Source organism: Ruegeria sp. D7, assembly GCF_056534355.1.
This window is the reverse complement of the sequence record NZ_JBQFPG010000014.1, coordinates 57,118-114,788: the sequence shown is the minus strand read 5'-3', so window position 1 is coordinate 114,788 and position 57,671 is coordinate 57,118. Positions and strand designations below refer to the sequence as shown.

Genomic DNA, 57,671 nt, shown 5'->3' with positions numbered 1-57,671 from the left:
CGCGGTATCGGGCGTGATCTGCTTACCCTTGGCATGGCCGTTGTCCAGTAGCTTGCGGGTGTTGTCGTTCCACAGGGCTTTGGTCAGCTGATAGACCAGATCTTCAGACAGATCCGAGGACACAACCAGCATAGCACTGACCGCAGGGGTCTTGGTTTCCGCGTCTATGCCTTCATAGACACCACCCGGAATGGCCGAAGGGATATAGGCCGGAATGATCTCGTTGATCTTGGCCAGATCTTCATCGCTGAACGAATGCAGGTTCATGCCTTTGGTCGACGACAGTTGTACCATCGCGGCAACTGGCCAGCCCGCAGCGTAGAAATAGGCGTCTAACTGACCGTCAGCCAAACGCTCGGCGCTTTGACTGTTGTTCAGTTCGGCTTCATCCATATTGTCGCGATTCACGCCCCAGGCGTCGAGCATCTGCAAAACTGCAACCTGCGTACCCGATCCGGCCTGTGCGATACCGACGCGTTTGCCTTCCAGATCGCCCAGGTCGTTGATCGTCTGACCGGCGGGCAGCACGAGATGCAGGTCCTCGGGGAACAGATTTGCTACGATGCGAAGGTTAGGATGAGGTTTACCCTCGAACTTGCCTTCGCCCAGATACATTGAACGGGTCACATCGGCTGCGGCCAGACCGGCCTCAAGCTCACCATTCTGCACTGCGGCATTGTTGAACACCGACGCTGTCGTGGATTGCGCGATTGCGATCAGGCCCGGGACGCCACATTGGCCACCTTCTTCGCACGGGCGAGATCCCGGAGGGGCAGAAATTCCGTTGGCGATGGTGCCGCCGATGGGGAAGTAGGTTCCGCCTGCGCCACCGGTCCCGATGCGGAAGAATGTTGGATCCTGCGCCAGCGCAGGGGCGGCAAGCGCGCCTGCCAAGGCCAGTCCGGTCAAACATTTCACGAATTTCATAATCATCTCCGTTGTTGGATCGCTGGATTCGGTTTTCCCGAATTCGATCTTCTCAGCGTAGAGACGATTCGCATAAATGCAAATTTTTTATACTTCACAAAACTAAGGTTTTATTTATACATTAACCATGAACCTTATTCAGCTCACAGTGTTTCGCGAAGTGATGGAGACCGGCTCTATCTCGCAAACTGCCAAGAAACTGAATCGCACTCAGCCGGCGATTAGCCTTGCGTTGAAAAACCTGGAAAAAACGCTGGGACTGACCCTGTTTGAACGCAAGGGAAGACGCCTGGTTCCGGTTCCTGAAGCGCACTACCTTCTGGCCGAAACCACAGGCATTCTGGACCGTCTCGCCACCATCTCCAGCACAATGGAAGGGTTGATCAAAGGGCATGCAGGCAGCCTGAACATCGCAACGATGCCCGGGCCGTCCGCCTTTTTGTTCCCGCGTTTCATCAGCCAGTCGGTCGGAGAAAACCCCGATATTCGCATCACTCTTTCCACCCGCAGTTCACCTCAGATCATGGAGCTTGCAGGGACCCAGAACATCGACTTCGGATTTGCTGATTTCGAACATTCAGCGGGCAAAGAACCGCAGTACTCTGCCGAACTAATCAAAGCAGATTGCTTCTGTGCCATTGACCGCACCCACCCACTTGCTTCGCGTAAGAGCCTGACACTGTCTGATCTGAACGATACGCCCATGGGCGGCTTGCATGCGTCACACCCATTCCAGCGCAAAATCCGGCAGGAATTCGAGGAGGTCGGTGCTGAGTACAATCCGACAGTGACCTGCCAGTATTTTCAGCCGCTCATCCCCTTCGTCAGCTCCGGGCAATGTTGCAGCATCGTTGATCCGCTGACCGTCGTGACCGAGCAAGGATTGAACCTGTCCGACGGAAAGGTCGCTTTTTTGCCATTCAAGAAACCGCTCAGATATGAATACGCGATCCTTGAACCCAACCACCGGCCGCCGTCTCAACTGGCTTTAAAGATCAAAGCTGGATGGAAAGCCGAGGTCTTAAAAATGTTGGAAGACGTGAAGGCGAACCCTCACACAGAATGGATTTTCCAGGCCGGGCGTGAGTAAAACTGATCGGCCCCAATGAGTTGATCTCTTGATCGCTCGAAGCGATTTACAGCGTCAAGTTGATTTGAGAAGATCGACGGCTGGTCGGAATTCACTGATTTAGAGTAACGCAGTTTTCGGTCGGCACCGATGACGCACCAACCATCGAATATTCATACGAATTGTTTCAAAGGAGCGTTTCAACCGTTTCAGATGGCTCAACAATTACCCCTTTTGGACACAATTTTGTCCCAAAATAAAATGTAATTGCACTCAATAGTTATCAATGTGGCATGATCATGATGCTTGTCGTCCAAATACCGGCGCTTAACGAGGAGGAAACCCTTGCCGAAGCGATCGCGGCAATTCCCCGATCGATTCCTGGCGTCAGTAAAGTTGAAGTACTGGTCATCGACGACGGCTCCACCGATCGGACCGTTGAAGTCGCCTGGAATGCCAAAGCTGATCACGTTCTGGAAATGAGCAGCCATGTCGGCCTCGCCCGTGCGTTCAGTGCCGGCATCGAGTATGCGCTTTCTTTGGGCGCCGATGTGATCGTCAACACCGATGCAGACAATCAGTATTGCGCAGACGACATTCCCGCCCTGATTGATCCGATACTGAAGCGTAAGGCACAAATCGTGGTCGGCGCTCGCCCGATCAGAGAGATCGAGGGCTTCTCGCCGTTGAAGAAAACCCTTCAGCGGCTGGGCAGTTGGGTCGTGCGACTGGCAAGCAAGTCAGAAATCCCTGATGCGCCCAGCGGATTTCGCGCCTATTCCCGAGATGCCGCTGCCCGACTCTGTGTTGTCAACACTTATACCTACACTCTGGAAACCATCATTCAGGCCGGACGCAAACATATCCCGATGACCTCGGTGCCTGTTCGGGTCAACAAGGTAACACGCCCGTCTCGTCTGTTCAGAGGTATCGGAGAGTATGTCACCCGCTCAGCAAGAACTATTCTGCGCGTTTTTGTGATCTATGCACCATTGAAGTTCTTCCTGACGCTTTCGGCAGTATTCGCCTTGCCTGGCTTAATCGGGGTTGGGCGATTTCTCTATTATTACGCGACAGACGGGGGGGCCGGGCATGTTCAGTCGCTGGTTCTGTCCGGTGTGCTGCTGGCAATGGCCACGATACTGTTCGCCGTTGGTATCCTGGCCGATCTTATCGCCACCAACCGTAGTCTGCTGGAAGACATCCGGGCCCGAGAGTTGCTGCGCGCGCCGATTAGACCTACTGAAGTAATTTCCCTCGACCCGGTCAGGGCGGTAGAGAATGGATAATCCGGCGCTAGGCGATCAACGAAACGCCGGATTGGTAGGGGCTATCACTCTTGATCGAGTGGTACGTGCGAGCATTGTCGTTGTCTTCGTGTTTATGCTGGTGCTGGCGTATACTCACAATGTGAATTGGGACGAATTCTATTTCCTGTCACATGTCCATGCCTTCCTCGACGGTCGATTGGACCGTCCAATGCAGACCTTCTTCGTGCATGGTTTCACATGGCTCGATGCGCTGCCGGGTCATGAGATGGAACAGATATTTGCAGCCCGGCTTGTGATGGTTGCATGCGTCGGGCTGACCACAATTTCTGTGCACCGTATCGCCCTGTATTTTACCGAACAGCGATTTGCCGATATCGCTGCTCTGGGTTTCCTGACTTCAGGCTACGTTTTGGCCTATGGCGCCAGTTTCCGTGCCGATCCCATTGCTGCGGCGTTACTGACTTCTTCGATTGCAATCTTGCTGACCACGCGCCTGTCTGTCTGGCAAACACTGGCGGCAGCGCTTCTGAGCGCTCTGGCCGTACTGGTTACGATCAAATCGGCACTCTATCTGCCCGCATTTCTGGCCGTGCTGATATGGAGGATCGAAGATCGAATAGCGGTACGGCACATCATTATCACGGGTATCTTGGCGGCTGGCATTTGCGTGTCATTCTACCTCTGGCATGCGTCTGGCCTTCGCGTCGCCGAATGCAACCAGACGGCAAACAATGCAAAGGACGCGCTGAATACGACGCTGTTGAAAAGCGGCATATTCCCACGATCAACTGAATTCATTAGTTGGGCTATGCTCAGCCTCCCACAGATCATTCTTGTGGGGATCGGACTGTGTGCCGGTCGGAATGCTCGGCGGGTTCTGCTGATTGCGCTCTTTGCTGCACCGCTCCTCTCGGTGGTGATCTATCGCAATGCCTTTGTCTATTTTTACCCCTTCGCTACCCCACTCCTGATGGCAGCCGTCGCGATCGGAGCACAGAGGCTTGGATCATCACGACGCTCGGCACAACTGGTGATGGTGATGCTTGCGGGGCTTTTTGTCCAGGCAGCCCTAGCACTGCAAGATCGTGCAGGAAACCAACGCGCCACTATTGCGGAAATTCATCGCCTTTTCCCAGATCAGGTCGCCTATATTGATGACAGCCACATGATCGCAAGTTTCCCGAATCCTGGTTTCTTCATGTCAGGCTGGGGCGTTGCACGCTATCAGGCGGCGGGCCAGCCCGTATTTGCCAAAATCATCGCAGAACAGCAGCCGCCTCTACTTATCACCAACAAAACTGCTCTGACGCTGACGATGGACCCAAGTTCGGCCAATGGAGCCGAGTCTGTGCTGCTGCCTGAGGACCAAAAGATATTACGCGAGTCATATGTGCACTATTCGGGATCGATCTGGCTTGCCGGAGGATCAGTGACGCTGACCGGCGAACCGGTTGAATTGGCACTTCCGTTCCCCGGGAGGTATCGGGTCGAAACCAGCCAGCCAGTACAGATTGATACAAGTGCCGTCGCGTCTGGAGACATTCTCAGCATTGGGGCCGAGGCAGTAACAATCAACGGACCGAAAGGTGTTGCTGCCAGGCTGATCTGGGATACTGGTGTGGCTCCGGTCGCGCCAGAAAGCTTGGATCGAGAGGTTTATACCGGCTTCCGGATGCTTTCGCTATGAATGCCGATATGCCTCTTTCCCCTCGGGTGGTCAGCACCACTCCGATACCATCTGAGCCCGGCAACAAGCGGGTGATTTTTTGGGGAACATATGATCTTAGCAAACCCCGTACTCGAATTCTCCGAACTGGATTGCAAGAGCTCGGCGTAGAAGTAATTGAAATCCACGCAGAGATTTGGCCCAAACACGCGGATAAAAGCCAATTGAACATGGCTGTGATGATCCGAGTGTTGTTCAGCGCGCTCTTGGCCTATCCGCTTCTGATCCTGCATTATTTGCGTGCGCCTCGTCATGACGCAGTGATGGTTCCCTATCTTGGCGCGCTCGATACATTGGTGTTGTGGCCCTTTGCCCTGCTACGTCGGCGGCAGATCACCTGGGACATGTTCCTTTCGCTTTACGACACTGTCGTTAACGATCGAAGTATGGTTGGAGCCAAGTCACTGCCGGGCCGGATGCTTTGGGTCACTGAATGGCTGGCCTGTCGGGCAGCGCATCATGTCTTGCTCGATACGAAGGCGCATGCCGAGCATATTGCACGGATCTTCAATTTGCCTGAATCCAGGATTGGAGCAGTGCCGGTGGGAGCTGAGCCGGGATCCTTCCAGCGTCTGCCTCCTCCTGCGCGCCACGACGGTCCCACTAGAGTGTTGTTTTACGGACAGCTCATCCCGCTGCATGGGCTTAAAACGATATTGACGGCAGCTACCTCGGATCGAGGTCGCGATATCAATTGGCGCCTGATTGGCACCGGGCAAGAGCGCCTATTGCTCGAGACAGCTCTGGTGGATGCGGAGCATAATCATATCTCCTGGCAGAAGTGGGTTCCCTATGAGGAACTGACCGAGGCAATTTCAAATGCCGACATCTGCCTCGGCATTTTTGGCGCCTCTGGCAAGGCTGCGTCAGTGGTGCCGAACAAGGTTTATCAGGCGCTGTTGTCAGGGCGTTCAGTGATCACCCGAAGCTCACCTGCCATGATCGAAACATTCGGCACCGAAGCTCTCGGGGTGAAGCTTATCCCTCATTCAAATCCCGAAGCGCTGCTGGATGCCATCGCTGAATTGAGGCACGAGGGCTATCCGGTAATGCCTGAAGACAAACTGAAAATGGCCCAGCCGCATGAGATTGCGCGGACTCTTTGCGGATACTTGTTTCATTGTGCACCTCAAGCCGGATAAAACTGTGGTCGACATGAAAGAATCCCGCCGCAATACTAAGACCCATTACGGTACCGTAATCAGGCATAGGCATTTCGGCCTGGCTATTCCGGCTCTTCAATGGGTGCCGGCCCCGCGTTACTTAATGCGGAGAAATGTTATTCTTGGACTGGCCCAAAGGCTGATGCCCGGACGACTTCTAGAAATCGGATGTGGGGCTGGTGCATTGCTAGACGACTTGGCGGGAATGGGGTTTTCATCGGTTGGTGTGGATAAGTCTACTTCGGCCCGACGTATTGCCACGGCAATTTTGGATGGAACCAGAGAAGTAGAGATTCGCGAAACTTGTCAGGGGCTAGCGCTGGAAAGCTTTGATCATCTAGTCGCTTTCGAAGTACTGGAACATATTGAGGACGACTCAGCGGCGCTTATCGAATGGGCACGCTATTTGAAACAAGACGGTCATTTGATGGTTTCTGTCCCAGCACATCCCGAACGCTGGAACCCAGCCGATGTCTGGGCAGGTCATTTCCGGCGATACCGGCGGAAGGATCTTGTTGACTTGGTTGAAATGGCTGGCTTCAAGATTGAGCTAGTCCAGTGCTACGGCTTTCCTCTGGCAAATATTATGGAACGGCTGATTGCTCGGGTCTATGCCAAACAGACCCAGAAACGCGGCGAAAAGATGAACCAAGACGACCGCACTAGCGCTAGCGGTTCGGATCGCAACCTACTGACGCTTATCTGGCCTTTCTACAGCTCGTTGCTCGGAACGCTGACAATGCGGCTAGTCTGGAAAGTTCAAAAGGTGTTCCTTAACGGTGATCGTGGCATTGGATACATCATCGTCGCGCGTAAGTACTAAACATGGCTACCGCCCTGCGCTATATCGGCACCGCTGCTGCCCTGATCTTCATCGGAATCATTCTGGTTCGACACGCAGGAGACATTGCAGTGCTCGACCTCGGGTCAGGCCGCGCCCGTTATGCACTGCTAGGTGGGTTTACCCTTTATGTGCTGTCGCAGCTCGTAGGTGCTGTGGCTTGGGGGGTGACGCTAAACATCTATGACGTTGCCCTACCGCGCACACGCGCTGAAAGTCAGTTAATGGTATCGCAGATCGGGAAATACATCCCCGGCAATGTTGCCCACCTTTTGGGACGTTTCGCCCTCGCACGGAGTGATGGAGTGCCATCCGCAATTATTGCGTCATCTCTTTTGCTCGAGATCGGTTTTCTGCTCGCCAGCGGTGCTCTGGTCGTCGGAATTGTGCTCCTGACCATGCCCGATCTTGTCGCCGCAGTAATTGCAGACCTTCCAGGATCCTGGCTCGATGGACAGATGACAATCATCTTCTTCGGAATTCTGGCCTGCATCATGATTGGCCAGATTGTAATCTGGCGCAAAGCGGGAAAACCGAAACTTAAATCTTCAAAATGCTTGATCCTGTTGTTTCTGCATAGCTTCAACTTTTTGATGCTGGGTTTGTCACTTTGGTGTGTCGCACGGGCGATCTACCCTCAGGGTGGTGCCGGTATATTGCAATGCATCGCAATCTTTTCGACAGCCTGGGTCATCGGTTTTCTGATGCCGGGCGCACCCGGTGGTATCGGTATTCGAGACGGAATTATAGCTATCGGACTTGGCCTTTTCACTGATCAGGGAGTCGGTCTAAGCGCTGCGATCGCGCATCGCGCGATCTCGGTTCTGGGGGATGTAGCTGTGTTTGGGCTTGGCCTAACCCTGCGCCGATATCTAAGCAGTAGTGAGCACGAAGCTGTATAAGTTTCAAAATTTGGATCAGGTCAGCCAGACAATTTGCAGCGGAGTCTATCGTATCTGAAGGTCGCCATGCGCTGTCTCAGGCGCTAGGGTGCCGTCTTCTATTCGTTTCCAAACGTAGTGCGACTTCTGGTGCGTACTACATTCCTTGAGCGCACCCAGCATCGCCCAAAGCCAGGGTTGAGGTCGTTCAAGTTTGACCCAAACCTATCGTGAGTTTTGAGCAGGCAACCGATCAATGTGCTTTTTCACAACATCGTTCGAGAGGGTCGCGTTCAGTCGCCACTCACCTAACGGGATGACCGGCTTGTTTGCGGCCTGTGCATCAGGTTCAAAAGTAACAACAATGGTTTCACGCTTGTCACTTTCATCAAGATCAAGCTGGATCATGAGCCGTGTAACGCCTGAATTCGGATTCTGCATCGCACATTCAGAATTGAATGCCGTTTCGCAAGGATTGGCTGAAAGTTGAGAGAAGGTGGCGTTTGGCGGCGACAGAATGCGCGCGGTTAGTTCTTTCCCATCCTGACGCAATGTGGCCTTGGAGCCATCGACTGTTAACTGCGCTTCGGTATGCATTGCCCACGCCACCCGCCCCCGTTGATCAGAGCTAATTTCATCCTGAACCAACACTGTCGTTCCGTCGACAAGAGCTATTCCTCGTCTGACCGTTCCCTTGGGCTTTCCATAGGCGTCTGAAAGATCGGCGATTGCAAAATCGAAACCCGGAAACTGCGCCAACTCCTCAACATAGGCCCGCCCCGTTTCGATTTGATTTGCCATGTCAAAGGTCAGTGTATTCTGCCCGATCGTGGCCGTTCGATAATAGTCAAAACGTTTGTCAGTAAAGTAGCCGGGCAATTGGTAATTTCCGAGCCCAAGATCCACCCCCCAACGTACACCGTCGGCTTCAAGCACAAAGGTGCCCGCATCAAGGTCATTGTGATGGCTGCTAAGCGGGCCAGCCTTGAGGCCGATATAGCTGGCCTTAGGGTCATTCCAACCAGACCGCATGGTTACGATCCCAAGCCCTCCAGACCAATAGGATGTTGATCGGGCAGTGATTGGTTCACTATTGCGACGCTGCTGCCAGATCAGCTTGAATGCTGGATGGGAAGACCGCATTTTGCTATTTATCTTAGTGCCGTAGCCCGGATGATTGAACCGCGACGCCAACCAGGTCAATACAACAAGGTCAGTGCTTGTATCGCTGTCTCCAAAGTTAAACAGCATGCCAGTTGGCCCAGATGCATGGATCAGGAACTCACCAAAATTCTCCAACCCTACCATTTTAGAGAGATCAAAATCATGCCCGAGGACGGAAACAAGCGCATCAAACGCCACCGCCGCGTCCCGGGCGGACAAAGCCCCGTACATCGGTCCTTCTGGCCAAGCCCCATCCGGAGCGAACATTGCCAACCCATTTCTAAGTGAAACCTGCGCTTGCTCAATAATATGATCAGCCAGTTCCGGTTCTGTTTCTGACACAACCAGAGCAGCGACGATCATTCCCGCATTACAAACGATGTTCCAGTTGAAGGATGCAACGGGCCAGGCGATATCCGCAGTAGCCGTCCCATCAGGAAGCGACGCGGGAACAGATACTGGATTCACCCAGCGTTGGGGGGCGACCCAACCCTTGTCATAATAAAGCGTATCCAGATCGTAGATTTTTGCGGCTTCTTTCAACCCCTTCTCCACAAGTGCCGATCGAATAGTCTGATGATCCTCTTCGGCCAGATTGTCACTAATCCAACTGTATCCGAGCGACACCGCCAAAGTGACACGGCTTAATCCCAGAAAGTGTGCGGGCTGCCATGTTTCCAGTTCCGAAAACTGCAAGAGCTCGGTTCTGGCGCGATCAACATATCGACTGTCACCGGTCAATCGCCAAGCCAAAGCCAATGTGGTGAGGCGTTCGACCGGACGTTGTCCAAATCCACGAAAAGCTTCGTGAAGCTGACCATCTCCATTCCGAACTGCCTCAACAATAGTAGGCGACTGCAAATGCGCTTCTGCACTGTCAATCAATGCCTGATAGTCAGCCGCGAATACCTGATCGGCTGCGCGCTCTGTTTCTATGCGCTGCACGATCTCATCCGTTAGAACGACTTGCGGCACTGAGTTTTGGGACAAAGCGCTTGTAGCGCAAAAACAAGCGAAGGACAAAACGAACAAAAAGAGGGCTTTAATCGGATTCACACTTCTAACGGTTGCGATCATGGGTTTCTTCCGCACTGGAAACGCCTGCAACCCGACTCTGCAGCGGTGGCCAAATTCTGTCAAAGACATCCGATTAGTTTAGCTTAGCAAATTGATATGCTAAACGCCCCGCCCGGCAGCCTATTGGAGTAATGTTTAAGTAGAGCCGAAAGGACAAACGTAAAAAAGCCAGCCACGAGAACCTAGCGCAAGCGATCCGAGCATTAATATTATGGTCGCATGGCTTGATCACGGAACCGAACCGGAAACGAGGCCAGTGCCCATCGATTTTCATGTGTTTGTTTTCGTTCCCGGCCTAGCGCAGACCGGGAACCACTTATTGGAGTGCTTCAGGCGATGGACATGCCGAGCGCTTCAAGTTGGTCTGTCAGGGCGCTTTCTGCTTCGGCAACACTGTTCCAGTCATCAGCCGCCAGGTTACCAAGATCCAGATCCTCGGCCTGAACATCCTGAAGTGTAACGGTATGGCCGCCATTTCCGACAACTTCAAAGATAAGATCGCCATCAATTTCGGTGACCGACACATCGCTTTCGCTCAAAGCGTTGAAATCGATGATATCTTCATCGGCATTAAAACCGATAATCTGGGTCTTTACCCCCCAGTCCCAGGTAAGCTCTGCCACATCCGCTTCAGCGCCGAAGGTCACAACTCCTGGTGTTTGGCTGTTTCCGGGTTCGTTGGTTCCACTACCGATATCTGGTTGGGTCGATCCCCCTGTCAGATCTCCGACCCGTGTCTGATAACCGTCTGTCGTCGCCCCGACAGGAGCCTGTGGGGTCAGCAGTATGGTGCGAGCAACCAACGTCACATCGTTCTGGTCAAAGCCAAATGGTACCTCGAGATTGTCTTCCATCACCTGATCAAAATGGAATTCGACCAGACCCGGGATCAGGTCAGCCTTGGTCACGCCGGTCAGCGTGATGCTTTGTCCGGTCGGCAAGGATGAGATCACCAGACCATCGCTACTGTCCTCGACGCTAAGTCGCTCGCGGGTTCCGAAATACAGGAAGCTGATCTTCATCGTTGAAGGATCAAAGCCGTCAATAACTTCGTGCACGCCATATTCGTGGCTGCGAACATAGACTGTGTCAGCATCGCGAGGTCCTACGCCCTGCTCCCAACTAAGAACGCCGCCCATATCCTGACGGAGGTGTTCGTTGCCGACCACACCAAAGCTGTCGATGGTCACGTCCTGGAAGGTGACACCTTGCACGATTTGCGCCGCGTCCGACCATGGGCTGTCGATAACAATCTCGCCGGCCTTGGATTTGGTGACGATCATGCCGTGAACCGACGTACCGCCAAAGTCCAACTCGTCCACACCGGGGCGGAATCCGGTTATGTCGTCAGCGTTGCTATCGGCCCGGTATTTCACCCCGCCCGTGTCTGTATTGCCGGTGATCGCGGGCGGGTTTGACCCGTCTGCATCATAACTGAGGTCATAGCCCTCTCCTTCTCCCGGCGAGACGATAACTTGCCCCAAAGCTGTGGACACTTCGTTCAACACCGTCTGATCCGTGATAGAGAAATTGCTAAGCGAAAGATCGGACAGGCCAAAGCCAGTGAATACGATCTGCTTGGTTACATTGCCCGAGGTCAACTCAATTCTAACGGTCTGCCCCAGAGCGTCCCCACTCTCTTCGAAAATCGAGAAGTTATCAGCCCCAATGTCCGGTCCGATTTCAATGACATCTCCCATCGCGGGCAGGAAGCCTTCGACCGTCTGTGCCTCGCTGGCAAGGCCCAGCATGACGTGCATATGTTGGTGGCTATGGCCACCGCCACCACCGTCTCCGCCACCATCGCCACCGCTGGTCGGCATTGAGCCATCAGTGCCTATCAGCCCAACCACTTCAGCTGCGGCGGTATTGTCCAGAATAGTGAAGTTTGCCGGGCTCAGCTCAGCAAGTGTCACACCGCTGAGGGTCGTGGCCTGGTTATTGGACGGGATCGAGAACACAACCGCGCCATCAACCTCGGCAACCTCCAACGCGTCTGCACCGACCCATGCGATGAAGATCGTATCGGTCGTAGGGTCGAAATCCGGGATCGTTGCATTCGTGCCCCAAGCCCAGTTAATCACCACATCCGCAGTATCTTCTGTGGTGTCAGCAGTCCCGTTGCCGGTCGGTTCCGTGGGTTCCGGATGTATGACCGGTGGGACAACGGGCGGCGACGTATTCCCGTTATCGGTGCCGCCATTTGTATCCGTGGGCAAGACACCGTCGGTGTATACCTTGATAGCGTCTTCGATACTCGGCGCGTCATAACCGCCGAATTGCGAGACATACCGCAGGATCGAAGTACCGTATTCATCGGTGGATACACTTCCACCCTGAAGCAGAGCCAACGTACCCCATGCCCCCCGCAGGTGCGCGGCGGCCATTATGCCAGTGAGACTGAGCGTGACAGAGACGGCCTGGCCATTTTCCAGATAAGTGCGTGTCGTGCCGAGATAGTCGGACAGGCTCTCTCCCTGATAGCCCAGCCCGGTTTCGATGACTTGAAGATTGTAGCCAAAAGCTTCTTGAATCGCGCGCTCCTGCGCTTCGGCGGTTGTGAACTCTGCCAGCGAATTCACCCCGTTCTTACCGGTCCACGTGCCATCCCAGGTGTTCGAAGCCGCGCCATTCCCATAATAGACATCATCGGTGTAATACCCGAGGTCAATTAACAGCGCCTCGCCGAACTGATATCCAACAAAACCAAGCGAGTTCATCGAGCGATAGGACATCGCGTCCCATTCATCACTGCTTAGATCAGACCAGCTGGAATAGCTTGGATAGAAGTCGTCAACGGCCCCTCCCGCCCATTGGTTCAGCTGCCAATCCTGAATGATTCCTGCGTCGTATCGATCTCGATCCCAACCAGATTCAAATGCACGCAAAGCGTCGCGAAATTCTTCATATGTTCCATTACTCATCTTGAAACAGACTCCCATCTTGTCGTTGTTTCAGCCCAAGTATTTCGGCTTTATTAGCCCGATGAATTCAGGCCCAACTTGCGTAACAAGTCAGAAGTTCAGGACACGTTAAGAGTTCATTAACGAATTAATCTGAGCGGATGCGGGCCTAGGCCAACCTTTTGATGCGCTAAAAAACGCTGTACGTCAGTGGGTTATAGCGGGGTTTGAGCAAAAGATCGGTGCAGTTGCGCGAGTCTTCGCCAAATTTGGAATGTCGCAATAATTAACTTTGCATTATTGCCAGATCGAACTGTTAAGAAAGCCGCATCCGAGCCAGACCGGCTGAGGCGTTTTTTGGTAATCAGGCGATGATCAGAGACCCCAATCCTGTGATTGCTGAGCCGTCAGCTCGCTGATGTGCTGCATGACATCGAAATGCTCATCAACACCCTGTACGCTGATCACCTTTTGGCCATTTGCCGTGACCCAGTGAGTGCTGGAACGCCATTCGATCTGAAGTTGATCCAGAGACGAGATCCCGAACCCTTCCAGATCGATAACAATCGAGTCGTCAGCCTCAAAATCCCGGATCACCTGACCACCATACTGGCTGCCCGGGCCGGTAATGACAAAAGTATCGCTGCCTTCGCCACCGAACATATTGGCAAACCCGGCTTCTGAAGACTGGTCTGCATCAAGGATGATGACGTCGTTGCCGTCTCCACCATTTGCATTGGTGATCATCGCGCCTTTGCGGATCACGATGGTGTCATTGCCGTCGCCGCCGTTCAGAGTAGCGAACTGATTGAGCGCACCGCCAACAATGTAGTCATCACCAGCACCACCATTCAGGGTCAATCCACCACTGCCGGTGTCGCCGATCATGTAGTCCCAACTATCGGTGCCATCTACGGTAACGAGCTCTTCGCCGACCTCGGCATCAATCCGGTTGCCATACTTCTCGAACCACTCCAGCGTGTTTGCACCAAAGGGCGGTTCGTAGACAACCTGATAGCCTTCTTCATCGTTGCCAACCAAGCTGCGCAGGTCGATGTATGACGGGTCAAATCCGTTCCCGTCATCGTCATAGCGCACGATGATCTCGTCTGTCAGCTTATTGAACAGAACGATCTGACCGTTTTCGATGCGGTGATCCAAATCGAACCAGCCGGACATCCCGTAAGCGTCGAGGTCGATCTCGATCCGATCGCCTTCGCTGGCGTCGAAATCGGTGATCGTGTTCTCGCCGCCGTTCAGAATGAAGGTGTCAGCTCCTCCGTTACCGGTCAGCACGTCTTTGCCATCACCCGAGGTGAAGACGTTATCGCCGTCGTCGCCGATGATCACATCATCATGGTCGCTGCCATAGATGTTCTCGACGCTCCAGAGCAGATCATAGCCTTCCTTGTCGCGAATCTCGTCATTGAGATCGAACGGATTGGCGCTGTTGCCATGCCAGGCCCAGTAATACTCACCGCTGGCATCTTCCGCCTTGTTGTTCATGTCGACATAGATGCCGCTCAGACTGTCACCATACCAGGCCGTGTCATTGCCTTCTCCACCATACAGCTTATTAAAGCCGCCACCGCCAGCCATGATATCGTCACCGCCAAAGCCGTAGAGAACATCATTGCCGTCATTGCGGATTTCGGCCTCGTTTCCGCCGTGGGTATCGCGCTCGGACGTATAGGCTTGCAGAACGTCGTTGTGGTTTGTTCCCAACTGACGATCCTCGTCATGAAAGCCGACCATCGAAACACCGCCGAACGCCCCGAATGTGACGAACTTGCTGGTTCCAAGACCTGCAAGGTCTTCACTGCTCAGGCCAAGGTCGATCTTTTGGCCCAAGCCATAATGCGCACCATCCGGCCCCGTGATCAGAGCGGTTTCTTTCAACCGTTGAATGAAGGCATCTGTGTTCTGCTGCGAGATACTTGTTGCGCCCGGAAAGATGTTCGACGCCTCATCCCAATAGAAGGTTGTAATCACCTTGAACTTGTTGTCGGCCGGATCAAGCGCGACCAGATCGAATGCCGCGCCATCAACGATCGATGCCTGCAGGTCCAGCGTTACTGGCCCCTCCACGTTGACTGGTACAATGATCTTGTCTTCAAGCGGGTTGAAGTCGAGGATCTCGACCAGAGAAACCTTCGGCGGGTTGACGGTTTCGACAACCTGCTCCTCGGTCTTGAACATGTTCTTGATCCCGTCGATCAGGCCTCTGGCAAGGTTGATGAACAGCTTCGCGCCCGGCAGCATCTTGGCGAGTGCCAGATTACCTGCCTCTTCCAGCCACTCTTCGCCCAGACCATTCGATTGGTTATGGTTGGGATCATGAGTTGTTGGTTCAGGCACAGAGCCAATAACGAACGTGTCGGCCCCTTTTCCACCGTAAAGCGTGTCGGCAGAGGTTTCGTCGATATGCCCGGTAAACAGGACATCATCACCGTCACCGCCGACAAGAAGGTCGTTACCAGTACCACCGTACAGTTTGTTGCCTTCATTCCCGGCAATCAGGATGTCATCGCCTTCGCCGCCAACAAGGATGTTCTTGCCTCCGCCGCCAATGATCTTGTCGTTGCCGGATTCGCCGAACAGCTGATCATCACCTTCACCTCCATCGATGTAGTCGTGGCCACCGCCACCATAGATGACATCATTACCGCCATCACCGAACAACTGGTCGTTCCCACGGTAGGCGATGATGATGTCATCTCCGTCACCGCCCGAGATATTGTCCCGATGATGATAGTTGGAATAGTAATTCTTGATCGAGGTGCCGCCATCATAGTTATCCCAGTTTTCGGGGTTCCAACCGTGGATGACGTTATCCCCGTCATTCCCTTCGATACGGGTGTAAAGATATGTCCCCTTGCTTTGCCCACTTGAGAGACGGTGCATCAGGTTTTCAAAGCTCACCTCACCGTCTGCCATTTTGTATTCACCACGGGCTTTGACATCGCGGCCGACATAGGTGCCGCTGGTGTCATGCAGATGGGTCCCATATTTATCCCACCAACCGCTGTGGCCATCGCCAGGTGATTTACCACCGGTCCAGACGGGAATATCAGGTTTGTTGCTGGCTACAGTCTCGTCGTCCGAGGCTGAATCTTCCCAGACGTAGTCCTGCAATTCACTGCTTTCTTCCGACAGCAGACTAACCGGCGGGATCACGATAGGATCGTCATCCGTTTCACCAAGACCAACCGATATGTTGAACGTGCTCGCCGAGTTGGGCTGGAATTTTGATTTGCTAACATGTTTCATGTCTTTCCTCCTGTTTCCTGGATGGTCGACACCCGAGGTTCGGGCCCATACGCATCACAGATCATAGGAAAGATGTGGTTTTTCAGGCTGTTGATCTCAACAGGCGAAAGCCAGTTAAGTTGTTACAAAGTATGACAAAAATGGAATCCACGGCCTGAGAAAACCAGCAATCCGGCTGGCGCCTGTTTCAGGCCCCAGCCGGTGAGTTTGGTTTTCCCTCTGTTTGCCCGGGCGTCCGTTTCAACAGGAACTAAGACGCCCGGATTTTGGTTGCGCAGCGATAGATGATCGCTGAGCTTTCGCCCCACTTAGGCAACCATATCGACAAAGAAGCTGTCGGTCGGAACGGGGGTTCCGCAGATGTCTTCGCCGCCTGCAGTCGGTACGATTTCGCACAGCGGCGGAGGCGCCATTTCCGTCAGGTCATACTCATCCTCCGGTACTTCGGTGCCGCATTTGGGCAGCGGCAGGATCGGGGGTACAGCGATGACGTCATCACCCTGATCCAGAACGATCGGATCAAAGGGCAGCGGGTTCACTGCAACCAGATCTTCACCGTCCTGAGGCACTTCGGTGCCGCAACGGGGATCAGGCATGATCGGCGAAACTGCAGTCACATCGTCACCTTCACCAGCGGGAACCGCACCATAAGGCAGCGGGGCTACTGCGATCAGGTCTTCACCATCCTGCGGAACCTCGGTACCACACCGGGGGTCAGGCATGATCGGGGAAACTGCGGTGACGTCGTCACCTTCACCGGCAGGAACCGCACCAAAAGGCAGCGGGTTCACGGCAACCAGATCTTCGATGGGATCGGCAACCAGCGGATCAATCGGCAACGGATTTACAGCCACCAGGTCTTCACCATCATTTGGCACCTCGGTTCCGCACTTTGGAAAAGGCTGAATCGGGGGCACGGCGATGACATCGTCGTTGGCTTTCTCGAAGCTCGTAGCGGTTACATGTTTCATTGTATTTCTCCTTGTTACACACTTTGTTTAGCACCCAAAAAATCTTAGAAACTTCCTCCTCGGGTATAACAAAAAGGTGGTTATCCGACCCCTTCATTACAACGCGAAAAAGGGGGCTAAATTGTTACAAAGTATGACAAAAATAGGCTCTCAAGCCGGGCATCATCTCTTTTCAGACAGGACGCGCTTCCAAGATGTGGACCAGCACCCGCTCAGGTACCACCTTCGCCCCTCCTCGCCTTCAGGATCGAAAAAACCAGCGCCATTTCTGGCGCTGGTTTTAGCTGTTTCTTCCTATTGGGCAGCTCACATCATGCGGTCGATCAGACCTCCCGGAACGTGGTCCGGATTTGTTTACTGAGAGGATCAAGAAGGTACTGGAACAAGGTACGTTCGCCGGTTTCGATGAAGACGTCAGCCGGCATACCCGGCAGCAGGCTCAACTGGCGGTCAGACAAAAGTCCGACAGCCTCCTCGCTTAGTGCAACCCGCGCCTCGTAGTAGGGTAAGCCAGTTATCTGATCTGTTTTCAAATCAGCCGAGACAAACTCAACGTGCCCATCCAACCGAGGGGCAACATGTTGATCGAACGCCCCGATCATCACGCTCGCAGCCTGGCCCAAGGCGACATTGTTGATGTCCTGTGGCATGACACTAGCGGTCACCACCAACCCGTCATCCTCGGGCACGATCTGCATCAGCGTTTCGCCCGGAGACACTACGCCGCCGACTGTATGCACCCCCAATTCATGCACGATGCCATCCGCCGGAGCCCGAAGGTCAACCCGCGCCAGCTGCAACGCGGCCGCGCTCCGACGTTCTTTCAAGCCATCCAGTTCGACCTCCAGCGAGGAGATCTCGTTCATCACCTGCTCGCGGAAGGTTTTTTCCAGTTGCAGGATATGGATACGCGTCTCACTGATACGACCACGGGCGACTGCAATCTGAGAGGTCAGGCCGCCACTATTACCGACAAGACTGCTTCTTTGACGCTGCAAAGTCGTCACCCGGGTGCCAGGCACTAAACCCTTTTCAAAGAGCTGCGTCAGACCCTCCAATTCGCTGTCGATCAGTTTGATCTCTTCTTCGGAAGCTTCGCGCTGCGCCTCCAGGCCCACAATTTCCTGCTCTGCCTGTTCGATTTTCTCTTCCAAGGCCGCGACCTCACCATCCTGCGACAGACGACGTGCTTCCATCACCGCGCGCTGCGTTGCAAGTGCGCGGTCAACTTTGTCTTCGTCTTTCCGGGACGCAAGCTCCTCGGTCAGTACGAGATCGTCCAGACTATCGCGCTCGGCCGTCAGACGAACTAACTGCGCTTCAAGCGCCACGAGCCTGTCATCGACCAAGGCTTGGCTGCCTGACAACAGCTGATCATCAAGTGTCAGAACAACATCGCCAGCCTGAACCCTATCTCCGTTTTTGACGTGAATGGCGCCGACAATACCTCCGTCGGGATGTTGCACAGCTCTGAGGTCGGACGAGACCACCACACTACCAGCCGTCACGACCGCCCCGGACATCGGGGCTTTCATCGCCCAACCACCGAATCCTATGGCGAGCACTGCAATTGCGACCAGACCAAAGCCGATGGATCGGGTAGAACGATCCCTAAACCCTTCGGTCTTCGTGTTGGAATTCTTGTTGGTATTCATGACTTCCTCCATTCATTCTGTTTACAGCGCCGGCCTGGGTCAGCCCGTGGCGGCAACGATTTCTGTTTGTTGGGGTTGTTCGACGGTCTTCTGTTCAGCAGCAGGCCGTGCAGCTCCGGCGGCGGCCTGATTGCGTTGACGCAACCGCTCCATCACTTCTGTTCGAGGACCAAAATCTCCGGCGCGACCGTCTTCCATGATCAGAATCTTGTCGACTGAACCCAGCACGCTCGCCCGGTGCGCGATGACGATCACAATCGCCCCGCGTGCCTTGGCGGCGAGAATGGCATGGTTCAGTGCGGCCTCACCCACGGCATCCAGATTCGAGTTGGGCTCGTCCAGAACCACCAGAAATGGATCACCATAAAGCGCTCGTGCAAGGGCAACACGCTGTCGCTGACCACCGGACAAGGCCGCGCCACGCTCGCCAACCGAGGTGGCATAGCCGTCTTTGAAACTAGCGATCAGTTCGTGAACACCCGCTGCCTTGGCGGCGGCAATCACCAACTCGTCCGTCGCCTCGGGATCAAAACGCGCGATATTCTGGGCGATCGTTCCGTCAAAGAGCTCAACATCCTGCGGCAGAAAGCCAATCTGGGGGCCAAGCTCCTCAGGCAGGTACTGGTCGATCGGCACACCGTCGAGACTGATGCTGCCTTTGGCCGCCGACCATGCACCAACAAGTGTGCGCGCCAAGGTTGATTTTCCGCTGCCGGTCGTCCCAATCACAGCCAGTGCCTCGCCTGCTTTCATATCGAAACCAACACCTTTGAGAACAGCGGCAGTGGCCATCGGAGGGGCAGCGATCAGGCCGTCAACGGTCAGCGACTTCTGTGCCTTGGGCATGGAAATACGACGGTCAGCTTCGTCACCAGAAAGAGTTTGCTTCAGCTGAGCCCATGCTTGCCGGGCAGCAACCAGATTGCGCCAACTACCGACCAGAGTCTCGATAGGCTGCAAGCCACGGGACATGATGACCGATGCCGCAACGATTGAACCAGCCGATATATGTCCATGGATGGCAAGATAAGCGGCGACCGCAAGAACGGCGGACTGAAGTGCCAGGCGGAACACCTTGGTAAAGCTACCAGACACTCCGACAGTAGTGGCCGCCTTAGCACTCGCACCAAGGTGGAGATCATTCACATCTTGCCAGGTCTTGCCCAGATTGGACTGCATCCCCATCGCGCGAACCATTTCGGCATTCCGGCGGCTGGCTTCTGCCAGACGGTTGCGCTTGGCTGAATGCTCAGACTGAACGCACGCGGCAGCGCGGACCTTGATATCCGTAACGATGGCAATGGCAACCAATGCCAGCGCGCCAATTACACCGACCATACCTAGCCACATGTGCATGGCAAAAACCAATCCCAGATAGACCGGGATCCACGGCAGATCGAACAAAGCTCCGGCACCTTGGCCCGACAGGAAACCGCGAATTTTTTCGACATCTTGAATTGCCGCCGCAGGGTTGCCACCCGGACGGTTGCGTGACGGCTCGGACAAAGTGCAATCAAACGCTGTTCGGGTGAGCCTTTGTTCAAAGCGATGCCCCATGGCAACCAGCACACGGGTCCGCGCGCCGTCAATCAAGGCCATGAACAGGTACAGACCGGCGACAAGTGTGCTGAGCGCGACAAGCGTATTCACGCTTTGGCTAGACATCACGCGATCATAGATCTGAAGCATGAAAATCGGGCCTGTCAGCATCAATAGGTTCACAACACCGCTGAAAACGCCGGTGGCAATCAGATTGCCCCTCAGCGCGCGCCGAGCGCTGGCAAGTTGTGGATGAACGGATGAATGCTTTGACATAGCTGGCTCCCAATAAAAACTCTGTGGGTGATACTTGGAGGCCAGCCGCCGATGACCCAAGGGCTTGTCACACTTTGATTCAATTGACGAATTTGGCCGGTTGTTTGCCGATCTGGCGAAACCGAGTGCCCCGAAATGCGGTATCGGTGGGTGAAACCCCTTTGCATCATCAGCGGCATAGCGGTTGCAATTTCCACTTGGGAATGCGGCGGTATTTGAATTAGCGTCCCAAGTGAGGGGGATGGGACAGGGAGCCTACGCGCAATGCGCTGGAATGATCTGACACTTCGAACACAAGTTATGAGCATCGTGCTTATCAGCTGGACGATTGTCGGCGTGTTCTCGGTAGTCACCGACGTGGTCCAGATCCGAAATTCTCGCGCTGAAGAGATCCGAAACAGGGGCGATGCCTTTCTTGCGCAGGTGGTTTCAACCCTCGCCCGCGTGCCTCCTGACAGCCGCTCCGAAGCAGCGCTTGGTTTCTTTCCTGCAGAATGGAGTGTCAGGGTCGGCACGCAGGATGCAGCAACCACTTTGGCCAATGGCCGCGACCGCCCGAATCTGGCTAACTGGCTGACGGCGCGGCTGGAACACCGTGGGATCGCCGTCGCGGAACTGTCCGTGGCAGACACGGTCGTTGACGCCAAACACGACCAAAGCGCGCTGTTGCAACTGTTCAAGAGCCACTCGGGCGAACCTATCGATGCAGAAAGCGTTGACGCGTTTCTGGTGAGCGTTTTTTCGGTCCGGCTCAAGGATGATGACGAATGGCTGAACTGCTATTTGCTCATGAAAAACAAGAACATTGTACCTTTGGTCATCGTTGGCTCAATCGACAGTCTGGTCGCGCTTACCCTGCTTTGCGCACTTGCGTTTCTTATTCAGAAAGTGATGCGACCGCTGAGCGCGATGGCCGTCAATGCCGAGTTGATCGGCCGGGGTGAAGAAGTCGGCCCACTCGTCGAGGCGGGTGCCATTGATATCCGCCACACAATTATTGCGTTCAATCGCATGGAAGCCCGGATTGTTCTGGCGCTTGAGTACAAGACAACCTTGCTTCGTAGCCTCGGGCATGACCTGAAGGGACCGATTGCCCGGATGCACGATGCGATCCAGAAATTGGAACCAACAGCACCCAAAGAGCAACTGCTCAAGCGGTTGGAAACCATCAGTGATATTGTGAATTCCGTCACCGACCTCAACCGCGAAACTCATCACGATGGAGAGCTTGCACGCCTGGATCTGCGATCGCTGATTGAGGCGTTGGTAGATGAACAGGTAGAAGCGGGCCGTGATGTGACCTGCACTATCGAACAGTCTGCTGTGGTCAAGGGGCGACACAATGCGCTTACCCGGGTTCTTAGGAACTTGCTGGAAAATGCGGTCAAATACGGGGGCCGAACAAGTGTTTCTTTGACCACGTCGAATGATATGGCGGCAATTCACATAGAAGATGAAGGACCAGGTATCCCAACCGAACAACTTGAAACAGCATTTGAGCCTTTCCAGAGACTAGGAGCCACCGAACCCGGCACGGGCCTCGGCCTCGCCATAGTCCGGGCGATTGTGGTTGATCAGGGGGGCACTGTAACGCTTGAGAACCGCCCGAGCGGAGGCCTTAGGGCAAATGTGCTGTTGCCGCTTGATACCGGAGTTCAGCCGGGACGAAAGATGTAACCCTGCCCCCAGACCGTTCGAATATATTCCGGATTTGAAGGGTCGCTCTCAATCTTCGATCGCAACCGTTTGATCAGAGCATCAACGCTTCTGTCTCCTGCACCGCCATGCTGTCGGGTCCGGGCAACGGCAAGAAGGTCTTCTCGGGTACACAACACGTCCGGGTTTTCAGCAAAGAAGCGCATAACCCGCACTTCGCTTGAGGTGAGTGTGATGAGACGACCATCTTCACTTTTGAGATGTCGCTCGTTTTCAACAAGCTCCCATTCTCCGAACCGGGTAACCCTGGATTTTCCCTGCGTTCCACCAGCACGCCTGCGCAGCACAGCACGCACGCGCGCGAGGAGTTCCAACTCGTTGAATGGTTTAATGATGTAATCATCCGCGCCCAGTTCCAGCAGGGAAATCCGCTCGGCGTCGTCATTAATCGAACTGATCATGATGATCCCGGCATCTATGCGCGAAGCGATCTCGTGACATAACACCTTACCACTAGTTCCTGGCATCACGAGGTCCAGCAGAAACAAGCTGTAGGTTTCATCAGCCATCATCAACCGCGCAGCGGGTACATCTTGCGCGTGTTCGATTTTGTACCCTTTGTCAGTCAGAAATGCACAAACACCCTGAGCAAACTCGATGTCATCGTCACAAATCAGAATGTGCTCATCATAGCCAGCGGATTGATCCGCGACGTCTTGCATAGCTCTTCTCCTCGGGACGATGCCTGTCGTTACGATAACAACATTTGCTATTCGAAGCTGTCAATGTTGCAGAGAACGATCAAACTGTCCGGTACGCAGCGACCGCAATCGCCACTCATGGCTAAACCAGACAGTCATCCACCGAGGCATTCCGGGCGATTGAAAAGTTTGTCACGCCAAACAGCAAATTCCTCCCTCTTCCACCACTTTCCGCAGGTGGCTGAGTGCAACGAAGCAATCTTCGTCAGAGACTTGGTAGCAGGCCTTGAATTTAGTGTATCGCGTGTGCCCCGACTTAAGTGCAGTTTTGATCGCGACAGCAGGCTCTGAACCAGATTTGGGTGCTTCAGAAACTCTAAATCGTTACTGCTGCGTCCATGCTACGATAGGGGCTCCAAGTCCGACAGAGTAATATCGTAGTCAGTTTCCACCAGGGCTATCTACGGCCTTGCGGAAATCCGGCTTAGATTGCTTCGATTGTCTCCAGCCAGCGCAGCAGCGCCGCCGTGGTTTGCTGCGGTTGTTCCAGAGTTGGCAAATGGCCCGCGTGTTCGATGACTTCCAACCGGCTTTGCGGCAACAGGTCATGCATCAATTCGTGGCGTTCGACTGGGCATAACGCATCATGACGGCCGCAAAGGACCAGCGCAGATCCCTTGAAAGCGCGCAATGTGTGACTTTGATCCGGGCGATCTCGTAGGGCCTTGGATTGATTAACAAAAATCTCCGGCCCCAAGGCCATAGCCATATCCATGCATAGGTCCAAAATTGCCTGTCGATCAGGGCCATCGGTCAGATAGTTGGGCTTCATTTCCTCGGCCATCACATCGCGTAGCCGACCGTTTTTAACCGCCTCTATCTGGGGCTCACGCCTTACCTTAACCTGATCCGCCTCTGCCAGCGGGTTGGTGTCCATCAACGCCATCCCCGCTACACGCCCCGGTGCTTGCCGCAGTATTTCCATCGCAACAATGCCTCCCATGGAAAGACCGGCCAATGCGAACCGGTCGGGCGCATGACTTATAACCTCGGCGGCCAAAGCCTGCATCGTATCATGCGCACCAATGGGGGCGACAAATATCGGATATCTGCCAGACAATGCACCAATTTGCGGCGAGAATAGCCGAGCATCGCACATCATGCCCGGCAAAAGGACAAGTGGTGTCATTTGACCAGAGCAGCCCCTTCGGCCAGCGCACCCAGTTTGGCGTAGGCGATATCAGGATCGACAGCGCCAAACCCTGCAAAAGTGCCAAAACCGCAATCCGATCCGCCGATTACCCGTTCCGCTCCGACAATGTCCACGAACCGCTCAAGGCGTTGCACGACCAGTTCGGGGTGTTCCACAAAGTTTGTGGTGGTATCGACCACGCCCGGCACCAGTACCTTGTCATCCGGTATCTCGGACTTGCGGTCGCGGAACACTGTCCACTCATGCGCATGGCGCGGGTTCGAGGTTTCAAACAGCACATAGCGCGACTTGGTCGACATCAGGGTCGAGAACACTTTGTCCATCCCGATATCGCAACAATGCGGACCTTCGTAATTGCCCCAACAGATGTGAACCCGAACCTTGTCGGCGGGCACATCCTGCAAGGCATGGTTCAGCGCTTCGACATGCATTCCGGCGATGCTGACAAATTCCTCATCGGAAAGATCGGTGAACAGCATATGGCGCGAGAGGGCAAGATCGGGGCAATCCAGCTGAAGATCCAAACCGGCAGCGACGATGGTTTCATATTCGGATTTCATCGCATCGGCCAACGCGGCCAGATAAGCCTCGCGCGTTGGGTAATAGTCGTTCTGCAAGAACAGGGAGATCACGCCAGGGCTGGCCGCATTCATAAAGCCGCGCCCTACCCCATGCTCAGCCATGGCCCGCTTGAGGTTGTCGATGTCCTTCTGCAACTCTCCCTGCCCTTTCGAGCGCACGTCGCCAACGCACATGGGCCGCGCGTATTGCGGTGTTCCGCCATCATTCGCCAAACGTTGAAGAAAGCCCGGAAACATCTTCAGATCAGCCGGAGCGTTGCGCGGGCTATCGCCTGCAAACCCGGTGTAGCGGTCCTTGACATAGGTCGCGTAGGAGATTTTCGAGGTCTCGCCATCCGATACAATATCGATCCCCGCTGCGGCCTGTTTGCCCACGGTCTCGGACACTGCGCTGGTCATGCAGGCATCAAAATCTGTCTGATCGAACGGTTCCTCCTGCTCACGCGCAAAGATGAAATCGACAACTTCCTGATTACGCGGCAGACTTCCCACGTGGGTGGTTGAAATACGGGTCATCTTGTCATCTCCAATTCAATTACTTCCCTGTGCCGAGTCCAAAGTGAAGCGCGGGTCCCATACTGCGCGCCCTGACAGAGATCGGAGCGCGCAACTTTACCTTTATGCACCAGTCCAGGTTGCACCGGCAGGATCGTCTGTCGCCGTGATACGGTACAGACCTGCTTCTCCGGTCATTGAGGGCACGATGCTGTAGCTTTCATCTGGCAGAACCAGAGCGGTATCGCCTGCGGACAAAGTGGTTTCATAGCCATCGACTGTTATCCGCCAATGACCACTCGCAGGCATGAGGACAACGGGCATCTGCGCCGCGACGGGTTCGATCACGCAGGAGCTCCGCCCGAGGAAATCGACCTCAAACCCCGGCTTATCCTTGATCAGGGCATCTTCGCCAATAACTTTGGCTGGCTTGTTAGCGGAAAGCGCCATCAGATCCCAATAGCGTGCCACATATTTGCCGATAACATCTTCGACCGGAACTTCCGGATAGCTCTTAAGCTCTTCTTCGGTCAGCAGCGGCATGGGGCGCACGTTGTGGGGCAGTTCCTGACCCTTCTTGCTGTCATACAGCACGCCATTGTCGCCCAGCATCAGCCCATGCGCCTGCGCGTCTTCGATCACCTGTGGTGCCCAGGTGACACCGCCACCCGCATCATCGCCGCCCAGGATCGACATGATCATCCCATAATCCTGCCCGACATTTTCAAAACCGCGAAAGATGCCAGTTGGAATGTTGAATATGTCACCTTCCTCGGCAATAAACTCACCCGCAGTGCCATAGCGACCCCAGAAGAACCGCCAACGTCCTTTGGCGATAAAGAACACCTCGGCCGTGGTGTGGCTGTGCAGCGAATTCCGGCATTTCGGAGGTTGCCCCGCCGCGCCAATATTGAAACCGATTTTGTCGGTGATGTGGACATGCTGATCGGGGCTTTCGGATACGCCACCGCCTACGATGGTAAAGTTTTCCTTCTGGTCCGAACCGGGCGTGTGCGCGTCAATAAATGCGGTTTTACAAGGCTGCAGTTCGCCGTAGCGGACAATGCGTTGTTGGATCGTGCTCATAATAGTCTCCGTTCATTGAATTGGTACAAGAGGTCTCGATCCTCATGCACCCGGAGGGCGATTATTCAGCCGCCGCGCCCGCAAGGACGCCCGGTGGCCGTGGTACCGCCGGGTTCCTTCACTGGCATCCAATGCGACGCGCGTTTGAGGCATCAGAGATCCCCGGTTTCCAACAGAAGCTGTTTCCAGACCGCGGTTTCATCGAACAAGGTCCATTCGCGTCGCAGCCTGATGTCGCCTCCAACCAACTCGCCCCATTCGGCATGGCTGATCCCCAACACATACAACTCAGCGCCTGTGGGTTTGCCGAACACGCCCCAACCGTCATGCTTGCCATGCAAGCTCCAGCGCAGGGCCGAGCGGGGCGGCATATTCGGATCATCGCGCCCGATCTGATGATGGATGGTGAAGGTTGCGCTTGGCATGGCTGCACGCAAAGACATCCAGAACCGATCAGCCGAATCCCAGCCATGGCCCGTGACACCGCCGGGATATTCGGTCTGCACGCCTCGCTCATACTCTCGTTCAATCGCGCCCATATCTGCATTCATTATCCGTGTCAGCAGATCCGCGTGGCGGTGTCCCCATTCATTGTCATTGCCGTACCCTTTGTAGGGGCCTTCGATGTCGTTCTTGGGTGACAGAGGCTTCACACTGGCCTCGGCCCCACCTTCACGCGCTATCAGATCGGCGGCATATTCCTTGGGATCCCAGCCCATTTGCCGGACAATCGCACCCTGATCTCGGATCAGCCATTCGTCATCGATCATGTTGTCGATGGCGTGGCAGTCGGCCAGAATTCGGTATCGCAAGCGTGTTCCGGTGGCTTTGCCATAGACACCATTGCCCCGATGCGTGGCGGTCGACAGGATACGATGCGAGCTCAGCATGCCTTCTTCCGGGGTGCCCGACCAGATCACATCCTCGCCCAGCAGCTGACGGTCGGGGAACTCGGCCAACGTGGCCATTGTTGCACCAATGACATTCTGGTTACCCAACACAACCGAACCGGGCGAGCGGACGACGATGTCTGGGCTGTAATATTGATGCAGAGTCGCAATGCCACGGTCTTCCCAAATCTCTTTGGTGATGCCGATGATATAATCCGGGAAATCTTTGAATTTGGGATCAAATCCCTTCATGTCTTCCATCCTTCAGGTATGCGGGCGGAGCCGCGAACGATCAAAGGTCCGTCAATCTCGGTGCGGCGCGGCGCAGCAGCGGGATTTTCGATCTTGCTAAGTAGAATATCGACGGTTTCGGCAACCATCCGATTGGCAGGCTGACGAATAGTTGTCAGATTGTAGGCTGGCCAAGAGGCAACGGCGACATCGTCATATCCCAGAACCGAGACGTCGGCCGGAATTTGCAGGCCCAACTCGAACCGCAGCGTGTCCATCACAGAGATCGCCATATGATCATTGGCCACGAACACAGCGTCCGGTGGATCGGACGCGAACATGCGTAGCGTTGCCTCACGCGCCTGTTCTGCGATGAAGTTTCCGGCTCCACGGGCGTGCAGTTTGACACCCGCCTCTTGCAGGGCCGCTACGAATCCCGCTTCACGATCGCGCTGGGTCGAAGCGCCCTCCCACCCGGCGATATATCCGATCTTCTCATGACCGCCAGCCAGCAGAAACTCGGCTGCCTTTCGGCCACCGGCGACATTGTCGGATGTAACCGATGACATAGTGAGGTCATCCTGTGCCCGATTGAACAACACCATCGGTACACCCACTGTCCGACAGCGTTCATACAAAGTCGAGGACAGGGCCACCGATGCAGCAATTATGCCGTCGACTTGAAAGTCGAGCAATTCCTCGACTACGCTATCGACGTTTTCGGCTTGGTTCGACGCCATGAATATCATCACATGGTAGCCGCGCTCCTGCAGCGTATTCGTCAACCTTTCCAGTGCTTCAGGATAAAACTGATTATTCAGATACGCCACAACAAGCCCAATGATCCGGCTTTTGCCGGACACTACGGCACGCGCAAGGACGTTCGGCCGATAGCCCAGTTGCTCGGCGGCCTGACGCACCTTTTCAATCGTCTTCTTCGAGGCTGACGCCCCCGGAGTGAACACACGGCTAACGGCAGACTGGCTGACCCCGGCGAGGCGGGCGACCTCCATGGATGTAACTTTTTGCGCCGCCATCAGTCTGCTGTCCAACCTCCGTCTATCATCAACGCGGTGCCCGTCACCAAAGCCGATGCATCCGAGGCAAGATAAACCACTGCCCCCATGATGTCTTCGATCTCGCCCGGGCGGCCCAACTTGATCTTGTCCAATATCCATGCGCGCTTGTCCGGGTCATCAAAAGTCGACTTGGTCAAATCGGTCAGAACAAAAGTTGGGCAGATCGTGTTGACCCGAATTTTTGCAGGGCCGAACTCCAGCGCCATCGCCTTGGAAAAGCCTTCAACTGCGAATTTTGACGCGCAATAGACTGCCCTTTCCCGTCCGCCTACATGGCCCATCTGGCTGGAGATGTTCATCAGCGATCCGGGGCGCCCAGCTTCTAACAATCCTTTCGCCACCGCTTGGGTCAGAAAATAGGCCCCTCGGACATTGACATCCATTACCGCATCAAAATCCTCGGGCCGTGTGTCCACGGCCCTGCTGTGCCGGGCCAGACCGGCTGAGTTCAGCAGGATATCAAATGGCCCGTTTTGCGCCACAGCATCAGCAGTGCCTGCAACGTCAGAAACATCCAGTTCAAGTATATTCGCCAACCATCCCCGAGCGTTCATCTCTGTTGCCAGATCCTGCAACGCATCCTTGCGCCGCGCCGCCAGTGTCACTTCGGCACCATGCTCTGCCAGCGCTACGGCACAGGCCATGCCGATACCGGACGACGCGCCCGCGACCAATGCGCGTTTGCCGTTAAGATTGAAACTTGGGGTGCTGGGAAATTGGGACATATCAGACCTCGCCAACCGGAAATGGAATGCGGCCCGGAACGCGCGCCTTGTTGAACTCTCGCAAACGGGCAAAGACGTCAACACCCAGCTGGCGATAGATATCCAGCAGATCAACTAAAACCCAGTTCTCGCGAATCTTGCCATTTTCAAGCCGCCAGAAATCGAGGCTGCGCAGCGTGATCTTCTTGCCCGACGGTGCGATCCCCATCCAGCCATCATTGGTGACAGTCTGGATCATGTTGGGCCAACCCGTAACAGCCGCATAGTCACCGTCGCCAAAGAAATGACAGGTGATGTCATCTACATCCTGCCCGCGATCCGGCATTGCGTTGAGGAATGGAATCTGATGCCAATTACGGAACCCCGCGATACCCCGCCCTGTGCCGATCCCCGAGGGGCCGTACCAGTTCATCCGAGGATGCCAGAACCGCTCCAACTCCATCACCTCCGGACCACCTTCTACGGGATGTTTGGTCAGATGATCCAGCATGTCGACTATGTGCTGGCAGGTCTCTTTGCCCTTGGCCTTGTCATACGGGCCGGGCACCAGCCCGTCCTGCGTCGCTGGTCCCGGAACATGCCATTCCCGCCCCAAACCGGGTGCCATGGGCCAGGCCTGCGCTTGCATCATCACTTCGGGGATATCCCAAAGCGCCTGCACCTCGGCGACTTTGCCATTTTCGATCCGGTAAAACTCGTGAAACCGCATGGTGACCTGATGGCCTGTCGGCGGAATCTCCAGCCATGGCCCCGCGAAAGTGCCGGTATAGTACCCGCCGCATCCAACCCAATCAGCCCCGAATTCATCAGGTCCAGCCATTACGATATAATCGCGGCGCTCAAGATCGGGCCATGCGGTCAGAAGATCGCGATAGCAACAATCGTAATAAGCACTACTCCCATTGGTGTCACCAAACGGATAGCTCAGATGGAACACAGCGTCGGGAGAACAAATCTGATCCAACGCCTGCCGGACACCGGCTTCGGTAAAGTCATACATCGCAGCCCTGATCTGTGCGATCAGGGTCTTGTGCTCAGTATGCCTGTCACTCATTCTGCGGCGTCCCTGTAAGGTGCAGGCGCGCCGTAGGGGACATTGATGCCGCCGTAACGCCGTACGCGGACGTTACATTGCTCGGCGTGCCCCACAAAACCTTCGAGCATACATAGGCGCGAGCCATATTCGCCGATCAAGGTTGCCGCCTCATCAGTCAGAACCTTTTGATAGCTATGTGTTTTCAGATATTTACCCACCCATAGACCACCAGTATAGCGGCCAGCTTTTTTGGTAGGTAGCGTGTGATTGGTGCCAATAACCTTATCACCGTTCGAGACATTGGTACGCGGTCCAAGGAACAATGCGCCATAACAAGTCATGTTCTCAAGGAACCAGTCGTCGCGATCGGTCATGACCTGCACATGTTCAGATGCAATGTCATCGGCGACCTGCAGCATCTCGTCATACGTATCGCAGACGATCACTTCGCCATATTCCTCCCACGACACTTTTGCAGTGCCCGCTGTCGGCAGAATGCCCAGCAGCCGGTCGACCTCGGCCATCGTGTCCTCGGCCAGTTTGCGCGAGTTGGTCAGCAAAACGCAGGGGCTGTTATAACCATGTTCGGCCTGACCCAGAAGATCGGTCGCGCATAGCTCGGCATCAGCGGCGGTCTCATCTGCGATTACCATGGTCTCGGTCGGGCCGGCGAACAGGTCGATACCGACGCGGCCGAAAAGCTGTCGCTTGGCTTCTGCGACAAACGCGTTGCCCGGACCGACAAGCATATGAACCGGATCAATCGTCTCGGTTCCCAACGCCATGGCGCCGATAGCCTGAATGCCGCCCATCACGTAAATCTCATGCGCCCCACCCAAATACATGGCGGCGATCACCGCTGCATTGGGTTTGCCCTGAAACGGAGGGGTGCAGGCGATGATGCGTGGTACGCCCGCCACCGAGGCGGTCGCCACCGACATATGCGCCGAGGCCACCATCGGGAATTTGCCACCGGGCACATAACAGCCCACCGATTGTACGGGGATGTTCTTGTGGCCCAAAATGACGCCCGGCAAAGTCTCAACTTCGATATCCAGCATCGAGTCGCGCTGAGCTTGTGCAAAGTTGCGCACTTGTTCCTGCGCGAATTTGATGTCCGCCAGCTCTCGATCCGTCAGCTGATTGATCAGGTCTTCGATCTGGTCTTGAGACAACCGAAACGATGCTGGCGAATAGTTATCGAACTTCTCGCTTAGCTCGCGTACCGCAGCATCGCCACGTGTTTCGATGTCTTTCAGCGTCGCTTCGACGACAGCGCGTGTTTTGGCGTCATCCTCGGCCCGGTCAGCATCGGACTTACCACGTTTCAGATACTCGATTGTCATTGTCCTAATCCTTAGTTTCAGGCCGGGGCGGAGACTTCTCACCCCGGTCAAATGCTTCCCAGCCTTCACCGTTAAACAGATCGACACCCAGCTGTGCCGCTACATGGGCGAAATCCACATTCACCCAATTGTCGACGATCTTGCCGTCGACCACTTTCCAGAAATCCATATATCGGATCTCGACCCGCTTTCCGGTGGGGGCGATCCCCAGGAACTCACCCGAATGGGTTGCTTCCTGTCGGCCAAACGCAGCCGCCCACTCGCCCATGTAAAGGCGCGCTTCGTCGATGCATGTCTTGTCCGAAAAAGCCGCCTGAAACGGGCGTTGCCAATTGTCCTGAAACTGTTTCAGGCCAGTTTTTGTGCCACAGCCCTGATTGCCCATCCAGCGGAAGCCTTCCGAGAAGAATTCGCCGATGTCATCGATACGGTGATCGTTCAGACCATCCACCATGGTTTCAATCACACGGCGGGTGTCTTCTGTTTTGTCGAGGTCCGTATCACGTGTCAGCACGGCCTGTTCCGGGCGGGAACCCTTCATCTTTCTCATCCTTGTATTAGTGCCAATAGAAATTCTGTCTTCATCGGGTAGCTCAATCAGCTGACAGAAAATCCCTCGGCATCCGGTTGAGCGCCGGGTGGCGGCCAACGGCGTTATGTCTTGCAGAGCTGCTCATGCGGCTTGCTCGGCGATGTCGGCAAAAAGGTCATATCCCAGCTGCAACAACACATGCGGGATGTCGACGAAAACCCAGTTTTCGACCAACAGATCGTCCTCTCGACGCCACCAGTCGCAGACCCGCATGAAGACGCGTTTTCCGCTTGCGGGCTGGTCGAGGAAGGGTTTCACCTGGACACCGGTCAAGGAAGGCCAGCCGCCCGAGCATACGTAATTGCCTTCGCCGAAGCGGGTGAAATGCGCAGTCATGCCATTTCCCGCACTGCCGCCGGACCAACCTTCGAAGGTGGCCTCGAAAGGCACCTGGAAGCTTGCAAAACTCTCGAGCCCGACGAAAGAACCGAAGGCGCCGGGGCCGTACCAGACCATGTTGTCATGCCAAAACGGGCGCCAGGCCTCGTTCTTGGTGGCAAGCTTGGCCAGCATTTCTGTGACCATACGATAGCTCTTGGCCCCCTCGACTGGGTCTTGCGGCGTGGTCAAGATGCCATCATGGCTTGCTGGACCCTGAATCATCCCGGTGAAGCCACGGGTCTTGCCCGGGCTATCGGTGATCGGCCATTGCCCTGCAGCCAGCATCAGTTCTGGGATATCGAAGAAGATATAGCTCTCCACCGCCTTGCCATCCTGCATGCGGTGGAACTCGCCGAAGCGCAGATAGGCAAGCTCACCTGTGGCGCGGATACCAAGCCAGTCGCGCGAGAACCGACCGACGAAATAGCCGGTGGCGCTGATCCAGCCCTGTCCTTCAAATACACCGGCCATGACGATATCATCGCGCCGAAAAAGCCCATCGAAGGAGGCTGCGAGCGGGGCGATGACGTGATCGTGCAGCCCGAGGCCACCCGCGACCTCGTTGAAAGGATGCACCACGTTGACATGTGCACCGGGGGCGAAGAATCCCTCATAGGCCGGCCGGAAATTGCCTGGATGGCGTTGCGCGGCGGTGAAATTCAGAAAGGGTTTACGGTCGAGGCGTTCCATTAACTTTGTCTCTGTAGGATCTGTTCAAGGCGTCTGCGGAGAAACGCCCCGCAAGGCCCTGCGCGCATCAAAGCAAAAGGAATTCGCCCTGGTCGCCTTGCCCGGCACGCAGCCATATTCAGGCTGGCTGCGTGCGCATGGGCAAATACGGACTGAGGATGCGTGCGTCCCATCAGCGTCAGCCTTTCACAGCCCCGGCGGTCAAACCGCCCACAATCTGACGCTGGAAGAACATCACCAAGATGAACAGCGGAACCGTCGCAGAAACCACGGCCGCAACGGCGAACATTACGTTGCCCTCGGTTTGCGTTGTACCAAGGAACGCGGCGATGGCTGGAACCATTGTGCGGTTGCTTTCTGACAACAGCATCGCCCCAACGGCAAAGTCGTTATAGGCCAGAAGAAACGAGAACAGCCCCGTGGTGATCACACCCGGCCACATCACCGGAATGATCACGCGGCGGAAGGCCTGAAACTGGTTGCAGCCGTCGACCTTTGCGCTTTCGTCAAGCTCGCTGGGGATGTTCTTGAAGAAGGCGTGTAGCATCCACAGGGTGAACGGCTGGTTGATCGCGACAAGTACGATGATTGTCGTCGGCAGTATCCCCCAGATATTCCATTCAAAGAAGGGTAACAAATAACCCGAAACCAACGTGATCGGCGGCATTGCGCGGAAGATCAGCGCCGTGATCAAAAGCCAGAATGTGTAGTTATAGCTCGACCGCGAAAGCGCGTAGCCCCCCAGCGTTCCGATGGTCAGCGAGATGGCGACCACAAAGACGCAAACGATCCCCGTGTTCAGAACATTCCGCCAAAATTCTTCCTGAATCCAAGCCCCTTCGTAACCGGTGGTGGTAAAGGGTGAGCCATAAACTGCCTCGGTCCGCGCGCCGGTTAGTGCGTTCGTCCAATCGGCGATCGAGAAGAAATCCAGCTCTACCTTGAACGACCCCCAAACCGTCCAGAGGAACGGGAAAGCGGCCAGGATGAACCAAAGGATCACAAAAAGCGACGAAGCAATCCGAAGGCTTTTGGGCATTCTTTGCGCACGGCTGGCCATGTTATCTAGCTCCTTTGAAGTCACGCCAGGTGCGGACAAGCACGGGCGACAACAGAATGGCGACCCCGATAATCGTGATCACAGACGTAGCGGCTGCAGAGGACAGTTGTCGCGTTTCACCGCCGAGGTCGTTGAAGATGAAAGTGCTGAGCGATTGCGCATGGGCACCGGCGCTGAAACCAATAATCGGTTCAAACACCTTGAAATTATCCATCAACTGGATCAGCGCAACAAACGTAACCAGTGGCATGAGATGGGGAACAACCACGAATTTGACCTGTTGCCAGCGGGTTGCCCCATCGATCTGGGCCGCCTCGATCTGATCTTTGGGCAAAGTTTGCAAACCGGCATAGAACACCACGAAGGCAAAGGGGGCCGAACTCCAGACGCCATAAACCATCAGCGCCACCCACATCAGCCCGGTCGAAGCCTTTAGACTGAAATCCGGATCTCCGGCCAAGTTTACAAGGGCGTTGCCGATGACGCCACGACTGTCAATCATCCAAAACAGAATGAGCGAGCCGATCAGCGGTGTCACAATCATGGGCAAGAGCGAGAAGAAGATCATCAAACCCTTGAGGTGCCGGTGCAGTGAGTTCACCGCCAGCGCAATCACCAGCCCCAGAATGATCGTGAGGGGTGTCACAATGAATGTGAAGGTCAGCGTAAAGGCCATGGCCCGATAGAAGGGCAAGTTTCCGACCTCTGAGAAAAGGTCACCCCACGTGTCACTCGCCGCCCAGATTTCGCCAACCTCCTGTATCGCCAGGTGGCCGCGATCAAAGTAGATATCCAGCCCGACAAATCTGCCCAATGGTTGTTCGGCACGAAGCGCTGCGGTGGCTTCCTGATCGATGGTGGTCTCGGTTGTGCACCCGACAAGCGGAGTACAGTTTTCGACTTCCACCAGAACCGCCGGGTGTGGGGCGTAAATGGATTGGATCACCACCGAGACGATGGGCATTGCAATGAACAGCAGCATTGCAAGTCCTGTGGGCAGGAAAAACCAAAGGAATGTCTTATGGCGCATGTCGCAATTCCCGTGTCGGCTTGATTGGGCGGGTGCCCGAATTGGGCACCCGCGAGGGGCGTTTTACTGTAGGAAGCCCTGTTCGATTGCCGCGGCGCGATAGGCGGCCTCGACATCGGCCAGCGCCTGTTCAGCGCTTTCCTTGCCCTGCATGAAATCGGCAAGTTCATTGCCAAGTGCACTGTGCATCAAACCCATGTAGGGCAGCATCGGATAAGGCGTCGTGCCCATTTTGGCAGCGTCAAATACACCCTGCGCGTCGTCTGCAGGTTCGTACCCTTCGATCAACCAGACTGCCAGCGGCGTGGTTTCATCGTTCAACATTTCGGGGCGGACGCCATGCGTCATCGCGACAAAAGTCGCCTCAGCCTCTTCATCTGAGATGTTCTTGCCGACGGTCCATCCGTCCCACCAAAGGGTCGAGGCCGGAGTCGTGCCGCCACCCACGCTCAGCGGCGCTGCAATGGCATGGCCATCGATTACTTCCTGCAAGACACCTTCGGTTGTGGTCTGCTGTGACGCCCGTGACCCCCACATATTCATGATCGCCACATTGCCCGCGCGGTATTCCGCGTTGGTGGCATTGGAATCATGGGTCAGAAAGTCGGGGTTCATATACTCGGACAAAGCCTTCATCATGTTCAGCGCTTTGACACCGGCCTCGGTATTGACGTTGGGCTCTGCGCTGCCGGGCTTGAAATGAGTACCTCCATAGCCAAGGAACATGTTGTTGAATTCCTGCGCCAGATTCCATCCCGCAGCATAAGCACCGCCAACCGGGTTTTGCATTATGCCCTGCGCGCGAATGGCTTCGGCCGCTTCGAGCAGTTCTTCATACGTGGTCGGCACTTCGACGCCTGCCTGTTCCAGAACGTCCTTGCGGTACATCAGGTGCTGAGCGTTGGCCATGAAGGCGATGGCCATGATGTCATCGCCGATCTTGATTAACTGTCCCGGCTGCAGGTTCTGACCATGTTTTTCGACCAGGTCATTGAGCGGTCGGATAACGTCTTCATTCATCAACGCCACAATCGAGCTGTTGGCGATGATGGCTGAGGTGTATTCCGACGGATTGCCCGACAGACCGGCCACGTTGATGGTTTGGTGTTCGGATGTCAGGTTGGATTCAACAGATGCGCCCGTGCATTCCTTTGCGGCAGCGGCCACAGCCTGAATGGCGGCAAATTCGTTGCCGACGATGTTGACCCGATCCGTGATCTCGCAGGCATAACCCGCGCTCGCAGCAAAGGCGGTCAGTGACCCGGCCAATGCGATTTTCTTTAGAAACATTTTTGATTCCTCCCTAGGTGATTGGGTGCATCTTCGAAGCCTGCACCCGAGATTGTCCCGTCATTGCGGGATTGGTTTTCGTCTCTCAGATCTCAAGGCGCGCGCCGGTTTGCGCATCGAATAGGTGGCAGTGATCGGTATGGATATGAATCGACACCTGATCGTCGATTTCTGCACGATAGGTTTTGTCGGCCTTGACCGAGACCAGCGCTCCGCCGATCCGAACCGAGACCATGGTGCTGTCGCCCAGCAATTCCTGCGTATAGATGGGCGCGTTAATCTCGCCCCCGCTTTCTACGACATTGGCGTCCTCGGCGCGGAAACCCAAAGTTATTGGGCCATCCGGAGCATTCAGACCATGCACTTCGGTATTCTGCGCGCGGAACACACCGCCCTGAACATCGCCATCAACCAGGTTCATCGCCGGGTTGCCGATAAAGCTGGCGACAAACGTGTTCGCAGGCTCGTCGTAGATCGCCGTCGGAGAGCCAACCTGTTGGACAACACCCTGCTTCATGATCACCACGCGATCGGCCAGTGTCATCGCCTCGATCTGGTCATGTGTCACATAAATCGTAGTCACGGCTAGTTCATGGCTGAGGTTCTTGATCTGCGCGCGTGTCGAAACACGCAGTTTTGCGTCAAGGTTGGACAACGGCTCATCCATCAGGAACACGTTGGGCTCGCGTACAATCGCACGCGCCAGAGCCACCCGTTGACGTTGCCCACCTGACAGCTCTGCCGGCTTACGATGCAGAAAGTCGTCCAACTCTACCATCGCCGACGCACGGCGCACTTTTTCGTCATGGGTGGAAGCGTCGATGCCACGTACCCTCAGCGGGAAACGAATGTTCTCGTAGACATTCATGTTCGGATACAAAGCGTAAGACTGGAACACCATCGCGACGTCGCGGTCTTTTGGCTCCATATCGTTGACGCGGGTACCGTCGATCAGAATATCACCCTCGCTTGCGTCTTCCAAACCTGCGATCATGCGCATCGTCGTGGTCTTGCCACAACCCGACGGGCCGAGAAGCACCAGAAATTCCTTGTCGGATATTGTCAGGTCGAAATTGTCCACTCCAACAAACGAACCCCAACGTTTTCCAACATTGCGCAGTTGAATCTCGGCCATACTGTCCTCCCAGTTGCACCTGAGTGCATACGTTTGCAAAAGCATAGACATCCAAAGGAACATCTGGCAAGTATTTTTTGCAAGCGAATGCAAAAGCGCCCGCAATCTTGCTAAAGACTGACGCTTCCCTCCGGGCAAAGCATTGAAAGTAAAAGATATGTCTTACGAAGCCGAGAAAGAAATTGTCCTGAACTTCTACAAAGCTCTGAGCGATGCAGAGGAATCAGCCCACTCTGATGTGATCGCTGAGTATTGCGCCGAAGACCTCCTGTGGCGCGGCTTTCACCCGTTCAACGAGCTGCGTGGCGCTAGCAACGTGGCGCAAAAATTCTGGCAGCCGCTGAATCACAGCCTAACTAACTTGCAGCGTCGGATGGACGTGTTCATGGCTGGTCAAAATGAAATCGACGGGTTCAATTCAGTCTGGGTTGTTTCGATGGGCCATCTCATGGGGCTGTTCGACAGGGACTGGCTGGGCATTGCGCCAACCGGAAAAATGGCCTTGCTGCGCTATTGCGAGTTCAACAGGATTGAGCGCGGTAAGATTGTCGAAACCGCGATGTATTTCGACATCCCGCATTTCATGATTCAGGCCGGGTTGCAGCCCTTCCCGCCGCAGACCGCCGCACAACTTGTCCAGCCCGGGCCCATGACCCATGACGGCCTGATGTTCACGCCTCAACCCGCCGAAGACGGCCAAAAGACATTGGCCGCTATCAACGCGATGATCTCCGATCTTGGGCGGTGGGACAGCGGGCTCAGCCTTGAAGATGAGTTGCGCCGCACATGGTGCGAAGACATGATCTGGTGGGGGCCATCCGGTATCGGTGCGACCTACACAATCGAACGTTACGCCAAACAACACGCTGGCCCGTTCCGTGCTGGGTTTGCCGACCGGTCAAAAACCAACCATATCTGCCGCATCGCCGAGGGCCACTATGGCGGCTTTTTCGGCTGGCCGAACTTTACCGCCCGACCAATCGGCGGGTTCATGGGGATGCCTGCCACTGACAAAGCCGGTGAGTTCCGGGTGATAGACATTTATCGTCGCAAAGGTGATAAACTGGCCGAGAACTGGATTTTCATCGATCTGCTTCATTTCTGGAAGCAACAAGGTGTCGATATTCTGGACCGCATGACCCACGGTGGTTCTTAGATCATAGGCAGGCCGATCATTTTGGTCGGAATACGGTAAACGGACGTGCTGGCAGTGATGTACAGCATGCTGAACTCGGCTCCACCAAAGCAGAAGTTGGTAGATTTCTGCGGCGTCAGAATGACACCAAGGCAGTGCGCTTGGGCATCAAACAGATGTACACCGCCGGGACCATTGCACAAAATCTGGCCGTCGCGGGTGCACTTCATACCGTCCGGTACCCCTGCCCCATCGCCAACAACATCGGCCCAGACCACCCCACCGGTCAGTGAGCCATCAGCGGCGACATCAAAGACGCGGATATGGCCACCCCAACTGTCATTGACAAACAGCCTTGTTTCGTCAGCTGACAAACACAACCCGTTGGGTTGCTGAAAATCATCCGCGACAAGGTGTAACGTGCCGTCGGGATCCAGCCGGAACACGCCTTGCACCGGCAGTTCTTGCTCTCTCAGAATGCCAAGATCCTCTCGGATACGACCAAAACTGGGATCAGTGAACCAAATCCGACCGTGCGAGTCGCAGATAACATCGTTGGGGCTGTTGAGTTCTTTGCCATCAAAATGCGTGGCTATCGAAGTAACCCGCTTGCCGCCGTGATCATGGCGTACCAAATGCGAACTGGCGTGCTCGCAAGAGATCACTGCCCCACTTTTGTCGAAGCAATTTCCGTTTGCTTGGTTGGAAGGGGTGCGAAAAACGCGAACTCCCTCACCCTCGCTCCACTTGTATTGATGGCTCTCCTGAATGTCCGAGAATACCAGCCAATGCTCTTCGGGGTGCCATATTGGCCCTTCGGTAAACCCCAGACCGCTAGCGATTTCTTCCAGTTGAGCGTCAGGGTGCACCAGATCTGTGAAGCATTTGGAACGGATATCGAATACCATGTGAACACCTTTTCAGAGTTGCGCCTGCCAACACTACCGGCAAGCCTCGACAAGAACAGCGTTTAGGGTGAAAACGCAATAACGACTGTTCGATAGTCTGGCCCTGCCAACTTCAATGCTCTACGCTATGGCCGATGTTTCCAAACCGCTTGGCTACCAATTGCCATGTGCCGCCCAAACAAAACCGTCAGGACTTTCCGATGAATTTCAAACAACGCATGCTTTCTGGCGAGCCTCTCGTCGGAACGTTTCTCAAGACACCAGCCCATGAACTGGTCGAGATAATTGCCAAGTCAAAACTGGACTTCTTGTGCCTGGATGCGGAACACGCACCCTTTGACCGGGGTCGGTTGGATGTTTGCCTCGCCGTCGCCAGGGCTCTGGGGTTGCCGACGTTGGTGCGGGTGCCGACTGGGTCTGCGGACGAAATTCTCAAGGCGCTCGACAGTGGCGCGACAGGTATTGTTGTGCCGCATGTTGACAGCGCCGAAAAGGCCCGTCGCATTGCGCGCGAGGGTCGTTTTGGCCATGGTGGTCGCGGCTATGCCGGATCAACGCGGTGGGCAGGGTTTGCGACTCGATCCATGGCTGATGTCCTCAAGCAAAGCGAAGAAGAGACAATTATCATTGCCCAAATCGAAGAACCAGAAGGCGTCGCAGAAGTTGATGATATCGCCGCGACCGAGGGCGTCGACGGGATTTTTGTAGGACCTGCGGATCTTGCGGTGTGCTACGGCGTGACTGATCAGTCCGACCCACAGGTTCTTGATGCAATGCGACGCTCGGGCGTTGCAGCCAAAGCACATGGCAAGACGCTGATGACCTTTGCAGCCAGCGCAGAAGCCGGACTCAAGCTGCGCGACTATGGGGTGACCATGATCTTCGTCGCTTCAGAACACGCCTTCATGCTTCGCGCTGCAAACGCGGAAGCGGAGAACTTCCATGGCACCGCGAGGACGTGAAACGCACAGGGCTTTTTAGTGGAAAGGGCCTTGGGGTCGAAATATCCGCGGGCTGGTAAATGCTGCGACGACAGTACTTTCTTTGCTAGAAAGGCGATGCGCGATTGCGGATTATTCGCATTGTATAGTCTTAGATTTCCAGCGTGGCACTCTACCTAAGGGGGCCAAAATCTCATACCGCAAAACCAGTATTGCTAGGCTTATTGATTCAGAGTGGATCCTGTTAAACAGCATAAGGCCGGTGCGCCTTAGCGGCGACCGGCCTTCTCCAATCAGAAATGTGCCGAATTGGAATTTGCGGGCTTGGCGACCGGAGGTGCAAAGCGGGTCAAGTCGATCCCTTCGACAGCGGCCTTGTATTCCTCGATTTTCGGAGTTCGCCCGAGGATGGCAGACAGTACAACTACCGGTGTGGAAGCCAGAAGGGATTCACCTTTCTTATCTTCCGAGTCCTCGACAACACGCCCTTGGAACAAGCGGGTAGATGTCGCCAGAACAGTATCACCTTTCTCAGCCTTTTCCTGATTGCCCATGCAAAGGTTGCAGCCCGGACGCTCAAGATACAGCGTGTTTTCGTATTCGGTTCGCGCTGATGTCTTGGGGAAAAGATCGTCGAATTCGAAACCGGAATATTCCTGAAGAATGCTCCACTCACCTTCTTCCTTTAACTCATCAACGATGTTGTAGGTTGGCGCCGCGACGACCAGAGGGGCCTTGAATTCAATCTTGCCCTCCTTCTTCTCAAGGTTCTTAAGCATCTGCGATACGATGATCAGATCACCCTTGTGGACCATGCAAGACCCGACAAATCCCAGATCCACTTTCTTTTCCCCTTTGTAGTAGGAAACAGGCCGGATCGTATCGTGCGTATAACGCTTGGAGACATCCGCGTTGTTCACATCAGGGTCGGCGATCATGGGCTCGTTGATCTCGTCCAGATCAACGACCAGCTCGGCAAAATACGCGGCATTTTCATCCGGCCTCAGGGCTGGAACTGCGCCGGATCTGATCTCGGCTATACGTGCGTCGGCTTTGTCGATCAGGCCTTGCAGGGTCCGCGCCTCATTCTCCATGCCCTTGTCGATCATGATCTGAATCCGACCTTTGGCGATTTCCAGTGACTCGATCAGGGTCTCGTCTTCGGAAATACAGATCGAAGCCTTCGCCTTCATCTCGGCCGTCCAGTCGGTGAAGGTAAAAGCCTGATCCGCCAGCAGGGTTCCGATATGAACTTCGATAATACGCCCTTGGAACACGTTATCGCCGAAAGCCTTCAGCATCTGCGCCTGTGTCGCGTGGACCACGTCGCGGAAATCCATGTGATCGGCCATTTTGCCTTTGAACGTCACCTTCACGGATTCCGGAATGGGCATGGTTGCTTCGCCCGTGGCCAGTGCCAAGGCAACGGTGCCCGAATCCGCCCCGAAAGCCACACCTTTGGACATGCGCGTGTGCGAGTCGCCCCCAATGATGATGGCGCGATCATCCACGGTGATATCGTTCAGAACCTTGTGAATCACGTCGGTCATCGAGTGATATTCACCCTTGGGATCGCGCCCTGTGATCAGGCCGAAATTGTTCATAAACGCCATCAGTTTTGGGATGTTGGCTTGCGCCTTCTTGTCCCAGACCGAGGCGGTGTGGCAACCGGACTGATACGCCCCATCGACGGTTGGAGAAATCACGGTCGCCGCCATCGCCTCAAGCTCTTGCGAGGTCATCAGGCCAGTGGTGTCCTGCGATCCTACGATGTTGACCTTGACCCGTACGTCCGACCCGGCGTGCAAGACCGTGCCTTCCGCTACTCCCAAAGCGTTGCGGTTAAAGATCTTTTCGACCGCGGTCAGGCCCTGTCCATCTCGGCTGATCTCTTTCGACGGCGCAAATGCCGACTTCAGCTCGACTCCCAGTGTCTGTGCTGCAAATGTTTGCAACTTCTTGCCGAACACGATGGCGTAGGATCCGCCGGCCTTCATGAACTCCTGCTTTTGCGGAGTGAAGGACGAGGCAATATCAACAAGCTCTTTGGCGCCATCGGCGTCATAAAGCTTTTTGTCTTTCGTATTGATCGTGAGCACTGTCCCGGTTTCGACCGAGTACTTTTGCTCCAGGATAGGGCTGTCGTCATTGTTGAGGATCGGATTCCCCTCGGAATCGACTTTTTTGACCCAGTTTTTCAGGTCGATACCAATCCCGCCCGTCACACCAACGGTGGTCAGAAAGATCGGAGAGATACCGTTCGTGCCGGCCACGATCGGGGCAATGTTTACGAATGGCACATATGGGCTGGCCTGCTTGCCGGTCCAAAGCGCAACGTTGTTGACACCCGACATCCGGGACGAGCCAACGCCCATTGTCCCTTTCTCAGCAATCAGCATCACGCGTTTATCTGGGTGCTGGCGCTGTAATTCTTGAATCTTGTCTTGCGCTTGCTGCGAGATTAAGCACTTGCCATGCAGCTCCCGATCCGAGCGCGAGTGTGCTTGGTTGCCCGGCGACAGCAAGTCAGTCGAAATATCGCCCTCGGCAGCGATATACGTGACAACTTTGATCTCTTCCTCGATATCGGGCAGCTTGGTGAAGAACTCGGCCCGCGCATAGCTTTCAAGAATGTCGCGCGCGACCGGATTTCCGGCAGAAAACGCCTCCTTCAAACGATCCGTATCAGCCTCATACAGGAAGACCTGTGTTTTCAGCACTTCAGCCGCCTGCCTTGCGATCTCGGGATCACCACCCAAAGCCAGATCAAGAAGAACCTCAACCGAAGGACCGCCTTTCATGTGCGACAACAGTTCAAAGGCAAAGGGTACTGAAATTTCGTCAACCAGCGCTTCGCTCTGAATGATCTCTTTCAAAAAACGTGCCTTCTCGCCAGCGGCGCTGGTCGTGCCGGGCAGCGTATTATAGATGAAATAGTTTAGAGAATCCGCACGATGCGCATGATCGACGTCCTTGATCTGTGTAACAAGCTCTTTGACAAGCGCGCCGTCATCAATCGGTTTCGGATGCAGACCCTGCGCTTTGCGGGCTTCAATTTCGTCGAGGTAGTTGGTGTAAAGGCTCATGGCTCGTTCCGGTATATGTGGCTCGATTAGCAGGGGCTCAAAGACGTTATGAACGCCCGAGGATCCTAATTGTATGCGGCGGTATACTAAATGACCGGAACTTGCAAGCCTTGCACCTGTGGCGCGATGTCCCGTCTAAAAGCAACACTTCACAAAGGATTTTGTGCCAGCCAATGACTTTCGATAAGTCCGCTATGTCCTTATCTGATCCCTGTTCCTGGACGATATGCATATAGACCGGCGAGGTAATGAATAGCCATAAGGCGTAAACCGCCCCTGCTTCGAATTGCGTCAGGCAGTTGCTCGGGTCAGATAATCCTGAACCATGTCGCCAAAACTCTGTTCAACCGCAAACTCAAAACCAGCCTCGCAGCGCATCACAAGTGCTTTTAGGCCAAACAACTCGGAATAGGTTACTGCGTCTTCATCAAAAGCAGTGACATGCAGATCAAGCGGGCAGGCAATAGCCATCACTTCAGCGGCTTGGGGTCCGGCGACACTAAAGAAGGTAAGGGTGTCCGATATCCGCACTATACTGATGCCCGCAGGGCAATCCGTTGGTTTGAGCTGAGCTTCCAGTGCCTCTTCCAGTTCCAGCGAAGCACGTACAATCCAGTGATTGCGTCCAATGTGACATACCTCAAACGCTTCCTGCATCGCCCTTGTGTTGGGGCGGTTTGGCAGAGAAAATTCGGCCCAATTTTGAACGACCTCGGGATCCCCTTTGAGGTCAAACAGCGCATTCAGGGTTTGGCGTTCGATCTTGACGTCGTAGCTCATCTCAGGACCTCAGGCGCTGACCCTCGGGGTCATGGAATACAGGCTTTGTGATGGTCACCGGGATCACCTCGTCTTTCAGCCGAACATGCGCGGTTTGCCCGTGTCGCTCCTGCCCGTTCTTCAGCAACGCCAGGCCAACCCAGCGATTGTTGACGACGCTCCAGACGCAGGCGGTAACCAATCCTTCGGTCGCTTCTTTGCGACCTTCAGGGGTTAGTGGCGCGCCTTCGGGCACTTGCTTGTCAGGGTCTTCGGGCAAGATGCCGACCAATTCCCGGCGTTCCCCTACCGCTTCACGGCGCAAGTGGACCGAGCGCTTGCCTAGGTAGTCGGGCTTTTTCTTCGACATTGCCCAACCCATGCCCAGGTCATAGGCGTCCACGGTACCGTCGACCTCGTGCCCCAGCGAAAGAAAGCCTTTTTCCACACGCAAGACATGGCTGGATTCCGATCCTACAGGCAGGATACCAAGGGGTGCACCAGCCTCCATCACCTTGTTCCACAAGGCGGCCATGTGGCGTGGGGCAACGTTGACCTCATAGGATAGCTCACCGGTGAAGCTGACGCGCACAACCCGCGCAGGGAACCCCGCAACCGTACCGTCCCGGAACGACATGAAGGGGAATGCCTCGGGCGACAGATCGATATCCGTAAACAGCGCGTGCATGACATCGCGCGCGCGGGGTCCACAAATGGTGGCGTTGTTCCACTGGCTTGTCACAGTTGTGATCATGACTTGCCAGTCAGGAAACTCGGTCTGAAGCAGCTTTTCCATGTGCTGGTTGACGGCGTCTGCATGGCCCGTTGAGGTCGAGATCATCCAGCGGTGCTGATCCAGCCGAAAGGCCACCCCGTCATCTATGATCAGACCATCATCCGACAACATAAGACCATAGCGACCATCGCCAGGCTTCAGGCTGGACATGATGTTCGAATACAGAAAATCCAGAAAGCGCGGAACATCGCGCCCTTTAAGCTCAAACGTGCCGAGCGGCGAACCGTCGTATACGCCAACGCCTTCACGCACCGCGCGGCATTCCCGGTTCACCGCCTCTTGCAGGCCCTCACCTGGTTTGGGAAAAAACCCCGGACGGCGCCATCGGGCACCAGCCTCATACATCACTGCGCCATAATCCTTGTTCCATTGGGTCACCGGCGTGTGCCGGTAGGGGAACAACACCGAGTCCTCACGCAGCCCCCCAATCGCACCGAATGAGACCGGCGTGTAGGGAGAGCGGAATGTCGTCGTGCCAAAATCTTGCAATGGAACGCCCTTTTGCAGAGCAACGGTGCCAATAATGTTGATATTGCCCGTCTTGCCCTGATCTATGCCCATCCCGCCAGTGGTGTAGCGTTTGACATGTTCCACGTTGTCATATCCTTCACGCAGCGCCAGATGCACATCGCTGACCGCAACATCGTTCTGAATATCCAGGAATGCCTTTCCGCGTTGCCCTGGCACATCTACGCGCCATAGCGGTTCAATCGAATAAGGCAGCTCTGAACCGTCATCGATGATCCGATCCAGTGTGAGATCCCCCGCCGCCGCGCCGACGGCCCGACAGGATTGAATCGGTTGATCGGGCAAAAACGCAGCGAGTTCTTCATCAAACCGAAGTGTGCTGCGGGACTGAGACCACAAATGCACGGTTGGGTTCCAGCCTCCGGAATGGGCCAGCAAGTCGCAGTCAATCCAGGTGCCTACGCCCCCGGACTTGGGAAAGGCCTTGACGGCACGGATGCTTTTGTACCCTCGGATATCGGCGGCTACTGTTCCGGCATGGACGGTTATCCCCGACACCAGATCAAGAGCTTCCCTTGGAACCGTGTCGCGGCTATCGAGGATCGCGTTAACCGTTACCTCAGCTGCGACCAGATCGGCGGCCACTGCGTAAGCGCTGTTGTTGTTGGTGAACAGAACCACACTCTGACCGGGTGTCACGCCCCAACGATTAACATAGGCCTGCACGGATGAGGCCAACATGACGCCCGGCCTGTCATTATTGGCAAACACCATCGACCGTTCCGTGGCCCCGGTGGCAATCACCACCTCAGCAACACGGACCCGCCAGTTGCGTTCTAGAATGCTGGCCTGATCTGGCTCGCGTTCATTGACGATCACTAGGTTGTGTTCGCGATAGGCCCATACGGTCGCGTTCTGAAGATGGGTGACGTTTGCCATTTGGCTTAGTTCTTCAACCGCTTCGCCCACCCAATCCATCGCCGGACGCCCGCCAATGGTCAGGGTGCGGTTCAGGAGGCTGCCGCCCGCTTCGGTTCCCTCGTCTGCGAGGAAGACTCGCTTGCCTGCCCGACCAGCCTCAAGTGCAGCTTGCAGGCCGGCGGGACCTGCACCTGCAATCAAGACATCTGCATGAGCGTAGCGCGCTTCGAAATGCCCCGATGAAGGCGGGTGCGCAGGCGCTGCTGCCAGCCCCGCCGCCTTGCGGATGTATGGTTCAAACAGTTGCCAGTTAGGCCATTTGAAAGTTTTGTAGTAGAAGCCCGCAGGAATAAAACGGGCAATCAATTGATTGATCCCGCCCAGATCAAACTCGGGCGATGGCCAGCAATTGACCGAGCGTGCATTCAGCCCTTCGCGCAATGGAACCGTGGTCGCTGGACGGTTGCCCGAGGCGTCCTCGCCTTCCAGCTCCACAAGCGTTCCTGGCTCTTCGGGACCGTGTCCGACAATGCCGCGTGGGCGGTGGTACTTGAAACTACGGGCTGTTACTCGCACCCCGTTTGCCAGCAAGGCCGAGGCCAGAGTGTCCCCTTCGAACCCTTCGTAAGTTTTCCCATTGAACTGGAACGTCAGAGGGCGGCTTCGATCAACACGACCACCCACTGCGCGGCGATTAATCTGAGCCATCGGGCACCTCCACAATGTCATGTGTCACGGTATCCCGCCAGATTGTCAGCCACTCGCCACAGCCCCGTGCGTGCCACCACCGCTCTTGCACAGGCCCCATCGGGTTGGGCGTTATGGTCAGGTATTCGACCCAATCAGCATCGCTGATGGCGTTGGTATCGGGTCGAGCAGCTCCGACCGGGCCGCCATAGACGAACTCGCTTTCATTGCGCTTGCCACAGAATGGGCAGGGGATGAGCATCAAGATCCTGTCCCTTCCTATCTCGCCGTCGTGGTGCCGGCTTCCATCACAAATTCTAGATGGCGGAAGCGGTCCAAAGTGAACGAGGCCATCAGCGGATGCGGCTCGCCTTTGGCGACCAGATGCGCAAGCGTCAGTCCGCCCGCAGGAATGGCTTTGTATCCGCCCCACCAGCCAGCGGTCACGAACAGCCCCGGTACCTCAGTCTGATCCATGATGGGCGAGGCATCATGGGCAATATCAAGATGCCCACCCCATTGGCGCATTAGTTTGAGTTTCTTGAAGCTCGGGAAAAGCGACAGCATCGCGGTCACAGTGTCTTCGAACACATGTTGCTTGATGTCGCGACGAAAGCTTTGCCCCATATCAGGAGCGCCGCCGATCACCATCTCGCCCTTGTCAGACTGGCTGAAATAGAACCCACTGTCCGGGCAATTTACGATGACATCCACCAAGGGCTTCACAGGCTCGGACACAAAGGCCGTCAGGTTCATCGTGCGCAATGGCAGCTTGAGCCCCGCTGTCTCGGTCAACGTCGTGGTATGGCCCGATACGGCCACCACAACCTTTTTCGCCCGCACGGTGCCGCGATTGGTCTCGACACCTTCGATGCGCCCATCAGCGCCACGGATCAATGCTTGCACGGCGGTCTGTTGTTGCATCTCGACCCCCATTGCATCCGCCGCGCGGGCATAGCCCCAGGCCACCGCATCATGACGGTTTACACCCGCATCTGTGTGGACCATTCCGCAGATGATCGGCAGGCGCGCATCTGGCCCGCCACCTGTCAGCGCAGGTATGCGTTTGCGCAATTCGTCTGTGGTGATCTGCTCATAGGTCGAGCCATAGATGTCCATGACCAATTGCCGACGCCGCAACTCTCGCAGTTTGGGCCAGGTCTGCACCACATCCACCATGGTACGCTTGGAATGCATCATGTTGAAGTTCAACTCATGCGTCAGCCCTTCGTACATCTCGACGGATTTGACGTAGAACGGGATCGACTCGTCACGCATGTAATTTGACCGAATCGTAACCGTATTGCGCGCTATGTTTCCGCCACCCAACCAGCCCCGTTCCAGCACGGCGACGTCGGTTATGCCAAACTCTTTGGCCAGATAATAAGCCGTGGCCAGCCCGTGACCCCCTGCCCCGATCACCACCACCTCGTACCGGTCTTTGAGCGGCAGGCTCCGCCAGGCTCGGGACCAGTTCTTATGACCAGAAATCGCGTTACGGGCGAGTGAAAATGCCGAGTATTTTTGCATAACGAGCACAATATTTATCAGAAAAAATATATCGTCAATAAATATATTTACCATTGCGCAAAAACTGCTTGGGCAATCAAAGGTCGGGGGCTACCATGGCGCATGACCTTCAAAATTGAACAGTTTCATCGGAATCTTGCTGGCAAATGGTCGGCCCGATCCCGCTGGCCCTGCTTCATCATAAACTGCCGCAGTTCACCCTCTCTCTGACTCCATGCAGACCGTGGCGCTTTGCGCCTGAATTCAAACCCGCCGGGAAATGAGGCGGAAGCTATGGATGGAAGAACTATGATTAACACACCGGATACAGATACTGTTCAGCAAGCGTATGCGCGCGACGGCGTCGTTTTATTGAGAAACATCCTCAGGGACGATTGGTTAAACAAGTTGCGTGATGCCGTGGACGAAGAGGTTAAAAAGGGTGACCGGTATTTTGCCTATAAAAATATGCGTGAAAAACCGAGTGTCTTTCAGGACTATTGTCTGAACTCAGATATTGGAAAGCGAGTGGCCGAGGTGGCGGGCAGCCCCTGGACTTCGTTGATCTATGACCAAATTTTCGTGAAAGAACCTGGCACACGCACCCAGACCGGCTGGCATACAGATCAGCCCTATTGGCCTGTGGCCGGTCCCATCATGACAATGTGGATCGCACTTGATCCTGTCGACCCAGACAATGGAGCGCTGGAATTTGTCCGTGGCTCGCACGCTTGGGGCGCAAAATACCGGCCTTTCAAAACTGACCAGCTTGGCAAGTTTCTTCACTATCTGGAAGAGGATAACCCGGACTATATCGACATGCCCGATTTCGAGGCGGATCGCACTAAATATGACATATTCCATCATGAACAGATGGAACCTGGCGATGCCCTGGCCTTCGATGGAATGACTGTGCATTCGGCGATGGGCAACCGCACCTCGACCCGTCGCAGGCGTGGATATGCGGTACGTTTTGCCGTTGAAGGTGCCACCTATGAACCGCGCGATAGCGTTACTGAATGGCTGCATGATGACGACCTGAAACCGGGTGCTCCCTTTGCCGGTGGGCGCTTCCCTGTCATCTATAGCAACACCTAAGATAAGGGGCCGGGAACTGGCCCCTGTTCAGGTTTCAGGCGTGCCGAATTGCACCCTCTGGCACAGCGGCCTCGGCCTCGATCGCTCGATCGAGCACGCGTCGGTATGTTTTTGCCCCGGCATCCAAACCCAGATCAATATGCGGTGTCTGAGCATTTTTCATGCCCTTGTGCACTTTTTCCAGCACATCTTTGTCTTCAAGAAACGCCATCCGGGCACCGTCATTCATGAACTTTGAAACCTCGGCATTGTCCGGATCAGAGTTGCGATGCTGGAACCAGAAATACCTGGTCTGATCCTCGTTGATTGGCGTCATGAAGTTGTAAGAGATGTTGATGAATGTCTCATCGACAGGATCTTTGTCATATCCACCCGTGCCAACCGGAGTATAGATGGACTTATTCAGCCCGATTGCGGGCATGCACATTTCGTAATGCTGCAAACGGTCGCAATCGCCGTCGAACGAGACCAGTTTGGCATAGTAAGGCGATGGTGGTTTGTTTTCGATCCAGCGCGAGACAATCACGCCGCGATCTGTCTTTTTGACGTCCAGAGGCTCTTCATCCGTTCCCGCGCCGGCGAATGACGAGACATGTACCCAGGCCACATGGCTGGGATCAAGCAGGTTGTCGCAAACCCAAAGATAATGGCAATCGATATCCATCACCCCGCCATCGGTTAGGCCCCAGCTCGTGTCATCAAAGTTTTCGATTGGGAAAATCAGGTCCGGATCAGCCAGTTCAGGATCGCCCATCCAGATCCAGAGCAGGCGATAGCGGTCGGCAACTGGATAAGACTTCACCACCGCGCGCCGAGGCGTCATCCCCCGCTGCGTTGGGCTGTCCGTACATTTGCCCGAACAATCGAATGTCAGCCCGTGGTAGCCGCATTCGACCAGATCCCCTTTCAGATTGCCATCGGATAGCGGGAGCTTGCGATGCGGGCAGGCATTCTCAAGCGCAACGGGCGTCCCATCCTGCTGACGATAGAGCACAATGTTCTCACCCAGATATGTCGCAGCCTTCAGTTCGCGCCCGATATCCTTGCTCCAGGCGGCAACATACCAGCAATTTCTGAGGTACATGGTTTGCTCTCCAATTTGATCAGTTGGCTTAGCGCCATTATGGCAGCGTCAGTGCAATACACCATTCTGGATTTGTAATGATACATATAAGGCAAGCTAATTCGGCAGCATTACCGACGGGGGCAGATCGGGCTGCGAAGCAACTTCGGCCTTGATCCAGTTCAGGAACTCGCTGACTTTTTGGCTGTCTTTGCTATCAGGGCGCCGGACGAGCCAATAGGAAAGTGGCGATTGAGTCAGTTGCTGAAACGGTCGCACCAGACGGCCATCGCACAACGCATCAATAACCAGCGGTTCGCGCCCAAGCGCCACCCCCAGCCCCTCAATCGCTGCCTGTATGACCATGTTTGATTGGCCCAATCGGCGCGTGCGCACTCCAGACGGCAATGTCAGATTGGTTTGCCGCGCCCAGAACTCCCATGTTGGGCTGGACGTACCATGGTGCAGATTTTCATCTACGAGCAGTGTGTGCTGTGACAAATCTTCAATGCGCTTCAATTCAGGCAACAGCGCGGGCGCGCAGACGGGAAACAGCCTTTCCCGCATAAGCAAATCCACTTCAAACCCGGGATATTCACCAAGACCATATCGAATGCCGATATCGGAATCTGCGCCGGAAAACGGATAGTATCCCGTATCCGTCGCGATCGAAATAGACAGGTCCGGGTGGGCCAAATCAAAGTGCAGAAGCCTTGGAAACAGCCAGTTGAATGCAAACCCCGGCAAGCATGAAATCACGATGGTCCGGTCCGCACGCGTTCGATCGCGAAGTTGCGCACACACATCTGAAATGCGGCCCAGCCCATCCGAGATTGCCTGCGCCAATTGCTCACCTTCGCGGGTAGGTCGCGATTGCCGCGCACCGCGCACCAGCAAATCCCGCCCAAGCCATTCCTCAAGCGATCTGACGTGCTGGCTGACGGCACTTTGGCTGACCCCCAGTTCCTCGGCGGCGGGTGAAAAGCCGGAATGGCGTACAACTGCCTCAAAGGCTCGCAGCGCGGAGTATGGCAGATTCAAGATCATATTAGTCATCCTAATGTCAGCCATTATCACTTTCAAATGGATTGCCGGCGGCCTTAGGCCGTAAGTTGATAATGTCAAGTAATCAGGAGATGTCGATGTCCGACATGACGCCAGAGCGGGGCGCTTACAATCTGCTGGTCAATTGCGCCCGCGCGGCGGCGGGTGAAAGGCTGCTGATTGCCTATGAACCTGCAGAGTTTGGATATTTCGACGCCGACAGCGTGAATGTTGTCAGTCAGGCGGCCTGTCAACTTGGGCTGGGGGTCGACACGGTTGATGTGGGCTTCAATCCGGGCAATCCGCAATTATCGCCTGATCTGCTTGCCCGGTTCGAAGCGGCAGACATCATTCTATTTCTGGCCCGTCTTGGGGATCAGTTGCGGTTCTCGGACATGCCGCAGGGTAAGAAAGTCATCGTTAGCTTCGCTTTAACCAAAGAAATGCTGGGATCTGGTTTCTCCAACGGCCACCACGATGCGTTCATGGAGCTTAAGGCCGATATCAACGCGGTCTTGGACGCGGCCAGCGAGGTGCGGATCACTTGCCCGTTGGGCACTGATGTAAGCGGTCGGCCGGTGATGAACCTGCAAGCCTCGGGCGACACCTCGATCCTGCGCTTTCCGATGTCAGTCTTTACCCCGGTTCCTGCCCACAGTTTCTCGGGCCGTGTGGCCATCAGTTTTCTGACGGGAACGGGGTCGAAGTATTACGATGACTACACCATCGAATTCGACCGCCCCGTCTTTGCGATGATGGAGAATGGGCGGCTGCAGCGTTTTGACGGCGATCCCGCCAACGCCGCACGGGCCGAGGCGCATTATGACCGGGTAGCCAATCAGTTGGGAATTGATCGCAATTTCGTGCACTCTTGGCATGCAGGTATCCATCCGGGCTGCGGCTACCCCTGGGATATGCGCGAAAACTATGAACGCTGGGGCGGCTCCGCTTTCGGAAATCCACGCATCCTGCATTTCCACACCTGCGGGGCGTACGCGCCCGGAGAAATCAGCTGGAACGTTATTGATCCTTCCATCGAAATCGATGGCGTAACTTATTGGGACCGCGGTACATTCCATGCCGAACGGCTGCCTTGCGGTCAATCAATCCTGGATCGGCACCCCTGCGCGGCCGCCCTGTTCGCCCATCCCGATCCGGATATCGGTCTGCGTGCAGTTGGCTGATCAATAGCGGCTTGATCGAATCACGAGCTGTGGAAATACTCTTAGATAATAGGGTCTGTTCGAGTTGGCCCTATGGTGCGGAGCACTCCCGTCTCCGGTGCCGGAATATGCGCAGAGGGCAAGACCCCCGCTCCGGCAAAATCATGGAAATCACATGTCAAAAGCTATTGTTACGCCGCTGACTCAGGCTCTGGCCGAAGGAAAACTGACGCGCGAAGAACTCAAAGGATTCATGCAACGCTCGAACGCGCACGGGTTACGTCATCTTGCAATGTGGATTTTAGTGCTGGCCTGCACGACAACATTGATCACCCTAGCCTGGAACAGTTGGCTGATTTGGCCCGCGATGTTTCTGCAAGGGGTCGTCTTGGTGCATCATTTCTCGCTTCAGCATGAGTGTGTGCACTATACCGTGTTTCGCACCCGGTGGTTGAATGATCTGGTTGGTCAGATTTGCGGGCTGATCATCATTCTGCCCCATCGGTTCTTCCGATACGAACATTGTGATCATCACACATATACGCAATTGAACGGAGAGGATCCCGAACTAATCCCGCTGCCCAAATCCCTTCGCGAGTACTTTCTGTACCTGTCAGCCCTGCCTTATTGGCGCGGTAAGTTCACTGAGCTGTTCCGACATGCCTTTGGGAAGCTCAGCAAGGCCGAGTTGAGTTTCATTCCCAAAGAGGAGCATCAGTCGGTCTATTGGGACGCGCGCCGCATGCTGGCCATTTACGCTTTGATCTTTCTGGCTATGGCCTTCACCGGATGGTGGGGATTGATCTGGTATTGGATCATACCCCTGTTTCTGGGTGAGCCGGTGATGCGATTCATACGAATGACCGAGCATGTCGGACGTCCCACCGTGGCGCAGATGTCAGAAAACACGCGCACCAATCTGGTGTCAAAGCCGATGTCATTTTTATGCTGGAATATGAACTATCATGCCGAACATCACTATGTCGCCTCAGTTCCCTTTCACGCTCTGCCCCGTCTGCATGAGAAGTTAAAGGATCATATCTTCGTCGAGAAAGGTGGATATCTGGCTGCGCATCGCGACATTCTGCGGCAGATCATGCAACGCAAAGCCGAGGCCTGAGAGATGGTGGCAGACAAATCTTGGCGCGATGTGATCGAGGCATCGAAGCTGGAAGAAAACTGGGTCACGCGGGTTCAGATCGGGCCGAGATTGATTGCAGTTTATGATACACCCAGCGGTGTCTATGCCTCGCTGGCATTGTGCAACCATGGTGGGGCTGATCTGTGTGACGGCTATTTTGATGGGCATGTTATCGAATGCCCATTGCACCAGGGCGCGTTCGATGTGCGTGATGGCAAGCCCGTTTCAGCGCCCGCGACCCGAGCAATGCGGGTTTTTGAGACACGGATTCAGGATGGAATGGTTCAGGTCCGAATGTGACCTGAACCTAGCGCTTGTCAGATCGTTTCTCTAGCCGCGCAAAGATGCGGCTGAGGCCGAAGCAGACGACAAAATAGAATGCAGCCGTTGTGATCCATGCCTCAAAGATCATCCGGGACGAAGCGACCAACTCGACGGTTTTGTAGGTCAGTTCCTGAACCGAGATCAGCGACAAGATCGAGCTGTCCTTGATTAGTGAGATGAACTGGTTGGCCAGCGGCGGCACGACCTTTTTCATCGCCTGCGGCAGCACGACATAGCGAAGCTCTTGCAAACGGCTCATCCCGATCGAGCGTGCAGCTTCGCGCTGACCTTTCGGGATCGACTGGATACCTGCTCGGACAATTTCGCCGACAAATGCGCTTTCAAACAGCGCCAGAACGATGACACCTGAGACAAGCGACGGAAAACGCCGCATCTCACCAAAGAAAAATGTCCAGATCTGGTTGTCTTCTTGCCGCGCAATTCCACGTGCCCAGCGTTCAAGGTTTAGTGCGTCGATCAGTTGCTGCGACAGGAAGAAAAAGAAAATAAAGACAACAACAACCGGTGGCACATTACGCAGAAATTCAAGATAAGTGCGTGCCAGCATGCGTATGGTCAGGTTGGCAGAACAGCGCGCGATCCCCAGAATTGTACCCAGAATGAGCGCCAAAATGCCGGAATAGATGCTGATACGAACCGTCGCCACCAAGCCTTGCAGCAATAGATTGGCAAAATACTCTTCTCGCCCAGTATGCCAGCCGACGATGTAGCTGGGGATCAATTCCCACCGCCACTTATAGTTCAGCGTACCTTCGATCGACAGCCAGATATATCCGAAGAAGGCGATCAATACCGCCACGATCAGATAATCTGGCCATCTGAGTTTTTTAAGAAATTCAGGCACCTGGGCGCTCCGCTTCAGGCCCGAGGGCGGCTGACCCGCCCCCGGCTAATTGGTTATTGGGCAACCTGGTCTGCCCACTCTTCAGTTGCGAACCAATAGTTGTGACGCTCTTCCAACCAACCCGACCGCCAGTTCTGAGCGATCCAATTGTTGAAAAAGTTCATGGCATCCGGATCGCCCTTGCGTACTCCGAACGCTTCGCCACGCGGATCATAGAGGTTATCGAACGGAACGGTCAGAGTTTCCGGATGGCGACCGGCCTCGCGGTTCGGCGTAGGTTGAGCCGCCATCGAAGCATGCGCGTTTCCGTTTAGCACTTCTTGCGTTGATGCACCGTCTTCATCAAACAACAGCAGCGTCGCGTTGGGGAAGTTTTCCGCGATCACCGTAGCTGGTGTCGCCCCGCGACGAGCGGCAAAGGTGACCTCAGGTTTATTGAAATCTTCCAAAGACATACCATCGGTCAACTGTTTGTTAGCCATAATAGCTAGGCCCGAATACGCGTAAGGATCGGTGAAGTTGATCGTCAAGTTTCGCTGCGCAGTCACCGACATGCCCGAGATGATCACGTCGAAATTGCCAGATACGAGCGCCGGGATGATGCCATCCCAGGCGGTCGGTACAAACTCGACCTCTACACCCATGTCCTCGGCCAGCTTGCGACCGACATCCAGTTCGAACCCGATCAGATCACCATTCTTGTCGCGCATCGACCACGGCACGAACAGCGAAAGACCAATCCGGATTACCCCATCCTGTTTGATCGTTTCAATCACACTTTCGCGGGACAGTTCCTGAGTCGCACTTTGCGCCCAGCCTGAGGTCGCCATGCCTGTTGCCACGACCGCGCCCAGGGCCGCCCCGAGCATTCTGCGAGATAGCTTCATCTTGGTTCTCCTTGTTGTCCGGTTGAGTTCTTGTGGTTATTGGTCGACGGCATATTTCTTCTCCAGATAGCTAACGCCAATCGACAGGATCAGGGTCACCACCAGATAGACCAGCGCGATGGTGAACCATATTTCGAAACTCATATACGTGTCGGATATGATATTGCGTCCGAATGTGGTGAGTTCGGCCACGGCAATGACGCTGACAATAGCCGAGGATTTAATCAAGTGGACGACCTCGCCCGTCATGGGCGGCAGCATAAAGCGAACAGATTGCGGTAGAATGATATATCTGTAGGTCTGATAGGGGGTCATACCGATAGACTTGGCCGCCTCCCACTGACCAGATGGGATGGCGTTGATCCCCGCCCGCAGGATTTCTGAAATCAAGGCTGAATGAAACACCGCCAAGGTCAAGATGCTGGCGGTATATCGATCAAATCCAAAGATAGGACCCAGGACATAATAGAACAGGTAAAGCAGAACCAGCAGCGGGATATTGCGGATCAGTTCAAGGTAGGCAACCGCGACAGCCGTACCAATCACCAAGCCCGACAAGCGCAGTAGCGCCACCAGTAACCCGATGACGGTTGCCAGCAGAAACGATATGACGGACAGTTTGATCGTGGCGACCAGTCCGATGGGAATTTCGCCCCACTCGAACCCAATCTCGGTGTTGCGGTACAGGAATTGGGGCACGCGATACCACTGCCAATTATAGCCCATACCCTGCGCGCCAACATATGACCCGTAGGCGATCAACCCGACAATAACCGCATAGATCACGACGGACACTAACACCGAGCCAAAGAACCGCTTGTATAGTGGCGGCTTCGGCAGCGCTTGCCCGCGTCCCTGTGATATGCCCAGATCGGTCACGTTAGTGTTCCAATATCTGGTTCAGGAATAGACGGCAGCGCTCGCTT

Annotated in this window: 47 protein-coding genes (2 of these 47 only partly in view); 13 read left to right on the top strand and 34 right to left on the bottom strand. The window is 55.1% G+C overall.

The window, feature by feature from the left end:
• On the bottom strand, window positions 1-927 hold the 5' portion of the coding sequence (locus ACRZ9U_RS17425) for a TAXI family TRAP transporter solute-binding subunit (protein WP_170394045.1). 81 nt of this gene lie to the left of the window's left edge; only the first 927 of its 1,008 coding nucleotides appear in the window; its start codon is at window positions 925-927; its stop codon lies beyond the left edge, outside the window.
• A 127-nt stretch (window positions 928-1,054) separates the two neighbouring features.
• Between ACRZ9U_RS17425 and ACRZ9U_RS17420 the strand changes: the two genes are divergently transcribed.
• The 6 genes from ACRZ9U_RS17420 (at window position 1,055) to ACRZ9U_RS17395 (ending at window position 7,899) form a co-directional block, all read left to right on the top strand.
• The gene (locus ACRZ9U_RS17420; RefSeq protein WP_170407114.1) at window positions 1,055-2,017 is read left to right on the top strand and encodes a LysR family transcriptional regulator; all 963 of its coding nucleotides are present in this window, start codon (window positions 1,055-1,057) and stop codon (window positions 2,015-2,017) included.
• A gap of 281 nt (window positions 2,018-2,298) precedes the next feature.
• Window positions 2,299-3,285, top strand: a complete 987-nt coding sequence (locus ACRZ9U_RS17415; RefSeq protein WP_480444193.1) for a glycosyltransferase family 2 protein — start codon at window positions 2,299-2,301, stop codon at window positions 3,283-3,285.
• On the top strand, window positions 3,278-4,954 hold the full coding sequence (locus ACRZ9U_RS17410) for a glycosyltransferase family protein (RefSeq protein WP_170407111.1): 1,677 nt from the start codon (window positions 3,278-3,280) through the stop codon (window positions 4,952-4,954). The genes ACRZ9U_RS17415 and ACRZ9U_RS17410 overlap by 8 nt, the downstream gene beginning before the upstream one ends.
• Window positions 4,951-6,135: a glycosyltransferase gene (locus tag ACRZ9U_RS17405; protein ID WP_480902515.1), complete on the top strand. Its 1,185-nt coding sequence runs from the start codon at window positions 4,951-4,953 to the stop codon at window positions 6,133-6,135. The genes ACRZ9U_RS17410 and ACRZ9U_RS17405 overlap by 4 nt, the downstream gene beginning before the upstream one ends.
• Before the next feature lie 13 nt (window positions 6,136-6,148).
• Entirely contained in the window at window positions 6,149-6,979 is an 831-nt protein-coding gene (locus ACRZ9U_RS17400; RefSeq protein WP_170746926.1) for a class I SAM-dependent methyltransferase, read from the top strand.
• 2 nt (window positions 6,980-6,981) lie between these two features.
• The gene (locus ACRZ9U_RS17395; protein WP_170736163.1) at window positions 6,982-7,899 is read left to right on the top strand and encodes a lysylphosphatidylglycerol synthase domain-containing protein; all 918 of its coding nucleotides are present in this window, start codon (window positions 6,982-6,984) and stop codon (window positions 7,897-7,899) included.
• Between the two features lie 204 nt (window positions 7,900-8,103).
• On the opposite strand, the gene ACRZ9U_RS17390 is transcribed toward ACRZ9U_RS17395, so the two are convergent.
• The 6 genes from ACRZ9U_RS17390 to ACRZ9U_RS17365 all read right to left on the bottom strand — a co-directional run bounded on the left by ACRZ9U_RS17390 (window position 8,104) and on the right by ACRZ9U_RS17365 (window position 20,733).
• Window positions 8,104-10,017: a heparinase II/III domain-containing protein gene (locus tag ACRZ9U_RS17390; RefSeq protein WP_170746925.1), complete on the bottom strand. Its 1,914-nt coding sequence runs from the start codon at window positions 10,015-10,017 to the stop codon at window positions 8,104-8,106.
• A 431-nt stretch (window positions 10,018-10,448) separates the two neighbouring features.
• Window positions 10,449-13,043 carry a hypothetical protein gene (locus ACRZ9U_RS17385; protein WP_480902510.1) on the bottom strand — a complete coding sequence of 865 codons (2,595 nt, stop codon included), beginning with the start codon at window positions 13,041-13,043 and terminating at the stop codon, window positions 10,449-10,451.
• Between the two features lie 354 nt (window positions 13,044-13,397).
• Window positions 13,398-16,292: a hypothetical protein gene (locus ACRZ9U_RS17380; RefSeq protein WP_170407093.1), complete on the bottom strand. Its 2,895-nt coding sequence runs from the start codon at window positions 16,290-16,292 to the stop codon at window positions 13,398-13,400.
• A gap of 308 nt (window positions 16,293-16,600) precedes the next feature.
• The gene (locus ACRZ9U_RS17375) at window positions 16,601-17,263 is read right to left on the bottom strand and encodes a hypothetical protein (protein WP_170407091.1); all 663 of its coding nucleotides are present in this window, start codon (window positions 17,261-17,263) and stop codon (window positions 16,601-16,603) included.
• Between the two features lie 323 nt (window positions 17,264-17,586).
• The gene (locus ACRZ9U_RS17370; RefSeq protein ID WP_170407089.1) at window positions 17,587-18,918 is read right to left on the bottom strand and encodes an HlyD family type I secretion periplasmic adaptor subunit; all 1,332 of its coding nucleotides are present in this window, start codon (window positions 18,916-18,918) and stop codon (window positions 17,587-17,589) included.
• A gap of 39 nt (window positions 18,919-18,957) precedes the next feature.
• Window positions 18,958-20,733, bottom strand: a complete 1,776-nt coding sequence (locus ACRZ9U_RS17365; protein WP_170407087.1) for a type I secretion system permease/ATPase — start codon at window positions 20,731-20,733, stop codon at window positions 18,958-18,960.
• Window positions 20,734-21,033: 300 nt separating this feature from the next.
• Here ACRZ9U_RS17365 and ACRZ9U_RS17360 point away from each other — a divergent pair, with 300 nt between their 5' ends.
• Window positions 21,034-22,410: an ATP-binding protein gene (locus tag ACRZ9U_RS17360; RefSeq protein WP_170746924.1), complete on the top strand. Its 1,377-nt coding sequence runs from the start codon at window positions 21,034-21,036 to the stop codon at window positions 22,408-22,410.
• Here ACRZ9U_RS17360 and ACRZ9U_RS17355 read toward each other — a convergent pair.
• From ACRZ9U_RS17355 to ACRZ9U_RS17285, 15 genes are all read right to left on the bottom strand, one after another.
• Window positions 22,389-23,111 (bottom strand): response regulator, encoded by a 723-nt coding sequence (locus ACRZ9U_RS17355; protein WP_170407082.1) that lies wholly within the window; start codon window positions 23,109-23,111, stop codon window positions 22,389-22,391. The two genes, ACRZ9U_RS17360 and ACRZ9U_RS17355, sit on opposite strands and share 22 nt — an antisense overlap.
• A 463-nt stretch (window positions 23,112-23,574) precedes the next feature.
• Window positions 23,575-24,279 carry an alpha/beta fold hydrolase gene (locus tag ACRZ9U_RS17350; RefSeq protein ID WP_170407079.1) on the bottom strand — a complete coding sequence of 235 codons (705 nt, stop codon included), beginning with the start codon at window positions 24,277-24,279 and terminating at the stop codon, window positions 23,575-23,577.
• Window positions 24,276-25,400 carry a cobalamin-independent methionine synthase II family protein gene (locus ACRZ9U_RS17345; protein ID WP_170407077.1) on the bottom strand — a complete coding sequence of 375 codons (1,125 nt, stop codon included), beginning with the start codon at window positions 25,398-25,400 and terminating at the stop codon, window positions 24,276-24,278. Before ACRZ9U_RS17345 ends, ACRZ9U_RS17350 begins: the two co-directional genes overlap by 4 nt.
• 102 nt (window positions 25,401-25,502) lie before the next feature.
• Window positions 25,503-26,465, bottom strand: coding sequence for a cupin domain-containing protein (locus ACRZ9U_RS17340; protein ID WP_170407075.1), 963 nt, complete (start codon window positions 26,463-26,465; stop codon window positions 25,503-25,505).
• Window positions 26,466-26,617: 152 nt separating this feature from the next.
• The gene (locus tag ACRZ9U_RS17335; protein WP_170407072.1) at window positions 26,618-27,607 is read right to left on the bottom strand and encodes a nuclear transport factor 2 family protein; all 990 of its coding nucleotides are present in this window, start codon (window positions 27,605-27,607) and stop codon (window positions 26,618-26,620) included.
• Window positions 27,604-28,623 (bottom strand): LacI family DNA-binding transcriptional regulator, encoded by a 1,020-nt coding sequence (locus ACRZ9U_RS17330; RefSeq protein WP_170407069.1) that lies wholly within the window; start codon window positions 28,621-28,623, stop codon window positions 27,604-27,606. Before ACRZ9U_RS17330 ends, ACRZ9U_RS17335 begins: the two co-directional genes overlap by 4 nt.
• Window positions 28,623-29,390, bottom strand: a complete 768-nt coding sequence (locus ACRZ9U_RS17325; RefSeq protein ID WP_170407066.1) for an SDR family oxidoreductase — start codon at window positions 29,388-29,390, stop codon at window positions 28,623-28,625. Before ACRZ9U_RS17325 ends, ACRZ9U_RS17330 begins: the two co-directional genes overlap by 1 nt.
• A gap of 1 nt (window position 29,391) precedes the next feature.
• The gene (locus tag ACRZ9U_RS17320) at window positions 29,392-30,444 is read right to left on the bottom strand and encodes an ester cyclase (protein ID WP_170407063.1); all 1,053 of its coding nucleotides are present in this window, start codon (window positions 30,442-30,444) and stop codon (window positions 29,392-29,394) included.
• Complete coding sequence (gene hisD / locus ACRZ9U_RS17315) at window positions 30,441-31,772, bottom strand: histidinol dehydrogenase (RefSeq protein ID WP_170407060.1); 1,332 nt, start codon at window positions 31,770-31,772, stop codon at window positions 30,441-30,443. The genes ACRZ9U_RS17320 and hisD overlap by 4 nt, the downstream gene beginning before the upstream one ends.
• A gap of 4 nt (window positions 31,773-31,776) precedes the next feature.
• Window positions 31,777-32,313 carry an ester cyclase gene (locus ACRZ9U_RS17310; RefSeq protein ID WP_170407056.1) on the bottom strand — a complete coding sequence of 179 codons (537 nt, stop codon included), beginning with the start codon at window positions 32,311-32,313 and terminating at the stop codon, window positions 31,777-31,779.
• A gap of 132 nt (window positions 32,314-32,445) precedes the next feature.
• The gene (locus tag ACRZ9U_RS17305; protein ID WP_170407053.1) at window positions 32,446-33,435 is read right to left on the bottom strand and encodes a nuclear transport factor 2 family protein; all 990 of its coding nucleotides are present in this window, start codon (window positions 33,433-33,435) and stop codon (window positions 32,446-32,448) included.
• 178 nt (window positions 33,436-33,613) lie between these two features.
• Window positions 33,614-34,495, bottom strand: a complete 882-nt coding sequence (locus ACRZ9U_RS17300; RefSeq protein WP_170394093.1) for a carbohydrate ABC transporter permease — start codon at window positions 34,493-34,495, stop codon at window positions 33,614-33,616.
• A gap of 1 nt (window position 34,496) precedes the next feature.
• Window positions 34,497-35,525 (bottom strand): carbohydrate ABC transporter permease, encoded by a 1,029-nt coding sequence (locus ACRZ9U_RS17295; RefSeq protein ID WP_170394095.1) that lies wholly within the window; start codon window positions 35,523-35,525, stop codon window positions 34,497-34,499.
• Between the two features lie 63 nt (window positions 35,526-35,588).
• The gene (locus ACRZ9U_RS17290; protein WP_480902497.1) at window positions 35,589-36,815 is read right to left on the bottom strand and encodes an ABC transporter substrate-binding protein; all 1,227 of its coding nucleotides are present in this window, start codon (window positions 36,813-36,815) and stop codon (window positions 35,589-35,591) included.
• A gap of 85 nt (window positions 36,816-36,900) precedes the next feature.
• Complete coding sequence (locus tag ACRZ9U_RS17285) at window positions 36,901-37,950, bottom strand: ABC transporter ATP-binding protein (RefSeq protein ID WP_170394099.1); 1,050 nt, start codon at window positions 37,948-37,950, stop codon at window positions 36,901-36,903.
• A gap of 157 nt (window positions 37,951-38,107) precedes the next feature.
• On the opposite strand from ACRZ9U_RS17285, the gene ACRZ9U_RS17280 reads away from it, so the two are divergent.
• Window positions 38,108-39,106, top strand: a complete 999-nt coding sequence (locus ACRZ9U_RS17280; RefSeq protein ID WP_480886644.1) for an ester cyclase — start codon at window positions 38,108-38,110, stop codon at window positions 39,104-39,106.
• Here the strand turns inward: ACRZ9U_RS17280 and ACRZ9U_RS17275 are convergent.
• A complete protein-coding gene (locus ACRZ9U_RS17275) occupies window positions 39,103-39,993 on the bottom strand; it encodes an SMP-30/gluconolactonase/LRE family protein (protein ID WP_170407048.1) in 891 nt (296 codons plus the stop codon). The two genes, ACRZ9U_RS17280 and ACRZ9U_RS17275, sit on opposite strands and share 4 nt — an antisense overlap.
• Before the next feature lie 200 nt (window positions 39,994-40,193).
• Between ACRZ9U_RS17275 and ACRZ9U_RS17270 the strand changes: the two genes are divergently transcribed.
• On the top strand, window positions 40,194-40,955 hold the full coding sequence (locus ACRZ9U_RS17270) for an aldolase/citrate lyase family protein (RefSeq protein WP_170407045.1): 762 nt from the start codon (window positions 40,194-40,196) through the stop codon (window positions 40,953-40,955).
• Between the two features lie 272 nt (window positions 40,956-41,227).
• Here the strand turns inward: ACRZ9U_RS17270 and ACRZ9U_RS17265 are convergent, their stop codons facing one another.
• The 5 genes from ACRZ9U_RS17265 to ACRZ9U_RS17245 all read right to left on the bottom strand — a co-directional run bounded on the left by ACRZ9U_RS17265 (window position 41,228) and on the right by ACRZ9U_RS17245 (window position 49,181).
• Window positions 41,228-44,020, bottom strand: a complete 2,793-nt coding sequence (locus ACRZ9U_RS17265) for a bifunctional aconitate hydratase 2/2-methylisocitrate dehydratase (RefSeq protein ID WP_170407042.1) — start codon at window positions 44,018-44,020, stop codon at window positions 41,228-41,230.
• 291 nt (window positions 44,021-44,311) lie between these two features.
• Window positions 44,312-44,800 (bottom strand): sarcosine oxidase subunit gamma, encoded by a 489-nt coding sequence (locus ACRZ9U_RS17260; RefSeq protein WP_480902493.1) that lies wholly within the window; start codon window positions 44,798-44,800, stop codon window positions 44,312-44,314.
• A gap of 1 nt (window position 44,801) precedes the next feature.
• Complete coding sequence (locus tag ACRZ9U_RS17255) at window positions 44,802-47,672, bottom strand: 2Fe-2S iron-sulfur cluster-binding protein (protein WP_170407035.1); 2,871 nt, start codon at window positions 47,670-47,672, stop codon at window positions 44,802-44,804.
• Entirely contained in the window at window positions 47,659-47,913 is a 255-nt protein-coding gene (locus ACRZ9U_RS17250; protein ID WP_480902490.1) for a sarcosine oxidase subunit delta, read from the bottom strand. The genes ACRZ9U_RS17255 and ACRZ9U_RS17250 overlap by 14 nt, the downstream gene beginning before the upstream one ends.
• Window positions 47,914-47,930: 17 nt before the next feature.
• Window positions 47,931-49,181, bottom strand: a complete 1,251-nt coding sequence (locus ACRZ9U_RS17245) for an FAD-dependent oxidoreductase (protein WP_170407029.1) — start codon at window positions 49,179-49,181, stop codon at window positions 47,931-47,933.
• 273 nt (window positions 49,182-49,454) lie between these two features.
• Between ACRZ9U_RS17245 and ACRZ9U_RS17240 the strand changes: the two genes are divergently transcribed.
• Window positions 49,455-50,258, top strand: coding sequence for a phytanoyl-CoA dioxygenase family protein (locus tag ACRZ9U_RS17240; protein ID WP_480735147.1), 804 nt, complete (start codon window positions 49,455-49,457; stop codon window positions 50,256-50,258).
• 34 nt (window positions 50,259-50,292) lie between these two features.
• Here ACRZ9U_RS17240 and ACRZ9U_RS17235 read toward each other — a convergent pair whose 3' ends face one another.
• Both ACRZ9U_RS17235 and ACRZ9U_RS17230 read right to left on the bottom strand, forming a co-directional pair.
• Window positions 50,293-51,342, bottom strand: a complete 1,050-nt coding sequence (locus ACRZ9U_RS17235) for an aromatic ring-hydroxylating oxygenase subunit alpha (RefSeq protein WP_170407024.1) — start codon at window positions 51,340-51,342, stop codon at window positions 50,293-50,295.
• 96 nt (window positions 51,343-51,438) lie between these two features.
• On the bottom strand, window positions 51,439-52,368 hold the full coding sequence (locus tag ACRZ9U_RS17230; protein WP_170407021.1) for a LysR substrate-binding domain-containing protein: 930 nt from the start codon (window positions 52,366-52,368) through the stop codon (window positions 51,439-51,441).
• 71 nt (window positions 52,369-52,439) lie between these two features.
• Here ACRZ9U_RS17230 and ACRZ9U_RS17225 point away from each other — a divergent pair, with 71 nt between their 5' ends.
• The 3 genes from ACRZ9U_RS17225 to ACRZ9U_RS17215 all read left to right on the top strand — a co-directional run bounded on the left by ACRZ9U_RS17225 (window position 52,440) and on the right by ACRZ9U_RS17215 (window position 54,969).
• Window positions 52,440-53,549 carry a hypothetical protein gene (locus ACRZ9U_RS17225; protein ID WP_480886652.1) on the top strand — a complete coding sequence of 370 codons (1,110 nt, stop codon included), beginning with the start codon at window positions 52,440-52,442 and terminating at the stop codon, window positions 53,547-53,549.
• 154 nt (window positions 53,550-53,703) lie between these two features.
• Window positions 53,704-54,648, top strand: a complete 945-nt coding sequence (locus ACRZ9U_RS17220) for a fatty acid desaturase family protein (RefSeq protein ID WP_170407019.1) — start codon at window positions 53,704-53,706, stop codon at window positions 54,646-54,648.
• Between the two features lie 3 nt (window positions 54,649-54,651).
• Entirely contained in the window at window positions 54,652-54,969 is a 318-nt protein-coding gene (locus tag ACRZ9U_RS17215; protein WP_170407016.1) for a non-heme iron oxygenase ferredoxin subunit, read from the top strand.
• Window positions 54,970-54,976: 7 nt separating this feature from the next.
• Here the strand turns inward: ACRZ9U_RS17215 and ACRZ9U_RS17210 are convergent, their stop codons facing one another.
• The 4 genes in view from ACRZ9U_RS17210 to ACRZ9U_RS17195 are tightly spaced (at most 53 nt apart) and all read right to left on the bottom strand, a layout consistent with a single transcriptional unit that may run on beyond the window.
• On the bottom strand, window positions 54,977-55,858 hold the full coding sequence (locus ACRZ9U_RS17210) for an amino acid ABC transporter permease (RefSeq protein ID WP_170407012.1): 882 nt from the start codon (window positions 55,856-55,858) through the stop codon (window positions 54,977-54,979).
• A 53-nt stretch (window positions 55,859-55,911) separates the two neighbouring features.
• Complete coding sequence (locus ACRZ9U_RS17205) at window positions 55,912-56,745, bottom strand: transporter substrate-binding domain-containing protein (RefSeq protein WP_170393843.1); 834 nt, start codon at window positions 56,743-56,745, stop codon at window positions 55,912-55,914.
• 36 nt (window positions 56,746-56,781) lie between these two features.
• Window positions 56,782-57,624, bottom strand: coding sequence for an amino acid ABC transporter permease (locus ACRZ9U_RS17200; RefSeq protein WP_170407009.1), 843 nt, complete (start codon window positions 57,622-57,624; stop codon window positions 56,782-56,784).
• Window position 57,625: 1 nt separating this feature from the next.
• Window positions 57,626-57,671, bottom strand: the 3' end of a protein-coding gene (locus ACRZ9U_RS17195) for an amino acid ABC transporter ATP-binding protein (protein WP_480902483.1). The gene runs 701 nt beyond the window's last position; 46 of the gene's 747 nt are visible here — the last part of the coding sequence; the start codon falls outside the window, past its right edge — the gene reads right to left on this strand; the stop codon is at window positions 57,626-57,628.

Coding starts and splice junctions, on each gene's coding strand:
- ACRZ9U_RS17385 (WP_480902510.1), bottom strand. CDS start 13,043: ATGAGTAATGGAACATATGAAGAATTTCGCGACGCTTTGCGTGCATTT.
- ACRZ9U_RS17215 (WP_170407016.1), top strand. CDS start 54,652: ATGGTGGCAGACAAATCTTGGCGCGATGTGATCGAGGCATCGAAGCTG.
- ACRZ9U_RS17300 (WP_170394093.1), bottom strand. CDS start 34,495: ATGGCCAGCCGTGCGCAAAGAATGCCCAAAAGCCTTCGGATTGCTTCG.
- ACRZ9U_RS17340 (WP_170407075.1), bottom strand. CDS start 26,465: ATGAGCACGATCCAACAACGCATTGTCCGCTACGGCGAACTGCAGCCT.
- ACRZ9U_RS17275 (WP_170407048.1), bottom strand. CDS start 39,993: ATGGTATTCGATATCCGTTCCAAATGCTTCACAGATCTGGTGCACCCT.
- ACRZ9U_RS17355 (WP_170407082.1), bottom strand. CDS start 23,111: ATGCAAGACGTCGCGGATCAATCCGCTGGCTATGATGAGCACATTCTG.
- ACRZ9U_RS17415 (WP_480444193.1), top strand. CDS start 2,299: ATGCTTGTCGTCCAAATACCGGCGCTTAACGAGGAGGAAACCCTTGCC.
- ACRZ9U_RS17235 (WP_170407024.1), bottom strand. CDS start 51,342: ATGTACCTCAGAAATTGCTGGTATGTTGCCGCCTGGAGCAAGGATATC.
- ACRZ9U_RS17230 (WP_170407021.1), bottom strand. CDS start 52,368: ATGATCTTGAATCTGCCATACTCCGCGCTGCGAGCCTTTGAGGCAGTT.
- ACRZ9U_RS17220 (WP_170407019.1), top strand. CDS start 53,704: ATGTCAAAAGCTATTGTTACGCCGCTGACTCAGGCTCTGGCCGAAGGA.
- ACRZ9U_RS17420 (WP_170407114.1), top strand. CDS start 1,055: ATGAACCTTATTCAGCTCACAGTGTTTCGCGAAGTGATGGAGACCGGC.
- ACRZ9U_RS17350 (WP_170407079.1), bottom strand. CDS start 24,279: ATGACACCACTTGTCCTTTTGCCGGGCATGATGTGCGATGCTCGGCTA.
- ACRZ9U_RS17240 (WP_480735147.1), top strand. CDS start 49,455: ATGGATGGAAGAACTATGATTAACACACCGGATACAGATACTGTTCAG.
- ACRZ9U_RS17400 (WP_170746926.1), top strand. CDS start 6,149: ATGAAAGAATCCCGCCGCAATACTAAGACCCATTACGGTACCGTAATC.
- ACRZ9U_RS17370 (WP_170407089.1), bottom strand. CDS start 18,918: ATGAATACCAACAAGAATTCCAACACGAAGACCGAAGGGTTTAGGGAT.
- ACRZ9U_RS17395 (WP_170736163.1), top strand. CDS start 6,982: ATGGCTACCGCCCTGCGCTATATCGGCACCGCTGCTGCCCTGATCTTC.
- ACRZ9U_RS17410 (WP_170407111.1), top strand. CDS start 3,278: ATGGATAATCCGGCGCTAGGCGATCAACGAAACGCCGGATTGGTAGGG.
- ACRZ9U_RS17225 (WP_480886652.1), top strand. CDS start 52,440: ATGTCAAGTAATCAGGAGATGTCGATGTCCGACATGACGCCAGAGCGG.
- ACRZ9U_RS17345 (WP_170407077.1), bottom strand. CDS start 25,400: ATGACCCGTATTTCAACCACCCACGTGGGAAGTCTGCCGCGTAATCAG.
- ACRZ9U_RS17380 (WP_170407093.1), bottom strand. CDS start 16,292: ATGAAACATGTTAGCAAATCAAAATTCCAGCCCAACTCGGCGAGCACG.
- ACRZ9U_RS17205 (WP_170393843.1), bottom strand. CDS start 56,745: ATGAAGCTATCTCGCAGAATGCTCGGGGCGGCCCTGGGCGCGGTCGTG.
- ACRZ9U_RS17270 (WP_170407045.1), top strand. CDS start 40,194: ATGAATTTCAAACAACGCATGCTTTCTGGCGAGCCTCTCGTCGGAACG.
- ACRZ9U_RS17365 (WP_170407087.1), bottom strand. CDS start 20,733: ATGTCAAAGCATTCATCCGTTCATCCACAACTTGCCAGCGCTCGGCGC.
- ACRZ9U_RS17405 (WP_480902515.1), top strand. CDS start 4,951: ATGAATGCCGATATGCCTCTTTCCCCTCGGGTGGTCAGCACCACTCCG.
- ACRZ9U_RS17295 (WP_170394095.1), bottom strand. CDS start 35,525: ATGCGCCATAAGACATTCCTTTGGTTTTTCCTGCCCACAGGACTTGCA.
- ACRZ9U_RS17245 (WP_170407029.1), bottom strand. CDS start 49,181: ATGCAAAAATACTCGGCATTTTCACTCGCCCGTAACGCGATTTCTGGT.
- ACRZ9U_RS17335 (WP_170407072.1), bottom strand. CDS start 27,607: ATGAAGGGATTTGATCCCAAATTCAAAGATTTCCCGGATTATATCATC.
- ACRZ9U_RS17255 (WP_170407035.1), bottom strand. CDS start 47,672: ATGGCTCAGATTAATCGCCGCGCAGTGGGTGGTCGTGTTGATCGAAGC.
- hisD (WP_170407060.1), bottom strand. CDS start 31,772: ATGACAATCGAGTATCTGAAACGTGGTAAGTCCGATGCTGACCGGGCC.
- ACRZ9U_RS17265 (WP_170407042.1), bottom strand. CDS start 44,020: ATGAGCCTTTACACCAACTACCTCGACGAAATTGAAGCCCGCAAAGCG.
- ACRZ9U_RS17280 (WP_480886644.1), top strand. CDS start 38,108: ATGTCTTACGAAGCCGAGAAAGAAATTGTCCTGAACTTCTACAAAGCT.
- ACRZ9U_RS17285 (WP_170394099.1), bottom strand. CDS start 37,950: ATGGCCGAGATTCAACTGCGCAATGTTGGAAAACGTTGGGGTTCGTTT.
- ACRZ9U_RS17320 (WP_170407063.1), bottom strand. CDS start 30,444: ATGAGTGACAGGCATACTGAGCACAAGACCCTGATCGCACAGATCAGG.
- ACRZ9U_RS17375 (WP_170407091.1), bottom strand. CDS start 17,263: ATGAAACATGTAACCGCTACGAGCTTCGAGAAAGCCAACGACGATGTC.
- ACRZ9U_RS17325 (WP_170407066.1), bottom strand. CDS start 29,390: ATGTCCCAATTTCCCAGCACCCCAAGTTTCAATCTTAACGGCAAACGC.
- ACRZ9U_RS17250 (WP_480902490.1), bottom strand. CDS start 47,913: ATGCTCATCCCCTGCCCATTCTGTGGCAAGCGCAATGAAAGCGAGTTC.
- ACRZ9U_RS17260 (WP_480902493.1), bottom strand. CDS start 44,800: ATGAGCTACGACGTCAAGATCGAACGCCAAACCCTGAATGCGCTGTTT.
- ACRZ9U_RS17310 (WP_170407056.1), bottom strand. CDS start 32,313: ATGAAGGGTTCCCGCCCGGAACAGGCCGTGCTGACACGTGATACGGAC.
- ACRZ9U_RS17305 (WP_170407053.1), bottom strand. CDS start 33,435: ATGGAACGCCTCGACCGTAAACCCTTTCTGAATTTCACCGCCGCGCAA.
- ACRZ9U_RS17290 (WP_480902497.1), bottom strand. CDS start 36,815: ATGTTTCTAAAGAAAATCGCATTGGCCGGGTCACTGACCGCCTTTGCT.
- ACRZ9U_RS17360 (WP_170746924.1), top strand. CDS start 21,034: ATGAGCATCGTGCTTATCAGCTGGACGATTGTCGGCGTGTTCTCGGTA.
- ACRZ9U_RS17330 (WP_170407069.1), bottom strand. CDS start 28,623: ATGGCGGCGCAAAAAGTTACATCCATGGAGGTCGCCCGCCTCGCCGGG.